Below are 57,671 nucleotides of genomic sequence, written 5' to 3'. Positions count from 1 at the left end.
GACGTGGAAGGTGACGCCGCGCTCCACGACGCTGCCCGGCCCGGTGTACTTGACCTTGTCCTCGTGCCCGAACGCGGACAGGTGGCCGCCGAGCTTGTGGAGGTCGCCCTTGCCCTGGACGGTGACCCCGGCGCCGACGTAGTTCCTGCGCCCGAAGCCCGCCGAGGACAGGCGGGCGCGCACGAGGGCGGACAGCGTGCCGCGGATGCCGATCGTGTTCTTGTCCCGCTCCCGCTTGCTGGTGCTGTAGGAGCTGGTCCCGGTGGAGACGAGGTTGGTCTTCCGGTGCTCGGCCAGCACGTCGCCCAGCACGCCGTCGACGGTGATCTTGTAGTGCCGGTTCTTGTGGTTGACCGTCAGCTTCAGGGGCTCGTCGGGGAACTCACCTTCGTGGTGGGTGAACCGGTTGAACTTGGCGGCGAGGTCGCGCGCGTTGAGCGCGTAGAGCTGGCGCTTGAGGTCGCGCAGCTCGGCCGCGTCCAGCTCGACGCCCTGCTTCTCCAGGTGGCCGGTGATCAGGTCAAGGGTCTTGTCGAAGACCTGGTCGGCGTGCTCGATGTACTTGAGGCCGCTGACCAGGCCGTCGTTGGACACCGCGTCGCGCAACGCCTTGGCCCGCTGCGGGTCCAGCCCGGCCTGCGGCGTCGGCTCCGCGAGCTGGGGCTTCTCGTCCCGCAGCGCGGCGTCGAGCTCGTCGATCAGCGCCTGGTACTTCGACTCCTCGACGGCCACGTAGTAGGCACCGCCGTGGCTCTCGCCCAGATCCTGGGTGCTGGTCTTGGTCGAGCCGAACTGCCGCGTCTCCAAGTCCACCTGGAAACTCGTGTCCAGCCGGATGAGCCGCATCGGGGCCTCTGTGTCCAGCAACTTCTGCTTCGTCGACCAGGCCACCTTGTTGGTGTCGGTGTGCTTGCTGGTCGCACCGGCGCCGATGTGGACGGTGGGCACGATCTGCACGTTCGGCAGGATCTCGTCCGCGCCGCCGATCCGGATACCGGGCTCGGCGCCCATCGTGGTGCTGCTCTCCTGCAGGTCCTCCAAGGTGTTCCGGCTGTCGGTCCCGACGTTGCCGGTGAAGGGGCCCAGATCTTCGTAGCCGCGGAACTTCGGCTTGAAGTGCGCCGTGACCTCGGCGGGCTTGGTGTTCTGCCAGAACCGGAGCTTCGGCAACAACTGGCCGTGCTCCGACCGGTGCGTGATGGAGAACCCGTGCGGCAGGGACTGCGCCGAGGACTCCTCGAACTTCCCAGCGTTGATGCTGTCGCTGAGGTTCTGCCACAGCACCTTGTCCTGCCGGACGTGGTCCGGCACGTTGCCGAGCACGTGCTTGTGCAGGTCACCGAGCTTGACCATGTCGACCGCGGCGACCAGTTCGGTCAACTTGGTGGGCAGTTCCACCGAGTCCGAGCGGCTGGGGATGCCGTTGCGCACGGCGTCGGTCGCCGGGCCGACGTTCTCCTTCGGGTAGGCAACCAGCGCGGTGCCGAGCGGCGCCTGCCCGGCGAGGCCCGTGTTCCCGGTGCCGTCGGTCTTGGTGACGTCTTCCCAGTGCAGCACCGCGTCGACAGCGAAGACCTTCTTGGCCGAGCTGATCTTCATCGTGCCCGACACGTCATCGGAGTACCGGGTGCCGAACTTGTTCCCGCGCTCCCCGTTGAAGGTGGCGGTGGGAGTCACGCCGATGATGGCCTTGGCCGCGCTCAGCACCGCACCGATCACGCCGTTGAACGCCGTCTTCCGGGCGTTCTCGATGCTCTGCTCGAACTTCAGGCTGGACTCGGTGACGCTCTTCTGCTGGACGTTCGTGTCCGCTTCGGCCTGGTGGACACCGGTGAACTCCAGCTTCAGGAACATGTCCCGCTGGACCGTCTCGATGCCGTCGGCGGTCAGCTTCTGCGAGTCGACCTGGAACAGCTTGCCCTGGGAGAGGTCCTGCAAGAACCCCATCGCACCGCGGTTGTGGATGAGGCTGGTGAACTGCTCGACCAGGGACTGCTGCGCCACCTCGTCGCCCAGCTGCAGCTTCTGCACGACCTTTTCGGCGAGCTGCTGGTCCGCCTGCTGCCGGGTCAGCCCGCTGCTGGGCCCCGGCACGACGTCGAAGACCCGCAGCAGCCGCGTGTTGCGCGCCGCGATGAACCCGTCCCGCACCAGGCTGGTGGGCACGTCGTCCGGCAGTTCCTCGATCTTCCGCAGCGTCTGCTGGAAGTCCTCCTGCAGGCTGCCCGCCCCGTGCTCGGGCACCTCCAGCTTCGGGGTGTCCGAGAACTTGCCGAAGTCCTTGAGGAAGTCCTCGACCGACAGGACGTTGTCGAAGTCCGTCAGCTGCTCACCGGCGAACTTCTCCGCCGGCGAAGGCCGCGCCACGGTGTTCTGGTTCGAGCTGCTGGCTTGGGCATTCGCGCTGGTCGTGGCGGTGTTCGATGTCGTCGCGGTGTCGTCGCCGTCGAAGAAGGTCAGAGTTTCAGCATCATTGTCCTGTGTGGACTGAACTTTCCGGTGCGACGGTCCGGCCGATGTCTGGGTTCCTGCCGCGTTCGGCTGGACCATCGTGGCGGGCCTGGAGAACTCGGCGAGCGAGTGCGACCGGTCTCCGCCGCCGAAGTTCAGGTAGCGCAACGCCTTCTCGGGCAGCACGACCTGCTTCTCGTGGAAACCACCGCCCTCGTTGGACACCGTCGTGACATCGGTGACGCTGGTGACCAGGTTCGCCAGGTCCGGGTGGGACGCGAGGTAGCCGAGCGCGGAGGTCCAGATGACGGCGGGCTGCTCGTGCTTGGACACCAGCTCGTCGACCAGCGTCAGGTGCAGGTCGCCGTCGCGGCTGTGCAGTTCGCTGACCAGCGTCTGGATCACGTTCTTGGTCATCGCGATCGTCGCGGGGACGTCGTCGAGGCCGACCGTCGGGGCGGTCGATTCGGGGCTGTTCCACGAACTGCCGCTGCGCATCGCATCGCTCGGCGACTTCGGGAACTGCTTCACGTTCTCGAGCCCGAGCTCACCGGCCATCGTATCCATGGCGTTGGGGCCGGTCAGGTACATCACGGGGTGGCGGCGCGCGGGGAAGATGTTGATCGCGTAGTCGTGGTAGTGGGCCGGGCTGCCGTTCCGGTCGAGGTTCTGCTGGAACTCCGGGATCAGCTCGGACTGCGTCTTGAGGTAGTTGGCGCCGAGGTGGTCCAGGTAGAAGTCGGCGAACGGGTGCCCCTTGGCCATCACGAAGAGGTCGTTGCCCGCGTCGCCGTTCCTCCCGTGGACGTGCACGCCGTACCCCGGCCCGCTGGTGGCGACCTGGGCGGCGTCCGCGAAGTAGTCCTGGCCGGTCCGGTACTCGCCATCGCTGTACACGCCGCCGAAGCGCTTGAGCAGCTCCATCCGCAGGATGTCGCTGGCGGCGGCGTAACCGGCCTTGGTTCCCTTCACCGTCTCGGACAGGAACGGTTCCTGCAGCTTCATCGGTGCGGCGGAGTCGAACACCTCGTGGACGTTCGCCAGGATCACGCCGTTCTCCTTCGCCCACTCCTTCATCTCGTGGACGGCGGGCGTCGTCGGGTGCGCGAACTCGCCGCGCGGCACGTCGGTCCAGAGCACGACCTTGCCCTGCGCACCAAGGTTCCTGGCCGAGAGCTCCAGGTTGCTCTGCATCAGCAACTTGCCGCGGGCACTCGACGAGAGGTCGGTGATCGGGCCACCGAGCCAGATCGAGTGCCGCACGTGCGGCATCTCCAGCTGCTTCGGCAGCGGCGTGACGCTGGCGGGAGCCCACTGCTGCTGTTGGGCGGTGGGGTTGTAGGTGGCCACCGGGACCGAGCTGTTGACCAGCCCTTGAGGGGTCAGATCACCGGGATCGCGATCATCCGCGTGCGCGAGGTCGAGCTGCTCCAGCAGGTGGATGCCCTGCTGCGCGGTGAGGTTCTCGAAGCCGGGCCCGTAACTGCCGGTGGGCACGAACGAGTCCGCGGGCTTGAGCAGGCCGAACAGGTCCTGCTCAAGGACGGAGCCCGGGTTCCACTCCTGCTCGGCGATGGTCATCCCCTGGTCGAGCACCGGTGGCATCGCCGAGACGTCGTTGCCGGCGCCCAATTCGTCGTTGAGGGCCTCGTACGCCTCCGGCGCCATCGTGTTGGCCTGCTGGTTCAGACCGGCCAGGTCGTTGTCCAGCAGAACGTGGTCCAAGGGTTCGAGGCCGAACTCCTCCTGTCCCTCGGTGGGAGCGTTGTTCTCCTGCTCCTGCGGAGGCACCTGCTGCTCACCACCACCGGTCTGGTGCTGGTTCGGCTCGGAGCTGGTCACGACCGGCGTCGGCTCGGGGTTCGAAGTGGGCGGGCCGAACGGGCTCGCCTCCGTCGACATCGGGGGCGGGCTCTGCACCGCGGTGTTCGGGGTTCCGCTGAGGTCCGGACCACCTCCCATCTTCGGAGTGGACTGCGCGTTGGGTGTCGTGGTCGGGACGGGCTGCGGGCTCGCCGTCGTCTGGACCGGGGTCGGCGGCGCGACACCGTTGTGCGGCCCGGTCACGACCTGCTGCTCGTGCCCCGAGTCCTCGGACTGCTGCTGGCTCACCCCCTGGTCGTCAGGTTCGTTCGTCTCGATCAAGTCGGCGTCGAAGTCGTCGGTGTTGTCACGGGCGTTGTCCAGACCGGGTTCGTTCGACGCGGCCGCGTTGTCCGATGTGGACTGATTCGAGTCAGTGCTGTTCTGGAACTCGCCGCCGGCGTCCGAGGAGTTGTCGGAATCGGCCATCCACCAATTGATCGACTTCGACTGGCCCTCTCCGTTGTGCGGAGTGGAGCTCTCCTTCTGAACGCCGCTGCTGTTGGCGGACGACTCGTCGTGCAGCGAGGAATTCTCGTCCTGCGAACCGGTGTCGTTCGGTTGAACCTGGTGGTGCGGCGCACCAGCGTTGTTCGAGGCTCCCCCGTTGTGCGAAGCGGAACTCCCCGAGTGCCCCCCGTTGACGTTCGACGCACTCCCGCTCTGCGACGTGGAAGAACCCACCTGAACGCCACTGACGTTCGACGCACTCCCGTTGTGAATCGGGGAATTCTCCGTCTGCACACCGGTGTTGTTCGGACTGCTCGGGCTCGAGCCGTTCGTCTGCGAACCCGTGTTGTTCGAGGTGGACGTGTCCGCTTTCCCGGTGTCGCCGCTCGGGAATTCGCCGATCTTGTCCGAGTTCGGCGACCACTTCTCGCCGGTGTTGTTCGAGTCGACCAGGGTGCTGGTCTCGCTGTTCGACGGAGCCGTGCCAGCGCCGGAGCTCGGGCCACCACCGCCCGAGCCGCCGTTCGGCGAGCCCAAGCTCAACACCGCGTTCTTCAGCTTGTCGCTGACGGGGTCGCCGATGAAGTGCTCGCCGAGCTCCTCGGCGAAACCCATCACCGCGCCGCCGGTGAAGCTGTACCAGTTGACGTCGAAGGAGCCGTTCTCGTCGTAGTTCGTCAGGCCCTCGCTGAGCACGCCGTGCGCACCCATGACCGGGCTGCCCAGCCCTGACACGGCCGTCTTCTCCCAGAGGTCCTTGACGGTCGGGTTCGAGAACTTGACCGCGGCCCCGCCCGGCAGGTGCTTGGCCAGCTTGTCGAAGATGCTCTTGCCGAGCGCGTTCGCGCCCATCGACGCGATACCGCCCAGCGCGCCCGAGATCGCCGCGCCTTTGAGCGCCGAGTTGGTCAGGTCGTGGTTCCAGTCCCGGCGGGTGCCCGCGGCCAGCTGCTGCGCCTGGATCGCCGCGTCCAGCGCCACCGCGAACAGCAGCTCCATCGCCAGCGAGATGATGGTGTGGGCCACCAGCTTCAGCAGCAGCTTGAGGATCCAACTGGTGATCATCTTGATCGTCGGGATCTTCAGCAGCGACAAGCCGGCGCTCGGCACGGCCATCGCGATGGCCACCGCGATCTCGACGGCCATCAGGATCAGCTGCCCGATGGCCTGCCACTTCATGTACTCGACGTCCGCAGCGGTTTCGAATAGGAACTCGCTCATCGCGTCGGCGGCCTGAACTACGGCCTCGAGCGGCACGACGCCCTTGTCGTTCTTGACGATGAACCGCCGCACGTACTCCAGGAACGTCTGCTGGGCTTCGCCCTCGAAGTCCTGGTTGATCGCGTTGATCAGTTCGGCGATGTTGCCGTGCAGCGAACCGAGCTTGCCGGCGAGTTCGTGGTACCTGGTGGACAGCTCGCGGAGCTGGTCCTCATCGGCCTCCGGCCAGGACGACCCGGTGAGCGCGGCGAACGCCGTCGCATGTTCCGGCGGAATGTAGAGCGACAACGTTCACCTCCTCATGGTTCAACAGCCGTCCACAGAGGACTCGGTCAGTGCCTGCCACCGCCGGACGAGGACGAGCCGCCGCCCTCGGTGCCGTTGTCCAGGGCGTTCACGAGCTTGGTGTTCTCGTCCTCGGCGTCCGCGAACTTGTTGTGGGTGGCCTTGCCCTTCTCGGAGTTGATGCCGAAGGTCTCGCCCAGGACGTCCAGCAGCTCGGAGATGACCGGGTTGATCTCGTCGGCCTTCTCCTTGATCTGCTTCGAGGTCTCCTCGTCGTTCCCGGCCGCCGTCTTGACCGCGCTGTCCAGCCCGTGCCAGATGAACAGCGCCTCGCGGAGGTCGTCCTCGGCCATCTGCAACCGGGCGAACCGCTGCTTGAGGTCCTCCGGGATCTGGATCTGCTCAGCCATCACGCCGCCCCGCGTTCGGGAAGTTCGACGCCTCCTGCTGCATCTTGAACAGCGGCGCCAGGAACTCGCCCCAGTTCGACCCGTTGTGCAGCGATTCGCGCAGCTCGGCGGCCTCCCCGATGTGCGGCTGCACCGCGGCGTTGACCTGCGCAGTCATGTCCGCCCGCGCCTGGCCGACGATCTTGACGATCGCGTCGGCCAGCTCGGCCTTGGCCATCGACCGGTACCGCTCGTCGTGGAACTCCAGCTTGCTCAACCCCCCGGCGGAGTCCACCGTCGCGGACACCATCCGGTCCTTGGACCGCGCGGTCACCGACCGAGCCCGCAGCTCCTCCTCCAGCTCCTGCATCCGCTGCTGCGTCTCGGTGATCTCCCGCATCGCCTGGTCCAACTGCGCCTGCAGGTTGAAGGGCACTCGACTCACCGCTACTCCTCACATCCTCAAGTCATCCCCGGACTCCGACGTCCAGCGATCCGCAATTTCAGTGGAATTTGCGTGGAACACCGATCTCCGCAGGTCAGGGCCGGGATGGGTCAGCGGCCGATGGCGCCGGTGAAGCCGTCCTCGGTGTTCCAGGTGTCGGCGTCCTCGGACAGCCAGGTGGTGCGCTGCCGGTCCTTGTTCTGGTCGCCGCCGCCACCACCGCCCGCCATCGGCGGCGGCGGAATCATCGGCTGCTGACCGCCCGCGCCGCCCTTGGCGCCCTTGAAGCTGCTCTCCGTGCTGGGGTTGGTGGGCTTGCGCATTGCGTCGTCCAGCGCAGACGAGTTCACAGTGGACCGTCGCGTCGGATCATTGATCTCCGCGGAGCCGAAGCCGCCGACGCGCTTGTTGTTGGTCTCCAGGCCAGAGCCGGTGCCGAATCCGTGCTTGTTCCCGGTGGTGTGCAGGTCCGGTGACAGGTTCGGTGACAGGTTCGTCTTGCCGAACGGGTAGAGCGTGCTGCTGCCCTGCGAGTTCGGGTGGAAGGCCGAGTTCGGCGGAACCTTGACCAGGTTGCCGTGGGAATCGCGCACCTGCGTCCCGTCCGGGTTGGTGACGGTTCCGTCCGGGTTCACCACCGAGCCCGGTGGGAAGCTCTGCTGGATCGACGAGCCCGGTGGCACCTTGACCAGGTTGCCCTGCGGATCGCGCAGCAACGAGCCGTCGGCCTTGGTGACGGTGCCGTCGGGGTTGATCTTCGAGTCGGGCGGGATGCTCAGCGGCGTGCCGTCCGGGTTGGTCACCACGGTCCCGTCCGGACCGACCACGTTGCTGCCGCCGGAGCCGTTGGGGTCCAGCTTGGACATCATGTTGGGGTTCAGCTGGGACGAACCGAAGTTGCCGATCGACGGCGGCGGGGGCGTGAAGGTGCCGTTCTGCTCGTTGTCGCTCCCGATGCCGTTCCCGCCACCGAACTCGTTCTGCTGGGTCCCGCCGGTTTCCTCGTCGGTGCCGGTGTCGGTGTCGGGCAGGTCGAAATCGCTGTCTTCGCCCGTCCCACCGCTGGTGTCGCCGCCCGTGCCGCCGGTGTCGACCTGGCTCGATTCGCCGAAGTTCTCCGGCGGCACGTTCTGCTGTTCCTGCAGGTCCTGCTGCTGCTCCTGCTGCTCCTGCAGGTCCTGCTGCTGCTCCTGCTGTTCCTGCAGGTCCTGCTGCTGCTGTTCCTGCTCCTGCTTCTGCTGCTCCTGCTGCTCGTTGAGCTGGTCTTCGTACTTCTGCTGCTGTTCCTTCTGCTGCTCCTGCTGCTCCTTGAGCTGGTCTTCGTACTTCTGCTGCTGCTCCTCCACCTGCTGCTTGTACTTGTCGAGCTCCTGCTGCTGGTTGCCGCCGGTGCCGCCGCCGCTGGTGCCGAACTCGATCGACTCCGGGGTGATCCCGTGCGTGGTCTGGATCTGCCCTTGGACCGAATTGAACATCTCTCCGCCGGGGCCATCCAGCTGGACCGCGTAGTTGTCCATCCAGAGGCTCTTGGCCTCGACGTCCAGGTTCTTGCCGAAGTCCGCGTTCAGCGCACTGCCGACCGCGTGTTGCATGCCGGTCAGCTGCTCACCGTCGACAGTGGCGTTCAGGTCATACCTGTCCAGCGCGTTCTTCACCGCGTGGATCGGATGTGACAGCTGCGTCAACTTCCAGGCCTGGAAGGCCTGCAACAGCTGGTTGACCCCGGTCTCCAAGCTCGCCCCGGTCGTCCGCAGCTGGTTCACCACGTCGTCGCGGCCGAGATCCTTGGCGAACGTGCTCAGGTTGAGCCCGAATGTCTGGACGGTCTGGTGCAGGGCTTTGGCCGTCTCCCCGGATAGCGCGCTGCTGCTCTCCACTTCGCTGGCAAGCTTCCCGACCTCGTCGGCCTTGTCCTCGAGGAACTTCCTCGCGTTGGCCAGCAGGTCCGCGGTTTCCCGGAAGCTGGGGATGCTGGTGGCCGAGTTGGCCTGCGGTGGGTGCACGAGCGGGTCCAGGCTCTGGGCACCGAGGTTGTACAGCTGGCCGAACGTGGTGTCCTGGCCGTCGAACAGCGCCAGGTTGAGGTTCGCCCAGACGTAGAGAGTGCCTTGCGTGGCGTAGGTGTCCGGCGAATGCCCGCCCGACTGCTGCGAGTTGTCCACCCGCACCGCGCTGCTCGAGGTCACCGACGCCTTGCGCCAGACGTGCCAGCCCTCCGGCCCGCTGCCGTCGAAGACGAGCTTGTAGCCGACCTCAGAGATCCAGGACGGTGATTGCGGCCCCGCCAGATCGTCGCGGTCGCGCACCGGCGATTCCTTCGGGAGAACGCTGTTGACCGCCTGCTCCCAAGCACCGGACATGACATCAACCCTTCAGCGGTCGGCACTGCGACCGCGACGACCTGTCGTTTGCATTGCGTGAACTGCTCGCGCAGAACGGAGGATCAGTACTTGCCGGTCACGTCCTGCAAGAACTGAGTCGTGTGATCCTTGTTGTCCTGCTCGTTCTGCTGGAACTTCTGCTTGGTCGCGTCCAGGTTGTCGCCCATCTTCGGGAGCGTTTTGCTGGTGACCGTGTGCAGCTGCGTCGACGACGAGCTGATCAGACCGCTCACCGTCGTCTTGAGGTTCTCCGCCTCCTGGGTCGATCCCGGCAGCAACTTGTTGCTGTCAGTCGACAGTTTCTGGACGAAGCCGTTGCCGGCCACTTCGCCCGCCAGTTTCAGCAGGCGCCCCTTGATCCTGTCGGCTTCGCCCTCGTCGAACGCGATCTCGCCGTTGTCGTTCTCCGCCATGGTTTCGTGACCTCGCGCGGCGTCAGCGGACGAAGTACTGGCTGGTGCCCTTGTCCGTGTTCACGTTGTTCTCGTTCATCCTGTTCACCGTCACGCCGCCGACCTTGATCTGGTCGTCCATCTGGCGCTCGAACTCGTTGATCTTGCGCTGGGCGTTGGTCCACTCGGTGGCCCACTGACCACCGGACTCCTGGGCCAGCTTGCCCAGCTGGACCTCGAGCTGCTCCATCTGCTCGCGCATCTTCGTGGCCAGCTGGGTCATCTGCTGGGAGATCTCGTTGACCGCGTTGGGGTTGGTCTTCAGAATTCCTTCGAGCCCGCTCATTCGAATCTCCTGGGTGCGTGGTCAGTAGGTCACTTGCTGCCGGAAAGCCCGTTGTAGAAGTCGTTCATGAAGTTGTGGCCCTCCTGGATGTTCTGCTCGTTGATGTCGAGGAACTTGGTGTCCGTTCCCTGCAGACCGTCGATGATCCGGTCGAACTCGCCCTTGGCCTGCCGGTAGAGCCCGAGCCAGCTGTTGATCTTCTGCAGCAGCTGCTGCGAAGCGGTCGAGACGTAGGCGGCCCGCAGGTCCTCGCACAGCGCGGTGACCTGGCCTTCGGTGCTCTGCATGATCGACGTGTGCTGGGTGAGCGAGTTGATGCCCTGCTTGATCTGCGCGGACTGCGCGACGATCTGCGGCCCGTTCTGGCCTCCGTCAAGTGCCACCGGTCTTCCTCCTGTTGTCGATCCAGCTTGATCTGCCCGCACCCTCGCGACCGAAACTAGAACCGTCGGGGGTGTGGAACCACATCCCAGAACAGGGACGTGGCAAGGAAATTCAGCACTGCGGCGGGGTCACCGGCGGCAGCTCGGTGACCGGTCGCCCGGCCGCTGCCGGGTCCAGCGCCGGTCCGGTGGCCAGCTGGTCCACCAGCAGCGCAGGCATCTCGACTGGCGGTTCCGCGTACCCGAGCGCTCCCGCCACTTCGGCGGACGGGACCGGGTACTTCACACCGTTGTCCGCGACCAGGAACAACGTGGGCGACGGCGTTTCCCCGCTGGGCTCGACCGCGACCAGCACGCCCGTGCCCGGCTCCACGCCGACCCGGTCCGGCCGGCTGCAGGACAGGGCGATCCCCGGCTGCGGCAGCGCCGGCCGCGCGGCGTCCACGACGCTGCGGTCCACAAGGGACACGCTGGTCACCGCGGGCGCCGGGGTCGTGGACACGCACAGCGCCTGCTTGTCGTCGTCGCCGACCAGCTGCGGCGGGGCGTCCGGGAACGCGCCACCGCGGGTCAGCTCGTCCTTCGCCGCCGTGGGGGCGGAGTGCGCGGTGATGTCGCTGGCACCGATCTGCCGGGGCTGCACCGGCTGTCCGCCGTAGGCGATGGCCTGGGTCTGCGGATCGCCGCTGATCAGCTTGAACAGGGTGTCGGTGAGCGGCACCAGCCCGGACTCGGCCAGCAGGTACGGCTTGCCGGCGGCGTCGCGGAACAGCTGCCCGACCACGCTCGGCGCCCCGGCCAGCTGCGGCCCGGGGTTGCCGCGACCGGCCACTTCCGGGGCGACCAGGTCGGGGCCGGTGGGCAGCGCGTTGAGGAATCCGGCAGGCACCGCGATCGGGTCCGACGTGCTGTAGCCGAGCGCGGCGGGACCGGCGGATTCGGTGTCCATCCGCAGCTTGTGCCCGAACCACACCAGGAACACCGCGCCGTCCGGCCCGGAGACCAGCGCGCCCTCGTTCTTGGTCAGACCGGTGCCCTCGGCTTCACCGATCAGCGCGGTGAAGTCCCGCTTGCCGTCCACCGGCGCGGCGCACGACAGCCACGGGTCGCTGCTCAGCGCACCAGGTGACGGCAGTCCGTCCGGGGCGCCGGGGATGCCGATGGTCGCGCCGCGCGGCGTTCCCACCAGCGAGTTCGCCGACACCGTGTGCACGGTCATGTCCGCGCCCGCGACCAGTCGCGCCGACGCCTGGTTGAGCACCGGGTGCAGCTCGCCGGCGAGGTAGAGCCAGCGCGCGCCGGACTCCTTCTCCACCACGACCGCGCCCGGCACCTGCCACGCGGTCGCGCCGCCGGGCTTGATCAGCCCGAACAGGAACGTCCCGAGGCCGAGCAGCACCGAGATGACCACGCCGATGACGACACCGCGCGAAGTCCGCCGCTGCGGAGTGTCGGAGATATCCGGATCGGCCCGCAACATCCCGGCGCTGAGCCGCCCCATGGTGAACATGTGCGCCTGAACCTGGTCCCGCCGCGACTGCACACTCCCACGCCCTCACAAAAGTCTCGTAACTCCAAAGCCACCTCCGTCACCCGCTGGGTGGTCAATTTCGCGAGAAATTGACGTTCACCCGGGTGACGGTCAATTTCTCGCGAAATTGACACCGCCCCGAGCTCAGCCGTTGAAGGCTCGAATCCAGCCGAATACGCCCAGAACGGTCAGCATCAGGGGGATGAGGCTCACCGCTAGGAGGACGTGGATGATGTCCGCTGCGCGTCCCCAATAGGGGACAAGGCGGTTGCCCGGCACGACCCAACCCGACACCATCAGCGCGGTTCCGAGCAACGCCACGCCCACGAAGAGCAGCAGGCGTCCGAACAGGTCCTGCATGGACAGTGCCAGCACCAGCATCGTGACCCCGAGAACTCCCGGCAGCACAACGGAAAGCCGATGCCAGATGCCTCCCACGTCGCGCCCGTGCAGCAGCATGATGGCGCTCAGCACGCCGGCCATCGTGTAGGTCGCCCAGTTCGGTTCGGTGAGCAGCCCGAAGACCGCCACCGCGCACACCGCGCCGACCGCCAGGAACAGCGAGGTCATGTACTTGTCGGCGATCACGGTCCGGTCCAGCACGTTGCGGCTCGGGTGCGGGTCGATGCCCTCCTGCAACTGCTCGGAGTTCGTCGGCAGCGGCGGCATCTTCAACCCGGCCACCCGGAACGACAGCCCGGGCACGAACGCGCCGAACAGCACCGCGATCACCGCAGTGGCCGACACCGCCTCGGCCAAAGTGTTCGTGAGCAGCGTCAACAGCGCGGTCACCACGCCGAAGACGCACACCACCAGCACCCCGAGGAACGCGTGCGGATGCGTCCCGGATGCCGCCAACGCCAACACCGCACCACCCGCGGCAGTCGCCGCCGCAGCGAGCAGAATCGCCATCCCGGACGCCTCCGGCCCAGGCGCGAGGAATCCGGCCAACGCGAAGAAAGGCACCGCAGCGAGACCGAAAACCGAGCCCGCGAAGGCATCTCCGACCGCACGCGATGCCGAGAGCGACGCGGCCAGCAGCAGCAATGCCGCGACACCAGCCGCCAGCGAGCGCACCAGCCATTCGCCCGGGAACCCACCCGGCAGCAACAGCCCCAGCCAGATGATCCCGGCCGCGACCAGCACCGATCCGTGCAGCAGCCGCTTGGTGGCGGCGGGTTTCCAGGCCCCGGGACGCTCCTGCATGCCCTTCGAGATGCCGTCGACCAGGTCGTCGAAGTGCACCGCCGGCATCACCTCCTGCCTCGAGCGCAGGTGCAGTACCTGGCCGTCGTGCAGGCCCAAGGACTCCGGTGTGGACTCCTCGTCCAGCGGATCGCCGCCGACGTCCTGCAGCACCCAGCCGCCGTGCTCCAACCCGGCCTCTTCGACCTGGGGGCCCGCGTAACTGACGATGGTCGGCATCAGGTCGATCAGCGGCACGTCGGTCGGCACCGCGAGATCGAAATTCCGATCAGGTGCCCGGATGGACAGCCGGCACAGGCCCGCGGCTGCGCTGGTGGTGCTCACGCCGGTTCACGCTCCCTTTTCCCGCAAGGATTCCGCGAAATGTGGTGTCGGGCACCGAACTCGCAGTGCCCGACACCGTCGAAAGCAGCCTCGATCGTCGGGGGACAGTTCGAATTGTCGAGACCGGGACGGCGCCGCCGTCCTGGGCAAAACCCTAGGACGAATTCCGGTAATGGTGGTGTCGCCGATTTACGTGACCTGAAAATCCCCACCGTCCAGTGGAATTCTGCGTTGGTCACAGTTTTCCCCAGCGGGAAGGGAATCCGCGTGAGCGTCACGCTGTTCCGCCGTCCTGAACGGCAACCGGGGCCGCCGATGCCGTCCGGCGAGCTGACCCTCCAGGAACCTCCGGAGCTGCCCGAAACGCAGAGCGGCTTCTCCGGGATGATCACCTACATGCCGATGGCGCTCAGCTCGTTGGCGATGGTGATGATCTTCCTCCGCCCCGGGATGGGCGGTAGCGGTAGCACGATCATGTACTTCGCGATGGGCATGATGGTCATGGCCGCGCTCGGCATGCTCGCCGCGAACTTCCTGCGCACCGCCGCCGAGCGCAAGCGCCAGATCAACGGCGCCCGCCGCGACTACCTGCGCTACCTCGCCCAAGCCCGACGCCAGGTGCGCAAAACGGTGGTGGCCCAGCGCAAGGCGCAGACCTGGCGGCACCCGGACCCGAACGCGATCTGGTCGCTGGTGCGCACCTCCCGGTTGTGGGAGGTCCGCCCGGAGCACCCGGACTTCGGCGAGGTCCGCATCGCCGTCGGCGACCAGCAGCTCGGCACCCGGATCGGGCAGCTCAACACCAAGCCGGTGGAGGACCTCGAACCGCTGTCCGCGCACGCGCTGCGCCGCTTCATCCGCGCCTACGCCACGGTCGCCGACCAGCCGGTCCCGCTCTACCTGCGGGCCTACGCGCGGATCCTGATGCGCGGCGACGTCGAAGCGTCCCGCGCCATGGTCCGCTCGATGATCGCCCAGCTCGTCGTGCTGCACGCGCCGCAGGACCTGCGCATCGTGATCCTCGGCCGGGAGCTGGACCAGTGGCAGTGGACGAAGTGGCTGCCGCACTGCCTGCACCCGACCGACACCGACGGCGCCGGACCGGTCCGGCTGATCGTCGAAACCCCCGGTGAGCTGGAAGGACTGCTCGGCGAGGAGCTGGCCGGGCGCCCGTTTTTCGACCGCGACGCGGTGCCCACCCGCGACGAACCGCACGTCGTGGTGGTGCTCGACGGCGCGCAGCCCGCGCCCGGCAGCCGGATGGCCACCAACGGCTACCGCAACGCCACGGTGATCGACCTCAGCGACTCCCTGGACTGGCAGAGCGACCCCCGGACCCTGCTCATGCGCGTCACCCCCGACCGCGCTGAGCTGGCGCGGATCGGGCGCGCCGGCAAGGAGAGCACCTCCCCGATCGGCCAGCCGGATGCGCTCAGCCTCCTCCGCGCCGAGTCCCTCGCCCGCCTGCTCTCCCCCTACCGGCTGGCCATCTCCACCGACACCACCGAGCCGCTGGCCACCGACTTCGAGCTGACCACGCTGCTCAACATCAGCGACCTGCGCGGCTTCGACGTACCCAAGCTGCAGGCGCAGCGGGCCGCCGGCGCCGCCCGGCTGCGGGTGCCGATCGGCGTCGCCGGCGACGGCACCCCCATCGAGCTGGACATCAAGGAGTCCGCGCAGGGCGGGCAAGGGCCGCACGGCATGCTCATCGGCGCCACCGGTTCCGGCAAGTCCGAGCTGCTGCGGACCCTGGTGCTCGCGCTGGCGCTGACGCACTCCTCGGAGACGCTGAACTTCGTGCTGGTCGACTTCAAGGGCGGCGCGACGTTCCTCGGCCTGGACGAGCTTCCGCACACCTCGGCGGTCATCACCAACCTCGCCGACGAGGCGTCGCTGGTGGACCGGATGAAGGACGCCCTGCACGGCGAGCTGGTCCGCCGCCAGGAGCTGCTGCGCAAGGCCGGCAACTTCACCTCGGCCACCGAGTACGAGAAGGCCCGCGCCGAAGGTGCGGACCTGGGCCCGCTGCCGACCTTGTTCGTGGTCGTCGACGAGTTCAGCGAGCTGCTGGCCGCGCACCGCGACTTCATGGACCTGTTCGTGATGATCGGCCGCCTCGGCCGAAGCCTCTCGGTGCACCTGCTGCTGGCCTCGCAGCGCCTCGACGAGGGCCGCATGCACCAGCTCGAATCGCACCTGTCGTACCGGATCGGCCTGCGCACCTTCTCGGCGATGGAAAGCCGCGGTGTGCTCGGCGTTCCGGACGCCCACCAGCTTCCATCGCAGCCCGGCGCCGGGTACCTCAAGACCGATGTGGACACTCTGACCCGGTTCAAGGCGGCCTACGTCTCCGGCACCTACCGGCACGCGCGCCGCGAGATCCGGCAGTCCGTGGTGGCCCGTCAGATCGTCCCGTACACCACCTCCTTCGTCCCGTCGCGCGAACTGCCGATGCCCGAGGAACCCGTTGCGCAGCAAGACGAAACGGGCGAATCGCTGCTGGAGGTCGCGGTGCAGCGGCTGGGCGAGTCCGGGCCGCCCGCGCACCGGGTGTGGTTGCCGCCGCTGGAGGTCTCGCCGACGCTGGAGCAGATGCTGCCGTCGCTGGAGATCGACCAGGCACGCGGTCTGACCACAGTGGACGCCGAGCGGAACCTGCGCGTCCAGCTCGGCGTGATCGACCGGCCCTTCGATCAGCTGCACGAGCCGCTGATGGCGGACCTGTCCGGATCGGGCGGGCACGTGCTCATCGCGGGCGGTCCGCAGAGCGGCAAGAGCACCCTGCTGGCCACCCTGATCACCGGCCTGGCGCTCACCCACACCCCGCGCGAAGTGCAGTTCTACGGCCTGGACTTCGGCGGCGGCATGCTCTCCTCGCTGGCCGGTCTGCCGCACGTCGGCGGCGTCACCGGACGTCTCGACAGCGAGCGGATGCTGCGCACGATCAACCAGGTCAACGCGCTGATGGAGGAGCGCGAGCAGCGGTTCGCCGAGCTCGGCGTGGACTCGATGGCCACCTACCGGCGGCGCCGCGCGGCCGGTGAGTTCGCCGACGAGCCCTACGGCGACGTGTTCCTGGTGGTGGACGGCTGGACCACCATCCGCCAGGACTTCATGGACCTGGTGCCGATGTTCACCCTGCTGGCCACCCGCGGCCTGAACTACGGCATCCACCTGATCATCGCCGCGGGCCGCGCCGGCGAGGTCAGCAACGGCATCCGCGACCAGCTCGGCACCCGCCTCGAGCTGCGGCTGGGCGACCCGGTCGAATCCACCATCAACATGCGCGCCGCCGCCACGGTGCCGAAGATCCCCGGTCGCGGTCTGACCGAGGACCAGGCTCACTTCCTCGCCGGGCTGCCGCGACTGGACGGCGAGGGCAGCACGTCCGAGGGCACGCAGGAGCTGATCGGCACCATCTCCTCGGCCTGGCCCGGTCCGGCCGCACCGCCGGTGAAGATGCTGCCGGTCGTCCTCGACGTCACCGAGCTGCCGGCCCCCACCGGCCAGCTGCGGGTGCCGCTGGGACTGTCCGGTGAGGACGTCGAGCCGCTGTGGCACGACTTCACCGAGCACCCGCACCTGCTCATCGCCGGTGACGACGCGACCGGCAAGACGAACCTGGTGCAGCACATCGCCCGCGCGATCACCAGCCAGTACACGCCCGAGCAGGCGCGGATCACCTTCGTGGACTTCCGCCGCGAGCTGTTCGACGCGGTGCCGGAGGAGTACCGGCTCGGCTACGCGGTCTCCAAGGACATCGTGCGCGACGCGGTGGCGGGTTCGTCGCGGGCGATGCGGGAACGCGTGCCCGGCCCGGAGATCAGCCCGGCGCAGCTCAGCCAGCGCGACTGGTGGACCGGCCCGGAGCTTTTCCTCATCGTCGACGACTACGACATGGTCAGCACCGACCAGAGCGACAACCCGTTCGTCCCACTGCTGGACTGCCTCGCGCAGGGCCACGAGATCGGCCTGCACGTGATCATCTCCCGCAGCGCCAACGGCCTGTCCCGCTCGCTCTACGACCCGCTGCTCCGGCGGCTCCAGGAGGTCAACACCCCTGCGGTCCTGCTGTCCTGCCCGCCGACGGAAGGCGCCGCCTTCCACGACGTCCGCCCGAAGAAGCTCCCGACCGGCCGCGCGCAGTACATCACCCGGCGCAAGACCGTCCTGCTCCAGACCCCGCTGCTCAAGGACTGATTCACGGTCCGGCCCCCGTCGCTTGCGCTGCGACGGGGGCCGGACGTTTTCAAGTGTCAGAGCGTGTCCGCGACCTTGATGTAGCCGCGCTGGACGACCCACTGCTGGTTCTTGTTGCCGTCGTTGCACCGCCAGATGTGCACGCCGTCGCCTTTCTCCCGGGTCCTACCGGTGTCCAGGCACATCTCCTGGGCCTTGCCCACCGTGTCGGCGAGCACGATCTGCGAGTTGCGGACGATCCACTTCTGGTTGGTGTTGGTGTCACCGCACTCCCAGATGTGCACGCCGTCACCGTTGGTCCGGGTCTTGCCGGCGTCCAGGCACCGCTCCTGCCGCCACGTGCCGATCGTGTCCTCGACCTTGATCTGCCCGCCGGAGATCACGAACCGCTGGTTGGGGTTGTCGCCGCACTCCCAGATCGTCGTCTTGTCGCCCTTGTCCCGGGTATTGCCGACGTCCAGGCACATCGCCTTGGTGCCCTGCGGCGCCGGAGCCGCCGTCGCGGCCGGCAGTCCCAGGCCGAGGGCGAGCGCGAGTGCCGTACCGGTGATGGCGCCGAGGCGTCGGGTGGTGAAGAACGAAGACATGTTCACTTCCTCAATCATCGGAGTGACAATGTGGACACCGCGCCGAATCGGACAGTCGGTGCGAAACGAATCCTGATCGCGTCAGCAGGTGACCGGCAGCTGAGATCAGCGATCTCCCTCCTCCCGGGTTACCAATGACCACCCGTCCGAAGAAAAAAGGGCGAATTGTGTAACGCTCTTGCAGACACCGCTTCGGCGGTGAGAGCTCAAACCAGCGCCGTGGCCCGGGAAATCGGTTCGGCCACCTGCCCGGCCCTGGTTCAGACCGTGGAACAGATAGGCTCGACCTCGGTCGGGTTGAGCGGAGGCGTGCGGTGGACATCGGGTCCGGTGCGGTGCGACGGCACCGGGTGCTCGTGGTCGAGGACGATCCGATGATGGCCGAGGTCATCGCCAGCTACCTCAACCACGCGGGAATGCTGGTCGCGGTGGCTGCCGACGGCGTGATGGCCCTGGACGGCTTCCAGGCGTTCAACCCGGACCTGGTGATCCTGGACCGGATGCTCCCCCGCCTCGACGGCACCCACGTCTGCCGCAAGCTCCGCGAGCAGAGCACGGTCCCGATCATCCTGGTCACGGCCCTGGGCGAGCAGGACGACCGCATCCACGGGCTGGAACTCGGCGCCGACGACTACGTCACCAAGCCCTTCAGCCCGCGCGAGCTGGTCCTCCGCGCTCAGGCCCTGCTCCGCCGCACCGCAGGCCAGTCGGTTCAACCGCAGCAGCCCGCGCCGCAAACCCGTCAGGTCGGAGACCTGGTCCTGGACCTGATGACCCGCCAGGTCACCAAGGCGGGCACACCGCTGCGCTTCACCGGCCGCGAACGGGACCTCCTGGACTTCTTCTTCGACCACCCCGGCGAAACCTTCCGCAAGGACGAGCTGATGCAGCGCGTCTGGCAGTGGAAGGTGGGCGACTCGTCGATGATCAGCGTCTACGTCCGCCGCCTCCGAGAGAAGATCGAAACCGACCCGGCCAACCCGACGATCCTCAACACGATCTGGGGAGTCGGCTACCGCTTCGGCCCAACAACATGAGGCCCCCACAAAAGCCCAAGTGCACCGAAGCCGGGAGTAACACCACGGCCGGCACCAGCAACCGAGAAGCCCTCCCCCGCATCAGCCGGGGAGGGCTTCTCGTTTTTCGAGGTGGTGGCGGGCGCGGCATGTGGCTGGGGAATCTCATGCCGCACCGACCCGGATCGGTGGGGTCGTGAGTGCGTAGACCGGTTGGAGCCGGTTTTTGCACTCACGACCGCTTACAGCGCAGGTGGTGGCGACCGATGGGGTGGTCGTCGGGGTCGAAGTCGGGGAACTGGGGTTGTGGTAGTTCAGCTGGTGGTTCTGGGGATATCACGCGGTTTTCGGGAAGGATCGGGATGGGGCTGTGCTGGCCTTCCCGCGATGCCAGTGGGTGGCGTTCGTCTCGGGATTGCGGGATCGTCGCTGGTAGTTGGGCCTGTCCGGGGTCAGGTGAGGCCGGCGGGGAGACGAGTGGTGAAGCGGCAGCCGTCGGTGACCTGGTCGACTCGGACGTTTCCGCCGTGGGCGCGGATCAGGCCGCGGGTGACCGCCAAGCCGCTGTCCGCCGGTTCCGCCGCCGCGTCGAGGCCCGCTGCTCCGCCGCAGCCGTCGACGACGATCACCTCGATCTCGTCGCCCGAGACCATCGCCGTCACCGTCACCGGCTCGCCGGGCACGGTGTGCCGAACGGCGTGCATCACCAGGTTCGCCAACGCCCGCGTCAGCACCGCGATGTCGACCCGCACCGGATCCGTCGCGCTGTCCAGGCCGACGCCGTGCAGCCGCACCCCGCGCTCCAACGCGACCGGAAGTGCCGCTGCCAAAGCGGAATCCAGCAGATCAGCCAGCCGAGTCGGGGTCCGCTCGACGCTGTCAACCTGGAGCCGGGCCAGCTCGAAGAGATCCCCGGTCACGCGGTTCAACCGCTGCGCCCCGCCGATCAACCCGTCCAGGTAGCGCTGCGGTTCCTGCGCCACACCGTCCTGCAAGGCCTCGGCAGCGGCGCGGATTCCAGCCAGCGGGGTGCGCATTTCGTGGGAGATGGCGATGATCAGCTCGCGTTGCGCGCGCCGCGCGTCGGCGCGCTCCTGCTCGGCTTCGATCAGCGCGTTGCTGGTCGCGGTGAGCTCCTGGCGCAGCCAGCGCAGTTCGGCGCCGGGGTGGCGGCGAGTCCAGCGGCCCAGCAGCCAGCCGGTCGCGCTGGACGCCAAGCATGCCGCGACCAGCCCGCTGCTCACCCTGGCCACGTTCGGTCACCTCTGTTGCGTTCACCCTCGGGCGGCCACGCTGCCCCTACCGATCAGTACCTCCATTCAACCTCCCGTTAACCGCGCACCGGGAGTCCCATGAATAGGGGTCCGCGCGCGACGTTGTTGGGACTAACACCGCCCGAGCTCGCCAGGCAGGCTGGGGAACACCGTTTCTACGCAAAGCGGATCCGGGTGCGCCCGGGCCCGCGACTGGAGGAGTATCTGTGGCGCGGCCTGTGCTTTCCGTTCGAGCGGAGGGATCCGACGGTCACCGGACCATTGCGGCTGCGTTGGAGCAGGCCCGCCCCGGGTCGGTCATCTCGGTGCACCCCGGCCGCTACCAGGAGAACCTGGTGATCACCAAGGTGGTCACCATCATCGCCGCCGAGGGTTCGCGCACCGTCGAGCTGTCCCCGGTGCGCGGCAGCGCGGTGCGCGTGGTGTCCGAAGCGGTGCAGCTCAGCGGGCTGGTGCTGCGCGGTCGCGACCCGGAACTGCCCACTGTGGACGTTCCACGCGGGCAGGCGGCGATGGACGACTGCGAGGTCACCGGCTCGGCCTGGACCGCCGTGCTGGCCCGCGAATCCGGTTCGCTGGCGATGCGCGACTGCCGGGTCACCAACTCCGCGGGCGCCGGGATCGTCGACACCTCCGAAGCGGGCAGCGTCGTCGAGGACTGCGTGGTCGAGCACCTGGGCAGCTCGGCGATCGTGATCAGCGATCGCGCGGCGCCGATGATCCGCCGCTGCGTGCTGCGCGACAGCCGGGGCAACGGGGTCTGCGCGAACGCCGAATCCCGCGGCACCGTCGAAGACTGCCAGATCTCCCGCACCGACAAGCCCGCGATCGCGCTGGAAGCCAACAGCAGCACCACGATTCGCGGCACCTCCGTCAAGGACGTGGCGATCGGCGCCTACATCAACAGCCAGGGCCGACCGACCCTGAAGGACTGCTCGTTCACCGCCACCCGCGAGCACGGCCTGGTGGTGCTGGGCGGCAGCGAGCCGGTGGTGACCGGTTGCCGCGTCGGGCGCACCAAGGCCAACGGCCTGCTGATCACCGACAAGGCCAAGGGCAGCTACGAGGAACTGCGGATCTTCGGCACCCGCAAGGCCGCCATCGAGGTCGGCGAGCTGGCCGGGCCGGTCTTCCGCGACACCTCGGTGCGCGACTGCGCGGAGGACGGCGTGGTGCTCACCGACGAGTCGGTCGCGGAGTTCGAGCGGCTCGAGGTCAACGACGTCGAGGGCACCGGGATCATCGTGCGCGCCGGGGCGAACCCGATGCTGCGCCGGATCACCGTGCAGGACGTCCGCGGCGACGGCATCGCGGTGTTCGGCGGCGGGCACGGCCGCCTGGAGGACGTCGAGATCGGCGAGGTCGCGCGCACCGGCCTGCGCATCGGCGAGGACGCCGACCCGTCCGTGGAGCGCGCGGTGATCCGAGCAGCGACCGGCGTGGCCGTCGAGAAGGGCGGCACCGGGATGCTGCGGGAGTGCGAGGTCCGCGACTGCACCGGTGACGGCATCACCATCGCCGACCACGCGGACCTGACCGTGCTGCGCAGCAAGGTCGTCAAGAACGACGGGCACGGCGTACTGGTGAGCAACGGCGGCCGCGCCACCCTGGAGGACTGCGAGCTGGTCGACAACACCCGCGACGGCGTCCGGGTGGAGACCGCCGAGCCCGTCGCGGTCACCAACTGCACCGCCACCGGCAACGGCGGATCCGGGGTGCACACGCCGAACAGCTCCGGCGGCGACCGGCTGGAGATCGAGAACCTGGACAGCCGGGACAACGCCGGAACCAGCGACGCGGAAGCCGGACCGCTGGCCGAACTCGACGCACTGGTCGGCCTGGACGGGGTGAAGCAGCAGGTCACGACGCTGGTGAACCTAACCGAGATGGCCAAGCGGCGAGAGGCCGCCGGGCTGCCGGCGCTGCCGATGAGCCGCCACCTGATCTTCGCCGGACCGCCCGGCACCGGTAAGACCACCATCGCCCGTCTCTACGGCGAGATCCTCGCCTCGCTCGGTGCGCTGCGCAGCGGTCACCTGGTGGAGGTGGCCCGCGCCGACCTGGTCGCGCAGATCGTCGGCGGCACCGCGATCAAGACCACCGAGGCGTTCACCAAGGCCCTCGGCGGCGTGCTGTTCATCGACGAGGCCTACACGCTGAACGCGCAGGGCGGCGGCGGGCCCGACTTCGGCCGCGAAGCGGTGGACACGCTGGTCAAGCTGATGGAGGACCACCGCGACGACGTGGTGGTCATCGCCGCCGGGTACTCCGAGCAGATGGACGGGTTCCTGGCCTCCAACCCCGGCCTGGCCTCCCGCTTCAACCGCACCGTCGAGTTCGAGAACTACTCGGTGCCCGAGCTGGTCACCATCGTCGAGCGGATGTGCCAGGCGCACAGCTACGAACTCGGCGACGGCACCCACGAGGCGCTGGAGCGCTACTTCGGGCGGCTGCACCGCGGCGCCGACTTCGGCAACGGTCGTGCGGCCCGCAAGCTGTTCGAGGAGATGATCGACCGGCAGGCGGTCCGGCTGGCCGGATTGCCCGAGGTGGACCAGGACGAGCTGTCCCGGATGCTGCCCGCAGACGTCGGCGCCGACCCCGAAGCCGCCGAGCCGGACAAGCCGACGGCGCTGAGCCAGTTGCGCGAGATGATCGGCATCTCGTCGGTGAAGTCGGCGGTCGAAGACCTGGTCAACCTGCTGGCGGCCAACCAGCGTCGCGCCGAAGCGGGGCTGCCGACCCCGAAGATCAGCCACCACCTGGTGTTCGCCGGACCGCCCGGCACCGGCAAGACGACCGTGGCCCGGCTCTACGGCGAAGTGCTGGCCGACCTGGAGGTGCTGCCGACCGGCCAGCTCGTCGAGGTCAGCCGCGCTGACCTGGTCGGCAAGTACATCGGCCACACCGCGCAGCTCACCCGCGATGCGTTCGAGCGGGCGCGCGGCGGCGTGCTGTTCATCGACGAGGCGTACGCGCTGACTTCCGCTGGTGGCAACGACTTCGGCCGCGAAGCCATCGACACGCTGGTGAAGCTGATGGAGGACCACCGCGACGAGGTCGTGGTGATCGTGGCGGGCTACTCGGCGGAGATGCAGGACTTCCTGGCCACCAACCCGGGTCTGGGCTCGCGCTTCTCACGCCACGTCGAGTTCGCCGACTACACCGCGGCGGAGCTGACCGATATCTTCGACCGCAATGCCCGCACCAACGGCTACGAATGCGGCGAAGACGTCCTGGCGGCCCTGCACCGCCACTTCGAGGAAATGCCGCGCGACCGCAATTTCGGCAACGCCCGCTACGCCCGCCAACTCCTCGAAACCACCATGACCCGCCAAGCCGGCCGCCTCAGCGCCCTCGCTACCCCAACCCTGTCCGACCTCCGGGGCATCCTCCCCGAAGATCTCCCCGTCTGAGGGATCAACGTCACCCGGGGCTGTGTCAATTTCGCGAGAAATTGGCACCACCCCGGGTGACGCCGCACCTCGGGCTCCGTCCGGGAGCTCCCAACTTTAGGGAAATTTGGGAGCCGTCACGACGCACTCGGGTGTGTTTGGATTCCAACTTTAGGGAAATTTGGGAGTCTCTCGGCACGGGACACCAGCGGCAGCGGTGGCATCCCTGTTTTCGGGACATGTCCGGGGTGATCGCGGTCGCTTAGCTTCAGGAGGTGCGAAATGGCGCCCTTTTGTTGACCACTCTAGTTGCCGCGTCGGCACTTTCGGCTCCGGCGGCGTTCGCCGCGCCGGAGCTTCCGGCGATCCCGCAGACGCTCTCCTCCTACGGCGGATGCCGCACTGCGTCCACAGTGGATACCACTGAGAAGCCGTGGGCTCAGGCGCAGCTCCAACCGGAACGCGCCTGGCAGCACGGGAACGGCACCGGCGTCACCGTGGCCGTCGTCGGCAGCGGAGTCGATGCGACGTCCCCGGCCCTGGCTGGTCGCGTGGACGGAGCTGGGCCGGACTGCGTCGGTTACGGCACGTTCGTCGCGGGCATCATCGCCGCCGCGCCGCACGCGGGCGGGGGTTTCGCCGGAGTCGCACCGGGCGCGCGGATCCTGGCCGTCAAGGCCACCGACCAGCAGGGCAACGCCACCGCCGATGTCCTGGCCAACGGCATCCGCACAGCGCTGGCCGGTGGCGCGCGCGTCATCTCGGTAGCCGCGGCAGCCACCGAGCCCAGCGACGCGCTGGCCGCCGCGGTGCGCGACGCCGCAGCCGCTGGTGCGCTGGTCGTTGCCCCGGCGTCGACCGGCGACAACGACAAAGCCGTCCAGGCGTTCCCCGCCGCCTACCCCGAAGCCCTGTCGGTCGCCGCGACCGCACCGAACGGCGCCCCCGTCCGATCCGCCCAGCCCCAGATCAAAGTGGACCTGGCAGCTCCCGGGGCAGCCATGACCGGCATCGGCCCCGGAGGCAACGGCCTGTTCATCTCCAGCGGAGACGCCGTAGCCGCCGCCCAGGTCTCCGGCACCGCAGCCCTAGCCCTCTCCTACCGCCCGCACCTGACCACCGAAGACCTCGCCCGCCGCCTGCGCGACACCGCCTACCCACCACCGGGCGGCGCCCCGCACCCGCTCCTGGGCAGCGGAGTCGTAGACCCGGCAACAGCGGTCACCGCGGAACTTCCGACGGTGGAAGGAAAACCACCCGCCACCCCGGAAGCGGTCCACATGCCACCGCCGACCGACCCCACCCCGGACCGCACCGCAGCACTCCTGGCAACCGCAGCAGCGGTCGTGATCGGCACGGCCGCAGCGCTGGCGGTCGTCATCCCGCGCGGCCGTCGGCGCTCCTGGCGAGCGGCCGACGAGCGTTGCTGATCGGAACAGCCTCACACGCCCATGGCGTGGAAACCGCCGTCGGCCTGCACCATCGACCCGGTGGTCTTCGGCAGCCAGTCGGACAGCAGCGCGCAGATCGTGCGGCCCACCGGTTCCGGGTCGTTGGTGTCCCAGCCCAGCGGTGCGCGTTCCTGCCAGCTCTCCTCGAGGGTGTCCGGACCGCCGATGGAGCGGGCGGCCACCGTGCGCAGCGGTCCGGCCGCGACCAGGTTGACCCGGATCCCGTCGGGGCCGAGTTCTCGGGCCAGGTAGCGCGTGGTGGATTCCAGCGCCGCCTTCGCCACGCCCATCCAGTTGTAGCCCGGCCAGGCCACGCGGGCGTCGAAGTCCACGCCGACGATCGAGCTGCCCGGCCGCAGCAGCGGGCGGCACGCGACCGCCAGCGACTTCAGCGAGTACGCCGAAACCTCCACCGCGGTCGCCACGTCCTGCCACGGCGCGTCCAGGAAGTCCTCGCCCAGGCAGGATCCCGGCGCGAAGGCGATCGAGTGCAGCACCCCGTCGAGCCGGTCGACGTGCTCGCGCAGCTGCGGTTCGAGCCCGTCGAGCATGCCCTGGTCGGTGACATCGAGTTCGATCACCGGCGGCGGCTCGGGCAGCCGGTTCGCGATGCGGCGGACCAGGCTGAGCCGGCCGTATCCGGTCAGCACCACCTTCGCACCCTGCTGCTGGGCGACCTTCGCCGCGTGGAAGGCGATCGAGGACTCCGTGAGGACTCCGGTGATCAGAATCTGCTTGCCCGCGAGCAAACCAGGCACGCGCTGCTCCTCATCTACAGGTTCATCTCGGTTTTCGGGTGACCACCCGTCATCCCGGCTGATGCATCGGCCCAGCAGGGTGCCGGTGCCGTGGTGCAGAACCGCAGTTTCAATTGGAACTGCGGTCCACGGGGTGGGACGGAGCCCAGTTTTCCAGGGGAGCTGTTGGGGCACAGTTCCCTTGAAACTGCGGATCAGTGGCCCATGCCGGCGCCGCCATCGACTGGGATGAGGGCGCCGGTGATGTAGGCGGCTTCGTCCGATGCCAGCCAGCGGATGACGGAGGCGACCTCGGCCGGGTCGCCGGGGCGGCCCAGCGGGATCCCGTCCAGGATCTGCTGTTTGCGCACGTCGGGCAGGGCGTCGGTCATGTCGGTGGTGATCAGGCCCGGTGCCACCACGTTGGCCGTGATGCCGCGCGAACCGAGTTCGCGGGCCAGGGAACGCGCCATGCCGAGCAGCCCGGCCTTGCTGGCGGCGTAGTTGGCCTGGCCTGCCTCGCCGCGGAAGCCGACCACCGAGGACACGAACACCAGCCGTCCACGCCGCTGGCGCAACATGGTGCGCGCGCCGCGCTTGGCCACCCGGTAGGCGCCGGTCAGGTTGGTGTCGATGACCCTGGTGAACTGCGCTTCGTCCATCCGCAGCAGGAGCTGGTCGTCGGTGATGCCGGCGTTGGCCACCACCGTGGTGATCGGACCGAGCTCCGCCTCCGCCTGGTCGAACGCGGCGTCGACCTGCTCGGAATCCGTCACGTCGCAGCGCACGCCGAACAACCCGCTGGGGGCATCCGAACCGCGGTGCGTCACCGCGACCGACTTACCCGCCGCCTGGAACTCCCGCGCGATCGCCAGGCCGATTCCCCGGTTCCCACCGGTCACGAGCACTGCCACGGCTCAGCCTTCCCAAGCGCCGAGCACGATCACCGCGTTGTGCCCACCGAAGCCGAACGAGTTGCTCATCACCACTCGCACGTCGTGGTTCTGCGGTTCGTGCGGCACGAAGTTGATGTCGTCGGCCAGCGGCTGGTGGCAGTTGATCGTCGGCGGGACGATGCCGGTACGGATGGTCTGCACCGAGGTGATGGCCTCCACCGCGCCGGCCGCGCCGATCATGTGCCCGGTCATCGACTTGATCGAGCAGATCGGGATCTCGTTGACGCGCTCGCCGAGCACCTCGCGCAGCGAGGCGACTTCGGACGCGTCGTTGAGCTTCGTGCTGGTGCCGTGGGCGTTGACGTGGTCGACCTGCCCCGGCTCGATGCCCGCATCGGCGAGCGCGGCCCGCATCGCCCGCTTGGCGCCGAGGCCCTCGGGCTGCGGAGCCGTCCAGTGGTAGGCGTCGGACGAGCAGCCGTAGCCGAGCACCTCGGCCAGGATGGTGGCACCGCGCTGCTGGGCGTGCTCGGCTTCTTCCAGCACCAGCACACCGGCACCGGCGCTCATCACGAAGCCATCCCGGTCCTCGTCGAACGGGCGGGACGCTTCCTCGGGCGCGTCGACGCGGCGGGACAGCGCCCGTGCGTTGCCGCTGCCGGCGAGGTCGACCCGGGTGACGCAGTTGTCCGCGCCACCGACGATGGCGGCATCGGTCACGCCGAACTGGATCCAGCGCGCTGCTTCACCCAGCGCGTCCGTACCGGTCGCGCACGCGCTGCTGATCGCCCGGCTCGGGCCACGCGCGCCGAGCGCCAGGCTGATCTCGCCGGCGGCGCTGTCGATCGCACCCGTGATCGGGGCGAACGGGCTGATCGCCCGCGGCCCCTTCTGCCGGATCGTCACCGAGAAACCGTCGATCGAGTTGACCGCGCCGTAACCGCTGCCGATCAGCACGCCGACCTGGTCGGCGTTGTCCTCGCCGATCTCCAGCTTCGACATCTGGTGCGCCTGCATCGCCGCCGCCATGGCGTACTGGGCGTAGCTGTCCATTCGCCGGGCGATGTTGCGCGGCATGTAAACGGAGGGGTCGAAGTCCTTGATCTGCCCGGCGATCGAGGTGGGCAGGTCGGAGACGTCGAACGTGCTGATCTCGGCCACCCCGCTGCGGCCGGCCAGGAACGCCTCCCAGGTCGCGTCGAAGGTCAGCCCGACCGGGGTGACCGCACCGACTCCGGTGACCACCACGCGACGACGCAGTTGTCGGATCTTCTCGGAAACCATCGGTTGCTCCTCGTCAGTCTCGGGTCGCGCACTACTTGGCGGTGCCGAAGTCGCCTTCCGGCCGCAAGGCGGAGTCGTCGAGGGTGACCGGTACCTCGACCACGCTCGGCGTGCCGTCGTCGGCGCCCCGGACCGCCTCGGACAGCACCGCGGCCAGTTCGTCGCGCCGTTCGACGACCACGTGGTGCACGCCGGGGGTGTGCACCAGCGGTTCTTCGTCGCGGGTGAAGGAGAACCCGCTCAGCGGCGGGTCGTGCTGCTCGGCTTGCTGCTGCAACCAGCCGTAGCCGCCGTTGCGCAGCACCAGGTAGCAGACCCCGATCCGCTCCTGCACCAGCGTGCGCAGGTCGCTGGAGAACAGGTTGAACGCACCATCGCCGACCAGGGCGAGCACCGGGCGGTGCGGGGCGGCGACCTTCACCCCGGCGGCCGCGGCCGCACCGAAGCCGAGGCTGGTCTGCTCGGAGGGCACCACGGAGCCCCCGGCCCGGCCGCAGCTGTAGTTCGGGAAGAAGTACGACCACATGTCCTGCAACCCGTTCTCCTGCACCAGGATCCGGGGTTCCGGCACCGCCCGCTGCACGGCGGCGAGCACCTCGGGAATGCGCAGCCGCTCGTCCGAACCGGCGAGCCGGTCGAGCACCGCGCGGTGGTCGGTGAGCAGCTGCTCCCGCGTGCCGATGACCAGCTCGGTCCACTCCTCCCGGATCTCCGGGGTGCCGAGCTCGCCGGCCAGCCACTGCTCGACGGTCCCGGCGGCGTCCCCGACCAGGCACGGCCCGGAGAAGTCGGCGGCGAACTCCTCGCCCGCGATGTTGAGCTGCACCACCGGCACGGAGTCGCCGATCGACTCCGGCCAACCGAGGGTGGCCGTTTCCTCCAGCCTGCTGCCCAGGCTGATCAGGCAGTCCGCAGTGGACCACAGCTGCGCGGTCGCCGGCGCGGCGTACAGCCCGGACAGCCCGAGGAAGTGCGGGTGGTCCTCGTCCACGGCACCGCGTCCGGTCGCCGTGCAGAAGATCGCCGCGCCGATGCGCTCGGCCAGCCGCTCCACCGCGCGGTCGGAGTTGCGGTGCCGCATCCCGCCGCCGACGAGCAGGATCGGCCGCTTGGCCGCCCGAACCTGTTGCGGCAAAACCGGTTCGACCATCGCGCAGGCCGGTTCGGACACCACTGGTCCGCTACCGCGCACCGAGATTTCGGCGGTCAGCAGGTGATCCGGCACTTCCAGGTACACCGGGCCGGGCGCGCCCTGCGTCGCGACCAGCAGCGCGCGACGCAGCGCTGGGACCAGCCGGTCGGCGTGTTCGACCCGGTGCGCCCACTTGGTCAACGGGGTGAGCGCGGAAACCTGGTCGAGTTCCTGGAAAGCGCGAGCACCGAGATGTTGCGCGTCGGTGCCCGCGCCGATCAGGACCACCGGCGCGTGGGAGCACTTGGCTTCCAGCAGGCCGGTGGCAGCGTTGGTGGTCGCGGGCCCCTTGCCCACGACCGCGACGGCCGCCGCCCCCGTCTGCAGGGCGTGGCCGGTGGCCATGAACAGCGCGTTGCGCTGGTCGCGGCACAGCACCAGCCGCGGGGGCGCGTCCGCGCGTTCCAGTGCCGAGAGCAGCTTCAGGTCGTCACCGGGCAGCCCGAACAGCGTGCCGATCCCGTTGTGCCGCAGCACTTCCAGCACTGCCGCCCAGGCCCCGTCCGTGTGGTCAGACATGCTCGGCCGCCCCGATCAGCGAGCGACGGCGCGTCTCCGCCGAGATGGTGCCGAGGTAGTCGGCCACCGTCTTGGACAGCAGCAGCGGCTCGGCCACCCGCCGCGTGCCGAGCGCCGCGTAGTTCGCGACGATGCCCCGGCCGCCGAACGGCTTGTTGCCGTCATCGTGGTCCACCAGCGTGCTGTTGACCGTGACGTAGTGCCGCTTCTCCAGGAACGCCTGCACTTCCGGCAGGTCGCCGTACACCGTCGCGCCCATCGCGCGGTCGATGTAGAACGGCGAGTTCAGCACCGACAGCAGCTGTTCGGTGGAGGAGTAGCGCTCCACGTTGAAAATCGGCGCGAACATCTCCGGTGCCTGCCCCTTCGGCTCCGGCGGCAGGTCCAGCACCGTCGGACGCAGGTGCATGTCCATGATGCTGACCTCACCACCCGAGACGATGTGCTCGGAGTTGCGGCGCAGGTAGTCGAAGGAGTCGGCGAAGGCGTCCAGGTAGTACATCGACCCGTAGTCGCTGGTGGCGTCCCGGTTGTCGCCGTGGCGGAGTTTGGCCACGTAGTGGCACAGCGCGGGGACGAACACGTCGGCGATCGAGTCGTGCACGAAGATCCGGTCGGGGCCGAAGCAGTCCTGCCCGGAGTTGATCATGCGTACGTCGATCAGCGCGGGGATGGCGCTGCGCAGGTCCGCGTCCGGCCCGACGATGAACGGGTTGACGCCCTGGCCGAAGAAGACGAACAGCTGGTCGGAGCGCAGCTGCGCCCGGACCTTCTCCGCATTGTGGTAGGTGCCGGTGAACACGATCACTTCCGCGGCATCGACCGGGCCGGAGATGAACTCGCGCTGCGCCATCGCGCACTCGTGGATCGGCAGCTTGTGCACGTCCGCGAGCAGCGCGTGCAGCTTGCGGGTCAGCTCCGCGATCTTGCTGGAGGCGCGGAAGCTGACCTCGCCCGAGTACAGGCTGGGGATCAGCAGGTACAGCACGTAGGAGTACAGCGGGATGTTCGACGGCATGAACACCGCCGTGCTGTCCACCGCCCTGGGCTGGTACCGCAGCACTTCCTCCTGCGCGCCTTCCAGGGTCTGGATGCACAGGTCGATCTCGCCGTTGGCGGTCGCGTGGTGCTCGACCTCGGTGAGCAGCTCGTGCACCTGCGCGCGGTTGGTCTGCAGGAACTCCACGACGCTGCGCAGCGCCTGCAACCGCTCCGTGTAAGGGATCGGTAGCCGGCTGATGTACCCGCTGCTGCTGCGGGCGATGTCGCGCACCGCCTGGTCATCGATCTTCCCGTTGAGGTTGAGCGGCAGCTCCGGCACCACCACGACCCGGTTCGGCAGCTCGTAGTCGGCGAGCTCCGCGGCGAACAGGTTCCGCCAGTAGCGCGAGTCGCGATCCAGTTCGTCGGCCACCACGAACACCAGCTCGCTGCCCAGCCGCTCGTTGTCGAACGGGACCACGCGGACCTGGCACCCGCAGCGCTCGGCCTTCTCGACCAGCGCATCGGGGTAGATCGTGTGGCCCAGCCGGTGCACCGCCTGCTTGCGGCCCACCACCGTGAGGTTGCCCTGCTCGTCGAGCCAGCCGAGGTCGTTGGTGCGGTAGTCGCGGTCCAGCACCGGCACCAGCTCACCGTCCGGTCCGAGGATGGCGTTCATGTAGTCCGGGGCGCGGACGACGACCTCACCGAGTTCCCCGGACGGCACCGGGTTGCCCTGCGAATCGACGATCTCGATGCCTACGCCGTCCAGCGCCTGGCCGACGCCGTGCGGGTCCGAACCCACCGCGAGCGCGATGTTGCCCGCTTCGCTGCTGCCGTAACCGTCGAGCAGCGGCTTTCCCATCACGGTGCGGAACCGCCCGGCCAGCGACGCCGACAGCGGTGCGCCACCGACGCACCACATCCGCACGCTGGCCAGCGCACCGTGGTACCGGTTGCGCTTGTGGTAGATGGCCAGCATCGCGTCGTAGCTGGACGGGGTCGCGTCGACCACCGTCACGCCGTGCTCGGTGATCCGGTCGAGCGCGCTGTCCAGCCGCACCGACGAGCTCACCACCAGAGCGAACTCCGTCCACCACCAGAGCAGGATGATGGACAGCCCGTACTGGTGCGAGAACGGGAGCAACGGCATCAGCACGTCGTCGGCGACGTACTGCATGCGGCGCTGCGTGCGCTCGATGTTGTCCCGCACTGCGCCACCGGACCGGACGATGCCCTTGGGCTTTCCGGTGGTGCCCGAGGACCACAGGATGAGCCCGTCGGCCCGGCGGTACCAGGCGTCGAACGACAACGCGTCGTGCACGTCGGCGAACGCGTCGACCGGCTGGGTCACCCGCATCTCGCTGAGCACGTTCTGCAGCGAGATCGACTCGACTTCAGAGGTGTCGGGCAGGACGTCCTTGTCGCACAGCAGCCACCGCGCCTTGGCGTGGGCGGCGACCCGGCTGTGCTCCTTCTCGGACTGGCGGCAGTCGATCAGCACGATCGAGGCGTCCACCGCGATGAGCGCCAACAGCGCCACCACGAACTCGGCGGAGTTGGCCGCCGAAAGCATCACGCGGTCGCCGGGCTGGATTCCCTTGCCGCGCAGGCGGTTTGCCAGCAGCGCGGCGTCCCAGGCGACCTGATCGCGGGTGACCACACCATCGTTGGTGATGAGCCCGCCGTTTCGGTAATCCCCCATGAAGCTTCGCCTTCCTAGTCGGAGGAACGAGAACCGTTGGTTATCGGGTCGGCAGGCGGTCAGTTCGCGGCTGCCAGCTTCTCCTGCGCGGACGCGCGCGTGCGCGCGAGGTCCGCTTTCTCGACCGAGCTCTGGATCAGGTGTTCCTGGAACTTCTCGTCGATGCCGATCACCCGCATGTGCTTGCGCAGGATGTCCAGGCTCATCTGGCGCAGCCCCGGGCCCGGAATCCCCGTGGCCTCCTGGTCGACGCGCAGCGCCAGCGGGAGGGCCTGCTCCAGCACCTCGCAGATGTCGTCGTGGTGTCCTTCCTGGACACCGGTGCGCAGCGCGTGCATGCCGAATCCGACGTGCCGGGATTCGTCGCGGCACATCGCGGTGAACGCGGTCTTGACCCCGTCGAGCTGGTCGAGGTCGCGCAGCGCCTGCACCAGGACGCGCTGCCCGACCAGCGCCAGCACGCCCTCGGTGATCAGGTGGAACAGGGTGACCGCGCGCAGCCACTGGCCGTAGTCCAGCGGCCGCTGCTGCAGGTCACCGACGATGCCGGCCTCCAGCAGGCTCAGCTCCCGGTGCGCCGGTGCGGCGATGTTCCAGCTGTCGACGAGCATCCGCTTCGGGTCGGGGTCCATGCCGAGGACCTCCTCGCCGAGCCGGAAGGTCAGGTGGCTGTGTCGGGCCTCGTCGGCGATCTGAGTGCCGAGGAAGAGCGAGTACTGCTCGTCCGGCGAGCCCGTGAGGATCGGGCCGAGCATGTCCAGCCCGGTGTACTCACCGATGATGAACGTCGCGATCGACTCAGAGACGATCTTGCGGTACACCGGCCGCAGTTCGTTGTCGAAGTCGTGCCGGTCCTGCTCAAGTGGAATGTCCACTGCGGACCACTGCTGACGCTCCCACCTCTCGTACAGCTCCTTCGGCTTCAGCCCCTGCTCGGCCACCAGGTGCGCGTGCTGCATCACCTCGTTCAGCGGAAGCTGCGGCATCGCGCCCAGCGACACCTCGTCCATCAGCAACGGAGTCCAACGGCTCATCTCGTTCCTTCGCACCACATCGGTCGGGCCCCGCAACCGTCGTGACACGAGCACGGCGCGCAGAAACCACGAGAATTCGATCGAGGAGACCTGCGCATAGCGATGACCCACATGCGCGCAGGGAAGCTGAGACTGAAGCAGCTCCCGATAACGGAGAGTGACCAAGGAGCGATCACAGTGAAGCAGGAACCGCCGTTCGGGTCAAGCTGGTTGACACAATGTCGGCATCTGACCTGCCTTCAGTCCACCAGTTTGGCTAAAACTAGCCAAACAGTAACCCGAATGGACTAACGGAGGTAGGCTCGTCAGCCGAAAATACCCTTTTCGCTTGACAGCCCTCTGCTGCGTACATAGCGTCCGCGCCGACCAGCGGGCCGCACCGACGCGGGGGACGAATAGTGGGAAAACTGAGAATTCGAGCCCGCTGAAATTAGTTGGAACCGCCGGGAACCGACGATCGCCGAGCTGCGTCAGAGGGTGGGACTGAAGCAACGCAAGGCAATTTCACACGCAACCAACCAGGATCGGCCAATGCGCCGCAATTGAACGCTGAACAACTTGCAGCTGATAGTTGAATGCTGGACAACTTCGGCTGTTAGTTGAACGCTGAACAACTGCAGCTGACAGTTGTCGGAGCTGGCTCGTGCCTGCTCTGGATATCCGGTCCACGCGGATGACCACGCTGGTGGATCGGTTTGTTCTGCACGGAGAAAAACTACCGAAGAGACAGGTGGCAATGCAGGGAAGACTCATCCGTCTCGAGTGGGCGACCGAGGACGACTACGAGCTCATCTCGGGCTGGCTGAAGCCGCTGTCCGCGGCCGCCGCGTTGACCGGGGACAGCCAGGAGTTCCTCACCCCTGCCAAGGTCAAGGAGGCCAACGAGGACGGCCACTTGCGCTTCTTCATGGCCGTGACCGGCGAGGGTGACCGGGTGGGCGCGGTCAACTACCGGGCGGTGAACAGCTCCGGCTCCTACAGCATCGGCGGCGTGGTCGGTGATGCGCACAAGTGGAGCCACGGTTACGGGGCGGAAGCCTTCGGGCTCGTCGTCGAGCACCTCTTCAACAGCCTCAACGCGCATCGCGTCGAGTTCACCACCGCGGTGTACAACAAAGAAACGATGCGCATCCTGACCAAGGGCGGATTCGTCCTGGAAGGCGTGCTGCGCGACTACCACTTCATCGACGGCATGTACTACGACCGGACGGTGTGGTCGATCCTCCGCGAGGAGTTCGAGGCGCACGCGGCGGCGACCCGCGACATCTATCCGGTGGGCGACGCGATTCCAGCCGAGGACAAAAAAGCCGCGCAGGAAATGTTCCGCAAATACCTGGCGAACGATCCGCAGACGTCATTAAGCGATTTCGAACTGCGGAACAGCCGGGTGCGCCCGTACTGATCTTCAGTTCAGGTAGAAAGTGACCACGCATGCGTGAAGACTTGGAGCTGTATTCCCTCGCGGATCAGTTCTTCTACGAAGCACCTTCGCGGTGGCGGGCGGCGGAGAGCACGTTCGACCTCACCGACGGGGATTGTCCAGACGGATGGCTCCGCAGCGGCAACAGCGACTGGCGCATGCTGCGGCCTGCCAGGCACGAGATGCCGGATCAGGGCTGGAAGATCCACATCTCCGCGACCCCGGAGAACGCCGAACGCGTGCTGTCCGCGGTCGCGCAGCACTGCTTCCGCGAAGGAATCGCGTTCAAGTTCCTGCGCACCGCTCGACTCGTGCGGGCCTACAGCCTGAAGTACGCGCCGCGCTCGGCGAGCGGGAAGCTGATCACCCTGTACCCGGTCGACGACGCGGAGCTGCAGGCCACGATCGACGCGCTCGCCGAGGCGCTGGCGGGCGAACGCGGCCCGTACATCCTCAGCGACCTGCGGATCGGCACCGGCCCGGCGTTCGTGCGCTACGGCGGATTCGCGCCCAAGTACTGCTTCACCGAGAACGGCGAGCAGGTGCTGGCCATCGAGCGACCGGACGGAACCCTGGTGCCGGACGACCGGCGGCCGTTCTTCACGACGCCGGACTGGGTGTCCACACCGGACTTCCTGGATCCGCACCTGGCCGCGCGCAACACGCAATCCGCCGCGCTGGACTACCAGATCACCGAAGCCCTGCACTTCTCCAACGGCGGCGGGGTCTACCTCGGCAAGCGCAACAGCGACGGCACCGAGGTCGTGCTCAAGGAGGCACGACCGCTGGCCGGCCTGGACGCGATGGACCGGGACGCGATCGCCCGCCTGGAGCACGAAGTCAGCGCCCTGCGCAAGCTCGACGACGTCGCCGGTGTGCCGCGCGTGCACGAAGTCGTCGACGTGTGGGAGCACCGGTTCGCCGTGCTGGACCGGATTCCGGGCAAGACGCTGCAGCAGTGGGCTGCGCTGCAACACCCGCTGGTCGGCCTGCAGGAAACGCCGGAAGCCAAGCGCGCCTACACCGAACGCGCCCTGGCCGTCCTGCGGAAGGTGACGGATCTGGTGGAGCAGATCCACCAGCGCGGTCTGGTGTTCGGCGACCTGCATCCGGCGAACATCCTGATCGACGAGGACGACCAGGTCGGACTGGTCGACTTCGAAGCCGTCTCCGAGATCGGTGCCGCGCAGCAGCAACACATGGGCTACGCCGGCTTCACCGACTCCGACGCCCGCGGCGCGGAGATCGACCAGCAGGCGCTGGGCGTGCTCGCGCTGTGGCTGTTCATGCCCTTGACCAGCCTCAACGCGCTCGCTCCGGACAAGGCCGAAGAGCTGCTGGCCGCCGCTGAGGAGCACTTCGAGCTGCCGCCGGACGTGCGACAGCTGATCCTCGGCCGAATCCGCCCCCGTCGCCCCGAGGCGGAGGTCGCTACCGCACCGGACGTGCGGTTCACCGACGCACCGGGCCGCACGAAGGCGTGCGCTTCCCTGGCCGCGGCGATCCACGCCAGCGCGACCCCGGAGCGCGACGACCGGCTCTTCCCCGCTGCCGTGCAGGGATTCCACCACGGTGGCACCGATTTCGCGTTCGGCGCGGCGGGAGTTCTGTGGGCGCTGCGGTCGACCGGCCACCCCGTCGCCCCGGAACACGAGATCTGGCTGACCGAACACGCGCAGCAATCCGCCCAGCGACCGGGCTTCTTCGACGGCGCGCACGGCACTGCGCACGTGCTCGACCTCCTCGGACACACCGACCTGGCCGCGGACCTCATCGAACGCGCAGCACCGGACGTGGCCCGAACGCACGACGTCACGCTGTTCAGCGGCTTGGCGGGCATCGGGTTGAACCACCTGCACCTGCACCACCGGGACGCTGAGCACCTGAAACGCGCACTGGAGCTCGCCGACCGGGTCGCCGGGGCCGTCAACAGCGGCCGACCGCACGGCATCGACAGCGCCCGCATCGGGCACCGGCAGGCGGGATCGCACGGCGGTTTGCTCCGCGGTTGGAGCGGTCCGGCGCTGTTCTTCCTGCGGTGCTACGAGATGACGGGGCAGCGCGAACATCTCGACCTCGCGGTTCGTGCGCTGCACCGCGATCTCGACCTCTGCGTGCGGCGACCGGACGGAACCATCCAGGTCGACGGCGGTTTCCGCACCCTGCCCTACCTCGACGTGGGGTCAGCCGGCATCGCGCTGGTCGCCGACCAGGTACTGCGACATGTGCCCGACGAGCGGCTCGCGGAGAGCGCGGCTGGGCTCAGCGACGCCTGCCGAAGCACCTTCGTCATGCAGGCCGGGATCTTCAACGGACGGGCCGGGTTGCTGGCGACGCTGGCTCAGCTGTCCCGCGACGACGGGGCGATCCCGGATTCGGCGCTCGCACACCTATCGGTGTTGCACTGGCACGCGCTCAGCTATCGCGATCACCTGGCGTTCCCGGGCGATGGCAATTTCCGACTCACCATGGACTACGCAACCGGCAACGCCGGAGTGCTCACCGCACTCGCCGCTTTGGACGATTCGAGTGTCGAATTGATGCCTTTCCTGGCGCCCCGAACCGACGCCTCAGCGCGACTTCAGAGCGCCGAAAGATTTAAATCGTAAATACGCCAAAACAGTATTTCACGGCCCGGAGTTCTGCTATTCTTCGGATGTGCCACGGAAAAGCACGATTCACCGCGGCGCATCCGTTGGTATCAAATCATCAGAGGAGGCAACCATGTCGATTCTCGACCTGCAGGCGCTGGAGACCACCGCCGCCGAGGCCCTGGTTCCGGGCAGCACCGTCAGCTCCGGCTGCTGACCTAACCAGTAGAAATAAATAGATGAACTAATGGTAAATGTTCGGAGGTGATTTTCAAATGTCGATTCTCGACCTGCAGGCGCTGGAGACCACCGCCGCCGAGGCCCTGGTTCCGGGCAGCACCGTCAGCACCAACTGCTGACCTAACCAGCAGAAATAAATAGATGATGTTTGGAGGTGATTTTCAAATGTCGATTCTCGACCTGCAGGCGCTGGAGACCACCGCCGCCGAGGCCCTGGTTCCGGGCAGCACCGTCAGCTCCGGCTGCTGACCTAACCAGTAGAAATAAATAGATGAACTAATGGTAAATGTTCGGAGGTGATTTTCAAATGTCGATTCTCGACCTGCAGGCACTGGAGGTCACCGCCGCTGAGGCCCTGGTTCCTGCCAGCGCCTTCAGCATGAACTGCTGACCACCTTGCGTTCCGTCGGCTCGGCCGCTCGGCCGGGCCGGCGGAATCGCATTCGATAACCGCCCTGCGGAAACGGCCTGCGATACTGTCCCGAGTTGCTCTTTTCCATCTGCTCCGCCGAGAGAACGGGACCGAGATGACCAAAAGCGCCGAACGGCAGCGTTTTGGGCAAACAGAAAGAGTGCTGTATTCGACCGCTTTCGCCAGCGGTCCCATGGAGGTGCTCGAATTCCTCCTGCCGCTCTACAGCGGCGCAGTGCTCGGCGCGTCGCCGGCCGAAGTCGGCGCTCTCGTCGCTGTTTGCGCGATCGCCGCGCTGCTGACGCGACCGCTCTGCGGTTCTCTCGCCGACCGCACCAACAAGGTCGCGGTAGCCGCCGTCGGCGCGTTCCTGCACGCCGGTTCCCTCCTCGGCTTCGCCCTGTCCGGCGGACTGGCCCCGGCGTTCGTGATGGCGGCCCTCAGCGGAATCGGTGGCGCGTTCTTCTGGGTGGGCGTGCGCAGCTGGATCGGCGCCCGCTCCGACTCCGACGACGCACGCGGTTTCGGGCGGCTGCTCTCCTTCGAAGGCACCGGCGCGCTGATCGCCTACGTGCTCTGCTTCATCACTCTCGAAGACCTGGGTTATCCCGCCGTTTTCGCGCTCGGCGCCGTCTCCGGGCTGATCGCGGCGGTGCTGCTCGGGCTCGCCGTCCGGGGTGCCGGGGACCCCGCACCGATCGACGAATCGCTTCCGGAAGACCGGACCACCGCCAAGCAGCTGCTCCCCTTCCTCGGGATTTGCGGTGTGACCGCCGCGTTGGAAGCCGGCATGGGCCTGCTGCTGATCATGCATCTGCAACTCGAGCACCACTACGGCCCGTACCAGATCGCCTCGGTGCTGGCTCCGGGCTTCATCGCCTTCATCGTCGTGCCGAACGTCGCGCACCACGTGCTGGCCAGGCTCGGCAAGCGCACTGCGGTCATGCTGTCGCTGCTGACGAGCGCGCTGGTCACGGGTGTGCTCGCGACGGCCCCCGAGCCCTGGGTGATCGGCCTCGTGTGGATCCTGTCCGCGAGCGCGCTGGGAATCGCGCTGCCCGCGGAGCAAGCTGCGGTTGCCGAGCGCGCGGGCGCCCAGGTCGGGCGCCGGATCAGCTACTACGAAAGCGCGCAGTTGGCCGGCGTGGCCGTCGGCACGGGAGTTGTCGGTGTCCTCTACGAGAACGCCGGAATCGCGATCACGGGCGCGGTGGCCGCGGGGGCACTGGTCCTCAGCGCCGCTGCCGTCCCGCTCGCCTGGCGCTCGCTGACCCCAGCGGGAGCGGTCTCCGCGGAGGCGGTCCCAGCGGACCGCGCCGAGGGCCGAACCGTCGACCGGGAGCACTCGCGCAAACGGCGACACGACTGGTACTGGCACAGCGGCATCTTCGTGGTCGGTCACGTCGTCCTCTGGCTGCTCGGTTCGTCCTCGCTGGCCGCGGAATTCGGTGCTCCGCTGGACGGGCCGGACTGGTTGACCACCGCTGGGCGCATCTGGGTCGTGGTGTACCTGATCGACACCATCGGCGCGCTCTTCTACACGCTCTTCCCCCGCACCGACAAGACTTCCCACACCAGCCCCGGCAACAGCGGTTGAGCCCATGGGACGACACCGGGCAGCAGCGAACCAGCGCACGGTCCGGATCCCGAAGGACCGGACCGAAACCCGCGCCAAGCAGCGGGGCCCTTACAACGGCCTGCTCGCGGGTTCGTCGATCAACGTCGTCGGCGATGTGATCGGTACGGCCGCGCTGCCGCTGTTCGTCCTGGAAACCACCCACGACCTGGCGCTGACCGGCTGGATCGCGGCGGTGAGCGTCGGCGGGTCGGTGGTCACCGGCCTGCTGCAGGGACCGCTGGTCGACAAGCTCGGATTCCGCAGCAGCCTGCTCGGTTCCAGCTTCTTCGCCGCCGCGTCCACGATCGCCTTCTACGTCCTGCACCTCGCCGGCCTGCTCTCCCCCGCGCTGCTGCTGGTGCTCTCGCTCATCCGCAGCATTGCCGACGAGCCGGGCCGGGTGGCGATCTTCGGGTTGATCCCGCAACTGGCAAAGCCGGCCGGGGTGCCGCTGGAACGGGCCAACGCGACACTGCGCACGGTCACCGCATCGTCGAACCTGGTCGGCCCGCTCGCCGCAGGTGGGATCGCAGCGTTCGCCGGCAGCGAGTGGACGATCCTGCTCAACGCGGTCACCGGCCTGCTCGGCACCGTGGTGCTCTTCTTCGCCCTTCGCGCATCGAAGGCGGAAGTGTCCGCGGAGGAACATGATCCCGCCGACGACGGGTTGAGCTACTACCGCCGGTTCCGCCGCGGACTGCGCTACCTGTTCCACGACAAGCTGCTGCGGACGCTGATCGTCGCGACGATGATCTTCGCCGCGTTCGACACCAGCTTCGCCTCGATCGGTCTGACCGCCTACGCGACGGAGGTGCTCCACGAACCGGCCCTGTACGGCGCGCTGATCAGCGCGTTCGGCGTCGGCTCGCTGATCGGCACGATCGGCTACGGGATCATCGGGCACCGCATGCCCAGGCGCCCGACGTACCTCAGCGTCTACCTCCTGTTCGCCGTGCTGGTGATGCTGATGTCGGTGGAGCTCGGCGTGGCCGGGACGTTCGTGCTGATGGCGGTGGCCGGCGTGATGACCAGCCCGCTGGACCTGCTGTACATGGCTGTTCTGCAGGAGCGCGTGCCGAAGAAGGTGTTCGGCCGGGTCATCAGCATCGCCAACACGATCATGTCGGCTCCTGCCCCGCTGGCGGTGTCCGCGGCGACCGGTCTGATCAGCAGCTTCGGCGTGCAGCTGACGCTGCTGGTGCTGGGCTGCTGCTACCTCGTGGTCGCGGTGGGCCTGATCTTCGTCCGCCACCTGCACAACATGGACTCCCGGCGCGGGACCGAGAAGGCCGAGCAGGCCGACGTGACGCGGCCGCTGCCGAAGATCACCGACATCGCACCGCCGACCCAACCCGTTCCGCCCAGGCTCGACCCGCTGTCCATGACGCAACCCATTCCCAGAATTACCACCGCCGCACCGGGTCAGCGGTTGTGGATGTTGTCCGCGGACGCCGGGTTGACCCAGCCGATCCCACGAATCGATCCGGCGCATCTGCCGCCAGTTCGGCGGACGCGATGACCGGATTTTTACCAGTTGCCAGATATCGCCGGGCAACCGGATTTTCGACCAGACCGCCCTTGGGTCGGGTACCTCGACTGAGATCTTCGCCGACACCGGTCGACACCGGGTGGCGAAATTTCTCAAAGTTACCTGTTCGGGGCGTCAGCACCGCTATGATCGCGCACGCGATCTGTTTCACCCTGGAGGATTCATGTCAACGTTGAAGGCAATTGCAGCCGGCGTGGTGATGGTGGTCGCCGGCCTCTTGCTGAGGTTCTACGGCGGCGAAACCGAGGTCGGCCCATTCAAATTGGGGACGGTCGGCAACGTGGTCGCGATCATCGGTGGCGTCGAGATCCTCATCGCGCTCAGCTACGTCTTCTTCCCGGACAAGAAGAAAAAGAAGCTGGACTGAATCCGCGCGACAACCGGATCGCGTTGATTCGGCCGAATCGGCACATCGGCGGACGATCAACTCGTTTACTTCGTCCGATGGGACTGCGCCGAATATCGGGAAAGTCGGTGGCCGCCACCGCGGCCGCCGACTTCGACAAGGCGCATCGCACCCTGCGAAAGCCGGTATCGAATATCGCCAATCGCTTGCCGCTGATTTTCCCATTCTGATAGGTTGATTACATGAGTCTGGGGCTGGAACTCGTGGGGTCGAATGCCACTTGGGTATTCGAGAGCGACCGCATCGAGATCAATTACTCGAGTGGTCTCGGACACCCTCGGCTGCTTCGGAAGCTCAAGCACCGGAACATCCCCTACCAGGCGATTTCGCGAGCCACCGCGGCCGGTGGTGACGGTAATCCGCAGTTGGCGCTGCACTTGCGCCCGGGTGCCGATCCGCTGACCGAAGTGGCCGCCGGACAGCTCGACGACGATGCCGAACCGCATCAGATCGAATTGGATCAGGACCAGCAGGAACTGGCCAGTTATTACGCGGACTACGTCAACAACCACTGCACGTTGAACGACGACGCGGCCGCTCCCACACCACGATTCCTAGTCGAAGTCGACCAGGCACCGCGTCGGCTCAAGGGGTACGACGGCGAGGCCGTTTTCGACGGTTCCGCGGTCGAGTTCCACTGGCACACCGATGCTTCCGCGGTGAAGCACCGGTCGCCGAAGCGGCGGTTCCCGCTGACCGAGATCGCGGGCGTCGAGTGGGTCAAGCCAGGCCTGACCTCCGGTCATTTCGCGCTGATCACGCACGGCGAGTCGACGAACGTCTCGCCCGATGACAACGACCACGCCCTGCTGTTCGGCTTGGGCTTCGGTGCCACGGCGACCTCGTTGCCGTTCGCCGCGGCCGTGCTGGCCGCGACCCAGCAGGTCAACCCGTCGGTCGGACCAGCAGCAGTCGGGCCAGCGATCTCCGCGGAGCGCATGGCGCTCCCGGCCGCCCCGCAGAAACCCGAGGTGTCCCGAGCGGAAATCCTCGCGACGATCCGCGAATTGGGGGAGCTCTACAAGGCGGACATCCTGAGCCAGCAGGAATTCGAGCAGAAGAAGCGAGAGCTGCTCGACCAGCTCTGATCGTGGTCCGCCTGGCCGCAGAGAAAGGTGAATTCCGGTGCGCCGTGATGCGCTCTACTTTCCAGGACTCGTGCCGACGAAGTTCTCGACGATCGAGGACTTCCTCCGCACCAACGAACACGCCCGCCGCCGGATCGCCGAAGCGGATGAGTTCCTCGGTTACTCCCTCGTGGACGCCTACGCCGAAGCAGAGGTCTACGACTGGGAGGTGTACGAATCCGGGTTCATGGTGCTGACGCTGGCGCTCGCGGACTGGGCGCTCGAGCACGCGAACCTCAATCCGGTGCTGTGCGGTGGGCAGAGCTTCGGTGCCATCATCGCCGCCGTCTTCTCCGGCGCGCTGTCCTATCAGGACGGTCTCGCGCTGGTGCGCAACAGCGTCGTGGTCGAGGTCGACTACTTCGACAATCAACCGGAACCGCTGGGCTGCCTGTTCTTCTACCGGATGACCTCGCAGCAGGTGGACGACCTGGTGGCCGAGTTCCACGCCGCCGGCCACAACGTCGAGGTGTCCATCTACCTGGACAACTCGGTGCACGCCGTGTCCGGCACGATGGCGGACCTGGAGCTGCTGGAGGCGCGGGTCCGTGAATCCGGCGGCTTCCCCTTCTACACGATGAACCGGTCGGAGCACTGCCCCAGCGTGCGTCCGCTGCGAGATCGACTGGAAACCGAGGTGTACGAACAGGTTTCCTGGCAGCGTCCGAAGTGGCCGATGCTGTCCGACGTCAGCGGGAAGCTGCTGTCCGATCCGGAAGAGATCAAGCAGGACCTGTTGGACGGCTGGGTGACGCCGGTGCACTGGAGCACCGTGGTCGGCGGGATGCGCGATGCCGGAGCCGAGCACGCGCACATCATCGGCCCGCGGAACATGTTCGCCCGGATCACCAACAACGCCCTGCCGACCGACGTGATCACCCCGAAGAAGGTCGTGGACTGGGACCGTGCGCACGGCCCCGCCTAACGCCCGTTTCACGAGCAGCTTGCTCTTCCTGGTGAGCACATACGCAACTCGCACCGGTGCTGAGGTTCCGCTACCCGCACCGGCGCCCAAACCGACCACTGGATTCACATGAGTCTTTCAACGATGACCAAGCGTTCGCTGCCGCCAGGCCCCTCGGCACCGAAGGTGGTGCAGACCTGGCGCTATTGGGCCGATCCCTCGAACTACATCCGGCAGTGCCAAGCGGAGTACGGGGACAAGTTCACCCTTCGCGTGTGGCCGTTCGGCACCATCGTCTTCCTCGCGCACCGCGACGACGTGAAGGCATTGGTGCGCGCCGATCCGGCGGTGTTCCAGGCCGGGAGGTCGAACAGCTTCGGCGCGACCGTCCTGGGGGAAAAGTCGATCTTCGTCATTGACGACGAGGAGCACGCCCGAAGCCGCGCGCTGATGATGCCCGCGTTCCACGGGAAGTCGGTGCGCGCCCAGGTCGAGGTGATGCGCGAGATCACGCTCGAGAACCTGGCCGGATGGCCGGTGGGCGAGGAATTCCGGACGCTGCCGCAAATGCAGGCCATCTCGCTGGAAATCATCTCCCGCAACGTGATGGGGATCGACGATCCCCATCTCAAGGAACGCGTGCAACTGGCGGTCCGGGAACTGATCTACACCGGGTCGTGGTTCGACACCGTCCCCGGGCAGGAACGGGTCCCCGGCCTGCACCCAGCGATCCGGCGCCGCAAGCGGCTGCGTTCCCGCGCCGATGCCCTGCTGCACCAGCAGATCGAGAGGCACCGCCGTGACCCGGAGCTGGAGCAACGCACCGACGTGCTGTCAATGCTGCTCCGGGTGTCCGATGAGGACGGCGGGTGGATGTCGGAGGAGGAGCTCTGCGACCAGCTGATCACTCTGCTGATGGCCGGGCACGAAACCACCGCGACCGGCCTGGCATGGTGCCTGGAGCGCTTGGTCCGCAACCCGGAGGTGTTGGCCAAGGCTCAGGTGGCCGCCGATGAGGACGACGACACCTACCTGGACGCGGTGATCAAGGAGGCGCTGCGCAGCCGTCCCGTGGCCCCGGAAGTCGGCCGGATGCTGTCGCGCGACGCCGAGTTCGCGGGATACCGGCTCCCCGCTGACACCCACCTGTGGCCGAGCATCGAGCTGCTCCACGAGTCGGCGGAGTCCTACCCCGAGCCCGACAGCTTCCGCCCCGAGCGGTTCCTGGACAGGGGCTCGACGGCGGACTGGTTTCCGTTCGGCATCGGCAACCGACGCTGCATCGGCGCGACCTTCGCGCTGGTCGAATCCCGCGTGGTGCTCAAAGAACTGCTGCGCCGCTTCGAGTTCGAGACGACCGATGCGCCTCCGGAAAAGGCGCAGCGGCGACACGTGACGCTGGTTCCCGACCGCGAAGCGACCGTGACCATCCGGCGACTGCGCACCGCGGCATGAGTGCACCCGGTGAGCACGCGGTTTGCGTCGTCGGTGCCGGTCCGCGCGGCACCTCGGTGCTGGAGCGGTTGTGCGCCTGGGCGGCGCACCGCCCGGACGACCGGCAGCTGGCGATCCACGTGGTCGACCCGTTCCCGCCCGGCCCTGGGCGGATCTGGCGGCGGGCCCAATCGGACTTGCTGTGGATGAACTCCACCGTCGCCGACGTGCGGATGTTCGTCGCACCGGGGACCGCGGTGCACGGTCCGGCCGGGGCGGTGCCGTCGTTCGCGGAGTGGCTGACGACGGTGGCCCAGCACGAGCTGACCGGGGAGCTGGCCGAACTGGTGAATCGGATGACCGGCCGGTCGTTCGCACCCCGCCCGCTGGTGGGCGAGTACTACTCGTGGGTCTTCGACCAGATCGTGGCCACCACGCCGGATTCGGTGCGGATCGCAGTGCACCGCACGCGGGCCACCGACATCACCGACGGGCCGGACGGGCGGCAGCTGGTGGCGTTGGGCGATGGCTCCTGCCTGGCGGTGGACCAGGTGATCCTCGCGCAGGGGAACTTCGAATCGCAGGCCACCGCCGAGGAGCTGAGCTTGGCGGAATTCGCCGACCAGCACCGGCTGCAGTACTTCCCGTCCGGCTACTACGACGAGGAACGGCTGCGCGCGGTCCCGGAACGCGAACCGGTGATCATGCGCGGTTTCGGGCTCACCTTCATCGACTGCATGGCGCTGCTGTGCGAAGGCCGGGGTGGACGCTTCGCCCCGGACCCCGACCACGGGCTGCGCTACCACCCCAGCGGCCGGGAACCGGTCATCTTCGTCGGTTCCCGACGCGGACTGCCGTACCACGCCAAGTTCAGCTACGACCTGCCCGCCGATCCGCCGCCGCTGCCCAGGTTCTGCACCGCGGCTGCGGCACGCGCGATCGGCGCCCCGCTGGAGTTCCGGCGGGATCTGTGGCCGCTGGTGTCGAAGGAGATCGCGGCCGCGTACTACTACGAGTTCTTCCGCAGCAACCCGGACCGGACCCGGTGCGGCTGGTCGGAGTTCTCCGCCGCGCTGGCCGAGCTCGACTGGGGCAGCCCGGGCTGGGACGAGCTGGTCGCCGCGAGCGTGCCCGCCGGATCCGACCGGTTCACCTGGGAACTGCTCGACCGGCATTTCGACGGGACGTGCGGCGATTCCGAGACCCTGCAGGAAGCGGTCTGCCAGTACATCGCCGACGACCTCCAGCACCGCGGCGACCCGGCCTTCAGCCCCGAACTCGCCGCGATGCGGGGCCTGCTCTCCGCGGTCGAGGTGCTGTTCGAACTGGTGGAGGCGGATGCCATCGAGGCGCGGTCCCTGGTGCGGGAACTGGAGGCCGAGTTCCTCCCGCTGATGAGCTTCGTGACCAGCGGGCCACCACCGCGCCGGCTGGCCGAGCTGCTCGCCCTCTCGCGCGCCGGGGTGGTCCGGTTCCTCGGTCCCCGGACCGAGGTGGTCGCCGACCCGGGGCGTGGGATCTTCCGCGCTGGCAGCCCGGTGGCCGCGGACGAGGTGGAAGCCCGCTGCCTGATCGAGTCGAGGCTGCGCGAGCCGACCCTGCCCGAAGCCGACGACGACCTGCTGCGCCGGCTGTTCGAGCGGGGCGAGTGCGTGGCGCAGGAACACCAGGGGTGCGATGGCATCAGCTACTCCACGGGCAAGATCAGCACCCGTGCGATCGATCATCGGCTGTTGCACGCCGATGGCCGAGCCCACCCGCGGCGATTCGCGGTCGGTCCTTACGTGGTCGAGGTGGGCGCACCAGCCGCTGATCCGGCGGCGGCCGGCTTCTTCGGGACCAGCGACCTCGTCGCCCGATCGGCCCTGGGCATCATCCCGGCACCGGCTTCCGTTCCGGAGGAAGAACTCTCCGCGCCTGTCCTCGATCCTAGTTTTTGATCTTTTGTCTTGATGCGCCGCAGGCGCATAGCCCACCCTCGGCGCTCGCACCGCCGCGGGTTCTCAGACGTCGCCTGGCGAGGACGGCCCAGCAGCCGTGTATTTGGCATACATAAGGCTGGGCACCCGCAGACCAGGCGGCGTCCGAGGTTCCGCCACTTGCCCCGCCACGCAGAACGAGTTCGAAGACAGGTTCTCCGCGCGCTGATCAGCTCAGCACGGGTTCAGGCGCTTCGACGACCTTCACGCGGCTGACGCGCTCGTGCCAGCCGAGTCCGGCGACCATCACCACCACTAGCCCGAACCCGATCCACTGCGTCGTGCTCAGCTCCGCACCCAGCACGAACACCCCGATGATCGCCGCCGTCGCCGGAAAAGCCAGCTCCGCCAACGTCGCTCGCGCCGCCGGCGTGGTGCTCAGACCCACGTAGTACAGCCCCAAAGCGATCAGGCCCGGGATCAGCGCCAGCAGGATCAGCCCGAACGCGTTGTCCAAGCCGACCGCCACCGGTGAGCCGCTGAGCAGCAGGACCACCGCAGCCGCGGGCAGGCCGATCAAGAACCGCAGCGCCGTCACGTCCCGCGCGGGAATCCGGCTGCTCACGTACCTCCCCAGCACGGTCCCCGCCGCCCACAACGCCGCCGCGCCCAAGGCCAGCAACGCGGGCAGCACCTGCGAAACCTTGATGTGCAGCGGGTCTTCGAACGCCAGCAACCACGCCCCGACCAGCGCCGGGACCGCGAACAGGAAGTACCGCGCGGTCAACCGCTCGCGCAGCAGCGCGAACGATGCCACGGCCGCGAAGATGGGCTGCAACTTCTGCAGTACCAACGGCGTGACCGGGTCTCCGACCTGGAACGCGGTGGTGAACAAAGCCGTCGCCAACGCCGACGATCCAACGCCGACGGCGATCATCGCGATGCGCTCGCGCGGTCCGCACGCCAGCAGCGCGCGCCACGCGCGGGGCAGCAGCGGCGTCAGCAGCAGCACGATGATCACGTGCTCCCAGAACACCACGCTGGCCGAGGGGAGCGTCGTCGCGAGGGGTTGCCGCCACAGGGCGTCCGTGCCCCACATCGCGGTGGCCAGCGCCACCAACCAAGTCCGGTCCGCACCCCGCGCCAACGCCATGGGTTCAACCTATCGAGTGTCCCCGACCCCGTTTCACGTGACAGGACACCCGCACCGCACCGCCCTACGCTCAAAACCGGGCACTTCGGATGCCACCTAACGCGATGCCCGTGATCGAGAACTCGACATCACGGGCAGAATCGACACCGCTATGGCCGGTGACGGATAAGGACAGATATCAATGCTTCAGCAGCGGACCCGACTGCTCGGTTCGATCTTCGGCACGTGCGCGGCGGTCGCGCTGGTCGCCGGGTGCGGCGGCGGCCAGCCCACGCCTCCTCCCGTCGAGCAGCCGACCCAGGAACACCCGCCGACCCACGGGCAGACCGCCGCGACCAAGCAGGCCTCGGCGACCTTCGGCCCGTTCGAGCCGGGCGCCAAGGCGGTCACCTACGACCCCGCCCTGGTTCCGGACGGCGCGCGGGTCGACCTGACCTCGCAGCGGTCCGGTGGCCAGACCAAGATCACCGTCGACCTCAAGGGCCTGGTGCCCAACCACGAGTACGGCGCCCACGTGCACACCAAGCCCTGCGGCCCCACCGGCGACGACGCCGGCCCGCACTTCCAGGAGAAGGCGGACCCGGTCAAGCCGTCGGTCGACCCGGCCTTCGCGAACCCGCAGAACGAGGTGTGGCTGGACTTCCACACCGACGCGCAGGGCAACGCCAGCACCAGCGCGGACGGCAACTGGTCCTTCGACACCCGCCAAGACGCGAAGTCGTTCGTGATCCACGCGTCCCACACCCACACCGAACCCGGCAAGGCAGGCACCGCCGGAGACCGCCTCGCCTGCCTCAACGCCTCGTTCTGACCCCGCGCCCCGGCAGGAGTGGTCAATTTCGCGAGAAATTGACGTTCACCCGGGTGACGCCAGGCACGACGGAAGGGCGCTCGCCCAGTGCGGGCGTCCTTCTTTGGGGACGATTCTTTAACTGACCAATCAGTTAATCCCGGTGACCTCCCGAAGGACCAGGTCCGAGCCGCCTTCGAGTGCTTCGGCTACCCGTGGGCGGGCACCACCGACCCGCACGAGAACGACTTCCGCAAGTGGCGCGACGGCCACCCGGCCCTGGACGAAGAGGCCAACGCCCTCCTCCGAGCCAGGTCCCGAGCCCTCACCGACAAGCAGCACGGAGCAGCCGCCGACCTCACCGACCAACTCCAAGCCCTCGGAATAGTCCTCCGAGACCGAGAAGGAACCCAGCAATACCGCCGAATCTCCACCCGGCAGGCCTCCTGACCAACCGCCCGGCTAGGAACAAAACCCGGCAGCATCCGATAGTTCAGGGCCGCCTGCCGTGCGGCAGCTTCCTGCGAGACGCTCAGCTTCTCCACCGCCATGACCACGCGGTATCCACGGAAGCAGCGTCCTGGGGCGGGCGTCACACCTGCGGTGGGTGAAGGTCGTTTCCGGCGTCGGTGACAATGGGAGGGTGACCGCCACTTTGTCCAAGCCCGCCTTGAAGATCGGACCGCACCAGGTCGATCCGCCGGTCGTGCTCGCGCCGATGGCCGGGATCACCAACGTCGCGTTCCGGCGGCTGTGCCGCGAGTACGGCGCCGGGTTGTACGTGTGCGAGATGATCACGAGCCGGGCGCTGGTCGAACGGCATCCCAAAACGCTCGAGATGATCACCTTCGATCCGGACGAGCACCCGCGCTCCATGCAGCTCTACGGGGTCGACCCGGTGACCATGGGCAAGGCCGTCCAGATGATCGTCGACGAGAACCTCGCCGACCACGTCGACATGAACTTCGGCTGCCCCGTGCCCAAGGTGACCCGCAAGGGCGGGGGTTCCGCGCTGCCGTACAAGCGGCGGCTGTTCGCCGAGATCGTGCAGGCCGCGGTGCGTGCCGCCGAACCGGCCGGGATCCCGGTGACGGTGAAGTTCCGCATCGGCATCGACGACGACCACATCACCTACCTCGACGCGGGCCGCTTGGCCGAGGAGAACGGCGCTGCGGCGGTTGCGCTGCACGGCCGCACCGCTGCTCAGCGCTACTCGGGCACCGCGGACTGGCCTGCGATCGCCCGGCTCAAGGAGCACGTCAAGACCATCCCGGTGCTCGGCAACGGCGACATCTTCAGCGCCGACGACGCGCTGCGGATGATGTCGGAGACCGGCTGCGACGGCGTCGTGGTCGGGCGCGGCTGCCTGGGCCGCCCGTGGCTGTTCCGCGACCTGCAGGCCGCCTTCGCGGGCGAGCCGATCCCGGTCGGGCCGACGCTCGGCGAGGTCGCCGGGGTCCTCAAGCGGCACGCCGAGCTGCTCGCCGACCACATGGGCGAGGAGAAGGGCGTCCGCGACCTGCGCAAGCACATGGCGCAGTACCTGCGCGGCTTCCCGGTGGGTTCGGACCTGCGCAGGCAGTTCGGCATGGTGTCGACGCTGGCGGAGGTGGACGACCTGCTGGCTCAGCTCGACCACGACGCGCCGTTCCCGACCGACGCCGAGGGCCCGCGCGGACGGCAGGGCTCGGCGGGCAAGGTCGTGCTGCCGGAAGGCTGGCTCGACGACCCCGACGACGTCACCGTTCCCACCGCGGCAGAAATCGACCACAGCGGCGGCTGACGAGGAACCGCCCGCCCGGACTGCGGGTGCCCCACTTCATGCACGCCAGAACGAGGATGCCCAGGTGCCGAAATCCGTTGTGCACAGCCGATTCCGCTGCCGATCAGCCGTCCTCGCCGGCGCGTCGGTGGCGGTTTTCGCAGCGGGCTGCGCACAACCGCCGGAGGAACCCGCCGCGGTCGGGCTGACCAAGCAGTACTTCGCGGACAACAACGCCGCCGCTCGGTCCGGATCCGCCGCTCAGCAGGAGTTCTTCCGCCGCACGCAGCACCCCGACTTCACCGACCAGACCTGCGATCTCGGCGACACCACGGTCCAACTGGACCCGGCGATGTCCACACTGCGCCCCGATCCCGGCTACGCACCGGACGACCTGCCGCCGCGCGGCGAGATCTGGGTGATCGGCGTCGAGGTGACCACCCGAACCGCGGGCACCATCACCGGTCACCAGATCGGCTCGATGCACCTGGTCCTGCTCGACGGCCAGCTCCGCGCCTTCGCCCCCTGCCCCAGTTCCTGACGCGATTTCAATGGAAATGAGACGTCCGATTTCCATTGAAATCGCGGAAATTGTCCACAGGTGTCGGCGTGTCCGGCACCCTGACGTGGGTGATCGTTGCGAGATCAAGTGCCCGTAACGCCACGCCGGTGCGCCACCGATTAAGTTGCAATGCAGTGATGGAACTCACGCGCTCGTCTGCTCGTCCGAGCGGGTGGGTCCGTTCGAATTCGCTTCCACATCCACCTCTCGACCGGTACACATCAGGCAGTTGGGGATTCAAACGGCGCTCGCATTCGGACGAGGCCAGGGGGTCAGCCGGTTGAGCGAATTGAGCGACGAGCGAGTCAGACCAGCTCGTTCTGTCCGTCACACCCGACGACTCCACGGACGGGAGGTGAGTGCGATGACCGGCATGCGCAACGGTTTCGCCGGGCCGGAGCCCCTTCGCGAGGGCGAGGCGCCCGTGCTGCCGTCCGGCCGACGCACCCGCCAGGACCTGGCCAACGGAACCGGGATGGCGGAGCTGCACGAATCGATCGCGAGCCTGCTGGCCGCACGCGGCCAGTGGCGCCAGGCCTACCACCACCTGCGCTCGGCGCTGGACGCGCGATCCAGCGTCCCTCGGGTTCCGGAGCAGCTGCGGCACGAGGTCAACCGGCTGCGCCGCGAGCACGCCGAAGCCCGCGAGCAGAGCCTGCGCGACAGCCTCACCGCCAGCTACAACCGCCGCTACCTGGATGAACGACTGGCCGACCTGCTCACCGAGCACGCCGGGGCCGATGCCGGGCTCGCCGTCGCGCTGGTCGACCTGGACTGGTTCAAGCAGGTCAACGACACCTACGGGCACCTGCTGGGCGACCAGGTGCTGCAACGAGTTGTCGACCTGCTGCAGAAATCGCTGCCCAGCGGGGCGTTCTGCGCCCGCTACGGCGGCGAGGAGTTCGTGCTCGTGCTGCCCGACGTCGACCCGGCCGAGGCGGTGGCGGTGTGCGAGACGGCCCGCTCGTTGGTGGAGCGGTTCCCGTGGTCGCAGATGGCCCCGGGGCTGCGGGTGACAGTCAGCGTCGGCGTGGCGCACGAGCACACCGACGCCGGACCCGCGCCGGTCTCCGCCGAACAGCAGTTGATCAGCGCGGATGCGCTGCTCTACGCCGCGAAGCAGGCGGGGCGCAACGCGGTCGCCCACCGGATCGGATCCGATGTCCGTTTGGCCGGAATCGCCGCTGAGCGACGAGGAACACATCCGAGAAGGGCGTCCAGTTACTGATCGCCACCCGTCGTCCTCGCTCGGCGTGATCAAGCATGTTTGTGCCGGTCAAATGGCATAGCACGGTTGGCCGCAATAGACGAGGCGCGAGGTAGCATCGTGCACTGATTGTGAAGAAATTGTCGGTCCTATCGTCAGTTCGGGCGATCGGCCGTACTATCTCGGAGGCGCCGTCCGATACACGTCGGGGGGTATCGAGCGCGTCGGCATCATGCAGACCGTTGGCATTTTCGAAGGTGGGAGGGAAAAGGCGTGCCGCAAGACCCCCGGCATGGCGAGGTCGGGCACCGGCGTTCCCGCCCGGAAGCCGATGCTGACGACGGCTCCGCCGCTACCGGTCGACGCCGCCGCGCACTCAGCGAGGACGGCACCGGCGGTACCCGAGTCATAGACCTGCTGTCGAAGCACGGCAAGGCCCCCGGTGGCTCCAACCACCGGCGCGCGGCCGAACCAGAGCCTCCGCAAGCCCAGCCGCCCCGCAACGCTCGTCCCCCGCAGCCCGGCCCGGCCGTTCCCCCCGAAGCGTCCGAACCCGCCGCACACCCCACGGAAGCCGCGCCGCGGCGCCGCCAAGGCCCCCCGAACCGTCAAAGCACGCCGCCTCCGGGTTGGACGCCGCCTGCTGGCGGCCGTCCCCCGCAGGCGCCCGCCGGCGACCCCCGTCGACGCCAGGACACCCCGCCTCCGCCCAGCCGCCGACCGGCGGCGGATAGCGCTGCAGCCGCCTTCACAGGTGGCGCAGCTGCCCGCGGCGGACGGCCGGACGCTCCGGCCGAACCGCCTCGCGCCGGTGCCCCGGCCGAACCCCCGCGCACCGGCGCGCCCGCCAAGCCTCCGCTCAACGACGTCGAGGCCACGCAGATCAACCAGGCGCTGACCGGCACACCGGCCAACCCGCCGCGCCGGATGCGTCGGCCTGCCCCGAACCGCCCCGTCCCGCCTCCGGTGAACGAGGACCTCGAGGCCACCACCCAGCACGCTCCGGTGCCCCCGGCACCGCCGAAGGCCGAAGCGACCTCGGTGGTCTCGCGGCTCAGCCCCGAGGACCAGCCGACCACCTTCGCCAAGCCCGTCAAGCCGCCGAAGCGGAAGCCCGCCGCGCCGCCGAACGCCGCCGAGGAGACCGCGATCGTCGCGGCCCCGGACGACCTCTCGGATCTGATCGACGACGACGAGTTCGACGACCTGGACGAGGACCTCGAAGCCGACGAGGAGCCAAGCGAGGAGCGAGAGGCGGACATCAAGCAGATCGACGCCACGCTCGCCCGCTTCTCCGCGGTCCACGACGAGATCGCCGCCGAGGAGGAGAAGCGCCGCAAGAAGCTCTCGTGGCTGCCCGGCAGGCGCAAGGAGCCCGAGCTCGGCACCGACATGCCCTTCGACTTCCACGACTCCGAGGGCCGCGGTAGCCAGTCCCGGATGGAGTTGAAGAAGAAGCAGCGAAAGCGCCGCACCAACCTGATCGTGATGGCGGTCGCGGTGGCCGCTTCGCTGTCGGTGTTCCTGACGCTCGGCTTCGCCTGGGGCGCCACCACGTTCTGGGGCCCGTCGTCCATCGCGGCGCTGGACCCGAACTCCAACTCCATCAAGGACGTCGCCAAGCAGACCGGTGACCAGAACTTCCTGCTGGTCGGTTCGGACAGCCGCGCCGGGGCCAAGCCCGAGGACGGCGTGGGCACCGAGGAGCAGACCGAGGGCGCCCGCGCGGACACCACGATGATCGCGCACATCCCGGCCGACCGAAGCCGCGTGGTCCTGGTGTCGTTCCCGCGCGACCTGCAGGTCGACATGCCCTCGTGCGAGAGCTGGGACCCCAAGACCGGCCAGTACACCGGTCAGCAGGTGCAGGCCCGCCAGGACGTCCGCCTCAACGAGGCCTACGCCGTGGGCGGTCCGCTGTGCACCACGAAGGTCATCCAGCAGATCTCCGGTCTGCGGGTGGACAGCTTCCTGGGCATCGACTTCAACGGCTTCAAGGCCATGGTGGACGCGGTGCAGGGCGTCGAGATCTGCACCGAGAAGCCGATCATCGACGACACACTCGGCGTCGTGATCCCCGAGGCCGGCACGCACACCATCAGCGGCGAGCAGGCGCTGAACTACGTGCGCGCCCGGCACGTCCAGGGCGACCCCACCTCGGACTACGGCCGCATGCAGCGCCAGCAGATGTTCCTGTCCGCGCTGCTGCGCAAGTCGATGTCCGGTCAGGTGCTGCTCGACCCGGCCAAGCTCAGCAACTTCGTCAAGGCGGTCAGCGCCAACACCTTCGGCGAGAACATCGCCGCCGACCGGCTGATGGACCTGGGCCAGCAGCTGCAGGGCCTGGACCCGAACAAGGTCACCTTCATCACCGTGCCCACCACGGGCTACGCCAACGACGAGGGCATGGAGGTCCTGCGCGAGGACGACACCCACGCGCTGTTCCAGTCCATCCTCGACGACCAGCCGATCACCACGGACGCCACGCCCCAGCAGTCGGCCAACACCCAGAACCTGCCCAGCGGCGGCGGCGCCAGCTTCCACCCGACGAACCCGACCGCCGGTGAAGAACCGCCGCCCGCAACGGGCCTGTCCACGGTGAACGCCGGAACCGACCTCTGCGGCTGAAAACCCGCTCATGGCTCGTGAGTGCTTTGTGGCGCGAAAACACCCCGGAGTGCTCACGAGCCGTGTTGGTACGGCAACCCGGATCATGAAACCCCAGCTTGAGCAGGGATTCCTCATTTCGTGTTAACCGCTGGTTCACCACGGGGCATCCTTCACGATCCGCGCTGGAAGTACCCTGGGTTGCATGCGTGAGGTCTACCAGGAACAGCTCGGCGAGCAGGCCGAAGAACTCGCTTCGATGTCGGCGATGGTCGGCACCGCCATGGAGCGCGCCACCAAGGCACTCCTGGAGGTCGACCTCGAGTTGGCCGAACAGGTCATCGCGGACGACGTGCAGGTCGACGAGGCGCGGGCGCGCACGGAGGAGCACGCCTTCGGGCTGCTCGCCCTCCAGGCGCCGGTGGCCGGCGACCTGCGGACGGTCATCTCCACCATCCACACCGCTGAGGACCTGGAGCGGATGGGCGACCTGGCGCTGCACGTGGCCAAGACCGCGCGCCGCCGCCACCCGAACGCGGTGCTGCCGCCGGACGTGCAGCCGTACTTCGCCGAGATGGGCCGGATCGCGGTCAAGCTCGCCGAGCGCGCGCGGACCGTCATCCAGACCCAGGACGTGGAAGCCGCGCGCGGGCTGGAGGAGGACGACGATGAGATGGACGACCTCCACCGCCACCTGTTCACCGTGATGATGAGCCCGGAGTGGTCGCACGGCGTGGCCGCCGCGGTGGACGTCACGCTGCTCGGCCGGTTCTACGAGCGCTTCGCGGACCACGCGGTGTCGGTGGCTCGCCGGGTCGTGTTCATCGTGACCGGAAAGATGCCGAACAGCTGAGGCGTTTCCGCAGCTCGCCATCACTGTGACCGAAGAAGTATTAATACTCGGTCTCAGTACTCGCTGCTTTGATCGTCATGTGCGATCCTCGTTCGGGTGAGAACGTTCCGAACCGGGGTCGCTGAGGTGCGCGTTGCGTAAGAGTCCGACCGTGCACAGACGACGGCTGGGCAGCGAGCTGCGGCGGCTGCGCGAATCCGCGGGGCGCACGCACCGCGAAGTTGCCGCCCACCTGGACTGCTCCCAGGGCAAGATCAGCCAGATCGAACTCGGCCGGGTACCGGTCCGCACCTCCGACGTGCGGCTGATGGCCGAGTTCTACGGCGCGACCACCGAACAGCTCTCCTCGCTGGTGGACCTCGCGCAGGACTCCAAGCAGCGCGGCTGGTGGCAGCAGTACCCGAGCACCACGCAGCGGCCGGGCCTGCAGACCTACCTCGGACTGGAGACCTCGGCGAAGGCGGTGAGCTGCTACGGCGCGGACCCGCTGCCGGAGCTGCTGCAAACCGCGGACTACAGCCGCGCGCTGCTGACCGCCGACGTCCAGGAGCACACCCAGGACGAGCTGCAGGAGCGGCTCGCGGTGATCTCGACCCGCCAGCAGCGCCTGCTCGGCGAGCAGCCGCTGGAGTTGTGGGCAGTGCTGGACGAGTCCGCGCTGCGGCGCTCGGTCGGCGGATCCGGGGTGATGCGCCAGCAGCTGGAGCACCTCGTGCTGCTGGGCTACCGGCGCAACGTGACGATCCAGGTGCTGCCGTTCCGAATGGGCGGCCACCCGCTGATGGGCGACCGGATCGCGGTGTTCTCCTTCGCCGACGAGGCCGACCCGCAGGTGGTCCATCTCGGAGACTCGGCGAACTCCCGATTCCTGGACAAGCCCGCGGACACTGCGAACTACCTGAAGGCCTTCGAGCAGGTCTGCACCAAGGCCCTCAACCCGAAGAACTCCAGCGCCTTCATCTCCGCCATCGCCGACGAATCCCCAGCCTGACCCCCTCGTTGCAACTGCAGGTTTCAGTCACGACTGACCACAGTTTCAATTGAAACTGTAAATCCCACCCACGGTCGACCACAGTTTCAATTGAAACTGTGGTCCCACGGGTGTGGGGGGGGGGGGGGGGGGGGGGGGGGGGGGGGGGGGGGGGGGGGGGGGGGGGGTACACAGGAAAAAAAAAT

Annotated in this window: 41 protein-coding genes (1 of these 41 running past the window's edge); 23 read left to right on the top strand and 18 right to left on the bottom strand. The window is 68.0% G+C overall.

From position 1 onward, the window contains the following. The 9 genes from ACWCO2_RS23735 to eccD all read right to left on the bottom strand — a co-directional run. On the bottom strand, positions 1 to 6,273 hold the 5' end (the start) of the coding sequence (locus ACWCO2_RS23735; protein ID WP_450129953.1) for a scabin-related ADP-ribosyltransferase. 11,283 nt of this gene lie to the left of the window's left edge; only the first 6,273 of its 17,556 coding nucleotides appear in the window; the start codon lies at positions 6,271 to 6,273; its stop codon lies beyond the left edge, outside the window. Between the two features lie 44 nt (positions 6,274 to 6,317). Continuing rightward, complete coding sequence (locus tag ACWCO2_RS23730) at positions 6,318 to 6,680, bottom strand: hypothetical protein (protein ID WP_450129952.1); 363 nt, start codon at positions 6,678 to 6,680, stop codon at positions 6,318 to 6,320. Then, the gene (locus ACWCO2_RS23725; protein WP_450129951.1) at positions 6,673 to 7,104 is read right to left on the bottom strand and encodes a YbaB/EbfC family nucleoid-associated protein; all 432 of its coding nucleotides are present in this window, start codon (positions 7,102 to 7,104) and stop codon (positions 6,673 to 6,675) included. Before ACWCO2_RS23725 ends, ACWCO2_RS23730 begins: the two co-directional genes overlap by 8 nt. A gap of 110 nt (positions 7,105 to 7,214) precedes the next feature. Continuing rightward, positions 7,215 to 9,464, bottom strand: a complete 2,250-nt coding sequence (locus ACWCO2_RS23720) for a hypothetical protein (protein WP_450129950.1) — start codon at positions 9,462 to 9,464, stop codon at positions 7,215 to 7,217. 83 nt (positions 9,465 to 9,547) lie between these two features. Continuing rightward, complete coding sequence (locus ACWCO2_RS23715; RefSeq protein WP_450129949.1) at positions 9,548 to 9,898, bottom strand: hypothetical protein; 351 nt, start codon at positions 9,896 to 9,898, stop codon at positions 9,548 to 9,550. A 22-nt stretch (positions 9,899 to 9,920) separates the two neighbouring features. Beyond that, positions 9,921 to 10,223, bottom strand: a complete 303-nt coding sequence (locus ACWCO2_RS23710) for a hypothetical protein (RefSeq protein WP_450129948.1) — start codon at positions 10,221 to 10,223, stop codon at positions 9,921 to 9,923. A 29-nt stretch (positions 10,224 to 10,252) separates the two neighbouring features. Beyond that, positions 10,253 to 10,606: a hypothetical protein gene (locus tag ACWCO2_RS23705; protein ID WP_450129947.1), complete on the bottom strand. Its 354-nt coding sequence runs from the start codon at positions 10,604 to 10,606 to the stop codon at positions 10,253 to 10,255. 112 nt (positions 10,607 to 10,718) lie between these two features. Beyond that, a complete protein-coding gene (eccB, locus tag ACWCO2_RS23700; protein ID WP_450129946.1) occupies positions 10,719 to 12,149 on the bottom strand; it encodes a type VII secretion protein EccB in 1,431 nt (476 codons plus the stop codon). Positions 12,150 to 12,281: 132 nt separating this feature from the next. Then, the gene (gene eccD, locus ACWCO2_RS23695) at positions 12,282 to 13,667 is read right to left on the bottom strand and encodes a type VII secretion integral membrane protein EccD (RefSeq protein ID WP_450129945.1); all 1,386 of its coding nucleotides are present in this window, start codon (positions 13,665 to 13,667) and stop codon (positions 12,282 to 12,284) included. 267 nt (positions 13,668 to 13,934) lie between these two features. On the opposite strand from eccD, the gene eccCa reads away from it, so the two are divergent. Then, a complete protein-coding gene (gene eccCa, locus ACWCO2_RS23690; RefSeq protein WP_450129944.1) occupies positions 13,935 to 17,870 on the top strand; it encodes a type VII secretion protein EccCa in 3,936 nt (1,311 codons plus the stop codon). 56 nt (positions 17,871 to 17,926) lie between these two features. On the opposite strand, the gene ACWCO2_RS23685 is transcribed toward eccCa, so the two are convergent. Beyond that, on the bottom strand, positions 17,927 to 18,457 hold the full coding sequence (locus tag ACWCO2_RS23685; RefSeq protein ID WP_450129943.1) for an RICIN domain-containing protein: 531 nt from the start codon (positions 18,455 to 18,457) through the stop codon (positions 17,927 to 17,929). Positions 18,458 to 18,771: 314 nt separating this feature from the next. Here ACWCO2_RS23685 and ACWCO2_RS23680 point away from each other — a divergent pair, with 314 nt between their 5' ends. Further along, complete coding sequence (locus tag ACWCO2_RS23680; protein ID WP_450129942.1) at positions 18,772 to 19,494, top strand: response regulator transcription factor; 723 nt, start codon at positions 18,772 to 18,774, stop codon at positions 19,492 to 19,494. Positions 19,495 to 19,925: 431 nt separating this feature from the next. Here ACWCO2_RS23680 and ACWCO2_RS23675 read toward each other — a convergent pair whose 3' ends face one another. Next, positions 19,926 to 20,726, bottom strand: coding sequence for a sensor histidine kinase (locus tag ACWCO2_RS23675; RefSeq protein ID WP_450129941.1), 801 nt, complete (start codon positions 20,724 to 20,726; stop codon positions 19,926 to 19,928). 227 nt (positions 20,727 to 20,953) lie between these two features. Between ACWCO2_RS23675 and ACWCO2_RS23670 the strand changes: the two genes are divergently transcribed. Together ACWCO2_RS23670 and ACWCO2_RS23665 are read left to right on the top strand one after the other, a co-directional pair. Then, positions 20,954 to 24,163, top strand: coding sequence for a right-handed parallel beta-helix repeat-containing protein (locus tag ACWCO2_RS23670; protein WP_450129940.1), 3,210 nt, complete (start codon positions 20,954 to 20,956; stop codon positions 24,161 to 24,163). 275 nt (positions 24,164 to 24,438) lie between these two features. Beyond that, positions 24,439 to 25,572, top strand: a complete 1,134-nt coding sequence (locus tag ACWCO2_RS23665) for a S8 family serine peptidase (RefSeq protein WP_450129939.1) — start codon at positions 24,439 to 24,441, stop codon at positions 25,570 to 25,572. Positions 25,573 to 25,583: 11 nt separating this feature from the next. On the opposite strand, the gene fabI is transcribed toward ACWCO2_RS23665, so the two are convergent. From fabI to ACWCO2_RS23635, 6 genes are all read right to left on the bottom strand, one after another. Then, positions 25,584 to 26,351, bottom strand: coding sequence for an enoyl-ACP reductase FabI (fabI, locus tag ACWCO2_RS23660; RefSeq protein WP_450129938.1), 768 nt, complete (start codon positions 26,349 to 26,351; stop codon positions 25,584 to 25,586). Positions 26,352 to 26,545: 194 nt separating this feature from the next. After that, positions 26,546 to 27,244 (bottom strand): 3-oxoacyl-ACP reductase FabG, encoded by a 699-nt coding sequence (fabG, locus tag ACWCO2_RS23655; RefSeq protein WP_450129937.1) that lies wholly within the window; start codon positions 27,242 to 27,244, stop codon positions 26,546 to 26,548. 3 nt (positions 27,245 to 27,247) lie between these two features. Further along, entirely contained in the window at positions 27,248 to 28,510 is a 1,263-nt protein-coding gene (fabF, locus tag ACWCO2_RS23650) for a beta-ketoacyl-ACP synthase II (protein ID WP_450129936.1), read from the bottom strand. A 31-nt stretch (positions 28,511 to 28,541) separates the two neighbouring features. Further along, positions 28,542 to 30,221, bottom strand: a complete 1,680-nt coding sequence (locus ACWCO2_RS23645; RefSeq protein ID WP_450129935.1) for a thiamine pyrophosphate-binding protein — start codon at positions 30,219 to 30,221, stop codon at positions 28,542 to 28,544. After that, positions 30,214 to 32,907, bottom strand: a complete 2,694-nt coding sequence (locus ACWCO2_RS23640) for an aldehyde dehydrogenase family protein (RefSeq protein WP_450129934.1) — start codon at positions 32,905 to 32,907, stop codon at positions 30,214 to 30,216. Before ACWCO2_RS23640 ends, ACWCO2_RS23645 begins: the two co-directional genes overlap by 8 nt. Before the next feature lie 59 nt (positions 32,908 to 32,966). Beyond that, positions 32,967 to 33,941 carry a ribonucleotide-diphosphate reductase subunit beta gene (locus ACWCO2_RS23635; RefSeq protein WP_450129933.1) on the bottom strand — a complete coding sequence of 325 codons (975 nt, stop codon included), beginning with the start codon at positions 33,939 to 33,941 and terminating at the stop codon, positions 32,967 to 32,969. Between the two features lie 736 nt (positions 33,942 to 34,677). On the opposite strand from ACWCO2_RS23635, the gene ACWCO2_RS23630 reads away from it, so the two are divergent. From ACWCO2_RS23630 to ACWCO2_RS23580, 11 genes are all read left to right on the top strand, one after another. After that, positions 34,678 to 35,343, top strand: a complete 666-nt coding sequence (locus tag ACWCO2_RS23630) for a GNAT family N-acetyltransferase (protein ID WP_450129932.1) — start codon at positions 34,678 to 34,680, stop codon at positions 35,341 to 35,343. 29 nt (positions 35,344 to 35,372) lie between these two features. Next, a complete protein-coding gene (lanKC, locus tag ACWCO2_RS23625) occupies positions 35,373 to 37,970 on the top strand; it encodes a class III lanthionine synthetase LanKC (protein WP_450129931.1) in 2,598 nt (865 codons plus the stop codon). A gap of 49 nt (positions 37,971 to 38,019) precedes the next feature. Next, positions 38,020 to 38,169, top strand: a complete 150-nt coding sequence (locus ACWCO2_RS23620; protein ID WP_450129930.1) for a hypothetical protein — start codon at positions 38,020 to 38,022, stop codon at positions 38,167 to 38,169. A 37-nt stretch (positions 38,170 to 38,206) separates the two neighbouring features. Continuing rightward, entirely contained in the window at positions 38,207 to 38,311 is a 105-nt protein-coding gene (locus tag ACWCO2_RS23615) for a SapB/AmfS family lanthipeptide (RefSeq protein WP_450129929.1), read from the top strand. Between the two features lie 408 nt (positions 38,312 to 38,719). Then, positions 38,720 to 40,201 (top strand): MFS transporter, encoded by a 1,482-nt coding sequence (locus tag ACWCO2_RS23610; protein ID WP_450129928.1) that lies wholly within the window; start codon positions 38,720 to 38,722, stop codon positions 40,199 to 40,201. 4 nt (positions 40,202 to 40,205) lie between these two features. Beyond that, positions 40,206 to 41,741, top strand: a complete 1,536-nt coding sequence (locus tag ACWCO2_RS23605) for an MFS transporter (protein ID WP_450129927.1) — start codon at positions 40,206 to 40,208, stop codon at positions 41,739 to 41,741. A gap of 193 nt (positions 41,742 to 41,934) precedes the next feature. Next, a complete protein-coding gene (locus ACWCO2_RS23600; protein WP_450129926.1) occupies positions 41,935 to 42,138 on the top strand; it encodes a hypothetical protein in 204 nt (67 codons plus the stop codon). Between the two features lie 221 nt (positions 42,139 to 42,359). Continuing rightward, the gene (locus ACWCO2_RS23595; protein WP_450129925.1) at positions 42,360 to 43,265 is read left to right on the top strand and encodes a DUF4429 domain-containing protein; all 906 of its coding nucleotides are present in this window, start codon (positions 42,360 to 42,362) and stop codon (positions 43,263 to 43,265) included. 37 nt (positions 43,266 to 43,302) lie between these two features. Beyond that, positions 43,303 to 44,229 (top strand): ACP S-malonyltransferase, encoded by a 927-nt coding sequence (locus tag ACWCO2_RS23590; protein ID WP_450129924.1) that lies wholly within the window; start codon positions 43,303 to 43,305, stop codon positions 44,227 to 44,229. Between the two features lie 123 nt (positions 44,230 to 44,352). Further along, positions 44,353 to 45,663: a cytochrome P450 gene (locus tag ACWCO2_RS23585; RefSeq protein ID WP_450129923.1), complete on the top strand. Its 1,311-nt coding sequence runs from the start codon at positions 44,353 to 44,355 to the stop codon at positions 45,661 to 45,663. Continuing rightward, positions 45,660 to 47,582 carry an FAD/NAD(P)-binding protein gene (locus ACWCO2_RS23580; protein ID WP_450129922.1) on the top strand — a complete coding sequence of 641 codons (1,923 nt, stop codon included), beginning with the start codon at positions 45,660 to 45,662 and terminating at the stop codon, positions 47,580 to 47,582. Before ACWCO2_RS23585 ends, ACWCO2_RS23580 begins: the two co-directional genes overlap by 4 nt. A gap of 208 nt (positions 47,583 to 47,790) precedes the next feature. Here ACWCO2_RS23580 and ACWCO2_RS23575 read toward each other — a convergent pair whose 3' ends face one another. Then, positions 47,791 to 48,714 (bottom strand): DMT family transporter, encoded by a 924-nt coding sequence (locus ACWCO2_RS23575; RefSeq protein WP_450129921.1) that lies wholly within the window; start codon positions 48,712 to 48,714, stop codon positions 47,791 to 47,793. A gap of 181 nt (positions 48,715 to 48,895) precedes the next feature. Here ACWCO2_RS23575 and ACWCO2_RS23570 point away from each other — a divergent pair, with 181 nt between their 5' ends. The 8 genes from ACWCO2_RS23570 (at position 48,896) to ACWCO2_RS23535 (ending at position 57,486) form a co-directional block, all read left to right on the top strand. Further along, the gene (locus ACWCO2_RS23570) at positions 48,896 to 49,525 is read left to right on the top strand and encodes a superoxide dismutase family protein (protein WP_450129920.1); all 630 of its coding nucleotides are present in this window, start codon (positions 48,896 to 48,898) and stop codon (positions 49,523 to 49,525) included. An 87-nt stretch (positions 49,526 to 49,612) separates the two neighbouring features. Beyond that, positions 49,613 to 49,954: a CysS/YqeB C-terminal domain-containing protein gene (locus tag ACWCO2_RS23565; RefSeq protein WP_450129919.1), complete on the top strand. Its 342-nt coding sequence runs from the start codon at positions 49,613 to 49,615 to the stop codon at positions 49,952 to 49,954. A gap of 193 nt (positions 49,955 to 50,147) precedes the next feature. Beyond that, complete coding sequence (gene dusB / locus ACWCO2_RS23560; protein WP_450129918.1) at positions 50,148 to 51,287, top strand: tRNA dihydrouridine synthase DusB; 1,140 nt, start codon at positions 50,148 to 50,150, stop codon at positions 51,285 to 51,287. A gap of 64 nt (positions 51,288 to 51,351) precedes the next feature. Then, positions 51,352 to 51,807 carry a hypothetical protein gene (locus ACWCO2_RS23555; RefSeq protein ID WP_450129917.1) on the top strand — a complete coding sequence of 152 codons (456 nt, stop codon included), beginning with the start codon at positions 51,352 to 51,354 and terminating at the stop codon, positions 51,805 to 51,807. 385 nt (positions 51,808 to 52,192) lie between these two features. Then, positions 52,193 to 53,056, top strand: a complete 864-nt coding sequence (locus ACWCO2_RS23550) for a GGDEF domain-containing protein (protein ID WP_450129916.1) — start codon at positions 52,193 to 52,195, stop codon at positions 53,054 to 53,056. Between the two features lie 252 nt (positions 53,057 to 53,308). Next, positions 53,309 to 55,663, top strand: coding sequence for an LCP family glycopolymer transferase (locus ACWCO2_RS23545; protein WP_450129915.1), 2,355 nt, complete (start codon positions 53,309 to 53,311; stop codon positions 55,661 to 55,663). 184 nt (positions 55,664 to 55,847) lie between these two features. Beyond that, positions 55,848 to 56,495, top strand: coding sequence for a phosphate signaling complex protein PhoU (gene phoU / locus ACWCO2_RS23540; RefSeq protein WP_450129914.1), 648 nt, complete (start codon positions 55,848 to 55,850; stop codon positions 56,493 to 56,495). A gap of 151 nt (positions 56,496 to 56,646) precedes the next feature. Continuing rightward, a complete protein-coding gene (locus ACWCO2_RS23535) occupies positions 56,647 to 57,486 on the top strand; it encodes a helix-turn-helix domain-containing protein (protein WP_450129913.1) in 840 nt (279 codons plus the stop codon). Positions 57,487 to 57,671: the final 185 nt, after the last annotated feature.

It is taken from the genome of Saccharopolyspora sp. NPDC002376 (genome assembly GCF_053593195.1).
This window is presented reverse-complemented; position numbering and strand designations above follow the sequence as displayed.

What these genes read in the sequence shown, in the direction of transcription:
- ACWCO2_RS23730 (WP_450129952.1), bottom strand. Translation starts at nt 6,680, where the DNA reads ATGGCTGAGCAGATCCAGATCCCGGAGGACCTCAAGCAGCGGTTCGCC.
- ACWCO2_RS23720 (WP_450129950.1), bottom strand. Translation starts at nt 9,464, where the DNA reads ATGTCCGGTGCTTGGGAGCAGGCGGTCAACAGCGTTCTCCCGAAGGAA.
- ACWCO2_RS23715 (WP_450129949.1), bottom strand. Translation starts at nt 9,898, where the DNA reads ATGGCGGAGAACGACAACGGCGAGATCGCGTTCGACGAGGGCGAAGCC.
- ACWCO2_RS23710 (WP_450129948.1), bottom strand. Translation starts at nt 10,223, where the DNA reads ATGAGCGGGCTCGAAGGAATTCTGAAGACCAACCCCAACGCGGTCAAC.
- ACWCO2_RS23685 (WP_450129943.1), bottom strand. Translation starts at nt 18,457, where the DNA reads ATGTCTTCGTTCTTCACCACCCGACGCCTCGGCGCCATCACCGGTACG.
- fabF (WP_450129936.1), bottom strand. Translation starts at nt 28,510, where the DNA reads ATGGTTTCCGAGAAGATCCGACAACTGCGTCGTCGCGTGGTGGTCACC.
- ACWCO2_RS23645 (WP_450129935.1), bottom strand. Translation starts at nt 30,221, where the DNA reads ATGTCTGACCACACGGACGGGGCCTGGGCGGCAGTGCTGGAAGTGCTG.
- ACWCO2_RS23640 (WP_450129934.1), bottom strand. Translation starts at nt 32,907, where the DNA reads ATGGGGGATTACCGAAACGGCGGGCTCATCACCAACGATGGTGTGGTC.
- ACWCO2_RS23635 (WP_450129933.1), bottom strand. Translation starts at nt 33,941, where the DNA reads ATGAGCCGTTGGACTCCGTTGCTGATGGACGAGGTGTCGCTGGGCGCG.
- ACWCO2_RS23630 (WP_450129932.1), top strand. Translation starts at nt 34,678, where the DNA reads ATGCAGGGAAGACTCATCCGTCTCGAGTGGGCGACCGAGGACGACTAC.
- lanKC (WP_450129931.1), top strand. Translation starts at nt 35,373, where the DNA reads ATGCGTGAAGACTTGGAGCTGTATTCCCTCGCGGATCAGTTCTTCTAC.
- ACWCO2_RS23615 (WP_450129929.1), top strand. Translation starts at nt 38,207, where the DNA reads ATGTTCGGAGGTGATTTTCAAATGTCGATTCTCGACCTGCAGGCGCTG.
- ACWCO2_RS23610 (WP_450129928.1), top strand. Translation starts at nt 38,720, where the DNA reads ATGACCAAAAGCGCCGAACGGCAGCGTTTTGGGCAAACAGAAAGAGTG.
- ACWCO2_RS23605 (WP_450129927.1), top strand. Translation starts at nt 40,206, where the DNA reads ATGGGACGACACCGGGCAGCAGCGAACCAGCGCACGGTCCGGATCCCG.
- ACWCO2_RS23600 (WP_450129926.1), top strand. Translation starts at nt 41,935, where the DNA reads ATGTCAACGTTGAAGGCAATTGCAGCCGGCGTGGTGATGGTGGTCGCC.
- ACWCO2_RS23595 (WP_450129925.1), top strand. Translation starts at nt 42,360, where the DNA reads ATGAGTCTGGGGCTGGAACTCGTGGGGTCGAATGCCACTTGGGTATTC.
- ACWCO2_RS23585 (WP_450129923.1), top strand. Translation starts at nt 44,353, where the DNA reads ATGACCAAGCGTTCGCTGCCGCCAGGCCCCTCGGCACCGAAGGTGGTG.
- ACWCO2_RS23580 (WP_450129922.1), top strand. Translation starts at nt 45,660, where the DNA reads ATGAGTGCACCCGGTGAGCACGCGGTTTGCGTCGTCGGTGCCGGTCCG.
- ACWCO2_RS23575 (WP_450129921.1), bottom strand. Translation starts at nt 48,714, where the DNA reads ATGGCGTTGGCGCGGGGTGCGGACCGGACTTGGTTGGTGGCGCTGGCC.
- ACWCO2_RS23570 (WP_450129920.1), top strand. Translation starts at nt 48,896, where the DNA reads ATGCTTCAGCAGCGGACCCGACTGCTCGGTTCGATCTTCGGCACGTGC.
- ACWCO2_RS23550 (WP_450129916.1), top strand. Translation starts at nt 52,193, where the DNA reads ATGACCGGCATGCGCAACGGTTTCGCCGGGCCGGAGCCCCTTCGCGAG.
- phoU (WP_450129914.1), top strand. Translation starts at nt 55,848, where the DNA reads ATGCGTGAGGTCTACCAGGAACAGCTCGGCGAGCAGGCCGAAGAACTC.